Annotated in this window: 51 protein-coding genes, 1 other RNA gene and 1 pseudogene (1 of these 53 only partly in view); 15 read left to right on the forward strand and 38 right to left on the reverse strand. The window is 44.0% G+C overall.

What is annotated here, in order from left to right; genetic code table 11:
• A protein-coding gene (locus M4S28_RS14905; RefSeq protein ID WP_249632032.1) for a site-specific integrase crosses the window boundary here: on the forward strand, window positions 1-1,441 show its 3' portion. It extends 50 nt beyond the left edge of the window; only the last 1,441 of its 1,491 coding nucleotides appear in the window; its start codon lies beyond the left edge, outside the window; its stop codon occupies window positions 1,439-1,441.
• 806 nt (window positions 1,442-2,247) lie between these two features.
• Here the strand turns inward: M4S28_RS14905 and M4S28_RS14915 are convergent.
• From M4S28_RS14915 to M4S28_RS14940, 6 genes are all read right to left on the reverse strand, one after another.
• Complete coding sequence (locus M4S28_RS14915; protein WP_249632033.1) at window positions 2,248-3,024, reverse strand: M48 family metallopeptidase; 777 nt, start codon at window positions 3,022-3,024, stop codon at window positions 2,248-2,250.
• Window positions 3,024-6,299: a type I restriction endonuclease subunit R gene (locus M4S28_RS14920; protein ID WP_249632034.1), complete on the reverse strand. Its 3,276-nt coding sequence runs from the start codon at window positions 6,297-6,299 to the stop codon at window positions 3,024-3,026. The genes M4S28_RS14915 and M4S28_RS14920 overlap by 1 nt, the downstream gene beginning before the upstream one ends.
• A gap of 42 nt (window positions 6,300-6,341) precedes the next feature.
• Window positions 6,342-7,178: a DUF6933 domain-containing protein gene (locus tag M4S28_RS14925; RefSeq protein ID WP_249632035.1), complete on the reverse strand. Its 837-nt coding sequence runs from the start codon at window positions 7,176-7,178 to the stop codon at window positions 6,342-6,344.
• 90 nt (window positions 7,179-7,268) lie between these two features.
• Window positions 7,269-8,507, reverse strand: coding sequence for a restriction endonuclease subunit S (locus M4S28_RS14930; RefSeq protein WP_249632036.1), 1,239 nt, complete (start codon window positions 8,505-8,507; stop codon window positions 7,269-7,271).
• Window positions 8,497-10,014 (reverse strand): type I restriction-modification system subunit M, encoded by a 1,518-nt coding sequence (locus M4S28_RS14935; RefSeq protein WP_249632037.1) that lies wholly within the window; start codon window positions 10,012-10,014, stop codon window positions 8,497-8,499. Before M4S28_RS14935 ends, M4S28_RS14930 begins: the two co-directional genes overlap by 11 nt.
• A 174-nt stretch (window positions 10,015-10,188) precedes the next feature.
• Window positions 10,189-11,415, reverse strand: coding sequence for a ParB N-terminal domain-containing protein (locus tag M4S28_RS14940; protein ID WP_249632038.1), 1,227 nt, complete (start codon window positions 11,413-11,415; stop codon window positions 10,189-10,191).
• A 226-nt stretch (window positions 11,416-11,641) separates the two neighbouring features.
• Between M4S28_RS14940 and M4S28_RS14945 the strand changes: the two genes are divergently transcribed.
• The 4 genes from M4S28_RS14945 to M4S28_RS14960 all read left to right on the forward strand — a co-directional run bounded on the left by M4S28_RS14945 (window position 11,642) and on the right by M4S28_RS14960 (window position 14,896).
• On the forward strand, window positions 11,642-12,781 hold the full coding sequence (locus M4S28_RS14945; RefSeq protein WP_249632739.1) for a hypothetical protein: 1,140 nt from the start codon (window positions 11,642-11,644) through the stop codon (window positions 12,779-12,781).
• Between the two features lie 305 nt (window positions 12,782-13,086).
• Complete coding sequence (locus M4S28_RS14950) at window positions 13,087-13,854, forward strand: dual OB domain-containing protein (protein ID WP_249632039.1); 768 nt, start codon at window positions 13,087-13,089, stop codon at window positions 13,852-13,854.
• The gene (locus tag M4S28_RS14955; protein ID WP_102482839.1) at window positions 13,851-14,294 is read left to right on the forward strand and encodes a DUF488 domain-containing protein; all 444 of its coding nucleotides are present in this window, start codon (window positions 13,851-13,853) and stop codon (window positions 14,292-14,294) included. Before M4S28_RS14950 ends, M4S28_RS14955 begins: the two co-directional genes overlap by 4 nt.
• On the forward strand, window positions 14,291-14,896 hold the full coding sequence (locus tag M4S28_RS14960; protein ID WP_249632040.1) for a DUF4326 domain-containing protein: 606 nt from the start codon (window positions 14,291-14,293) through the stop codon (window positions 14,894-14,896). Before M4S28_RS14955 ends, M4S28_RS14960 begins: the two co-directional genes overlap by 4 nt.
• 264 nt (window positions 14,897-15,160) lie before the next feature.
• On the opposite strand, the gene recA is transcribed toward M4S28_RS14960, so the two are convergent.
• The 3 genes and pseudogenes from recA to pncC form a co-directional block, all read right to left on the reverse strand.
• Entirely contained in the window at window positions 15,161-16,201 is a 1,041-nt protein-coding gene (recA, locus tag M4S28_RS14965) for a recombinase RecA (RefSeq protein ID WP_249632041.1), read from the reverse strand.
• A gap of 153 nt (window positions 16,202-16,354) precedes the next feature.
• Window positions 16,355-16,873 (reverse strand): annotated as a pseudogene (locus M4S28_RS14970) (ImuA'/RecA-like NTPase); the annotation flags it as partial.
• A 139-nt stretch (window positions 16,874-17,012) separates the two neighbouring features.
• Window positions 17,013-17,507, reverse strand: coding sequence for a nicotinamide-nucleotide amidase (gene pncC, locus M4S28_RS14975; protein WP_029222254.1), 495 nt, complete (start codon window positions 17,505-17,507; stop codon window positions 17,013-17,015).
• 124 nt (window positions 17,508-17,631) lie between these two features.
• Here pncC and mutS point away from each other — a divergent pair, with 124 nt between their 5' ends.
• On the forward strand, window positions 17,632-20,193 hold the full coding sequence (gene mutS, locus M4S28_RS14980) for a DNA mismatch repair protein MutS (RefSeq protein WP_017092190.1): 2,562 nt from the start codon (window positions 17,632-17,634) through the stop codon (window positions 20,191-20,193).
• Window positions 20,194-20,337: 144 nt separating this feature from the next.
• Here the strand turns inward: mutS and rpoS are convergent, their stop codons facing one another.
• The 13 genes from rpoS to rlmD form a co-directional block, all read right to left on the reverse strand.
• Window positions 20,338-21,318, reverse strand: coding sequence for an RNA polymerase sigma factor RpoS (gene rpoS / locus M4S28_RS14985; protein ID WP_004735404.1), 981 nt, complete (start codon window positions 21,316-21,318; stop codon window positions 20,338-20,340).
• Between the two features lie 98 nt (window positions 21,319-21,416).
• The gene (nlpD, locus tag M4S28_RS14990) at window positions 21,417-22,331 is read right to left on the reverse strand and encodes a murein hydrolase activator NlpD (protein WP_054547474.1); all 915 of its coding nucleotides are present in this window, start codon (window positions 22,329-22,331) and stop codon (window positions 21,417-21,419) included.
• 34 nt (window positions 22,332-22,365) lie between these two features.
• Window positions 22,366-22,992, reverse strand: coding sequence for a protein-L-isoaspartate(D-aspartate) O-methyltransferase (locus M4S28_RS14995; protein WP_004735402.1), 627 nt, complete (start codon window positions 22,990-22,992; stop codon window positions 22,366-22,368).
• Entirely contained in the window at window positions 22,993-23,736 is a 744-nt protein-coding gene (gene surE, locus M4S28_RS15000) for a 5'/3'-nucleotidase SurE (protein WP_004735400.1), read from the reverse strand. It lies immediately after the preceding gene.
• Between the two features lie 76 nt (window positions 23,737-23,812).
• Complete coding sequence (gene truD / locus M4S28_RS15005; protein WP_029405000.1) at window positions 23,813-24,859, reverse strand: tRNA pseudouridine(13) synthase TruD; 1,047 nt, start codon at window positions 24,857-24,859, stop codon at window positions 23,813-23,815.
• Window positions 24,860-24,881: 22 nt separating this feature from the next.
• Window positions 24,882-25,361 carry a 2-C-methyl-D-erythritol 2,4-cyclodiphosphate synthase gene (gene ispF / locus M4S28_RS15010; protein WP_004735397.1) on the reverse strand — a complete coding sequence of 160 codons (480 nt, stop codon included), beginning with the start codon at window positions 25,359-25,361 and terminating at the stop codon, window positions 24,882-24,884.
• A gap of 2 nt (window positions 25,362-25,363) precedes the next feature.
• Window positions 25,364-26,065, reverse strand: coding sequence for a 2-C-methyl-D-erythritol 4-phosphate cytidylyltransferase (gene ispD, locus M4S28_RS15015; protein ID WP_017090808.1), 702 nt, complete (start codon window positions 26,063-26,065; stop codon window positions 25,364-25,366).
• Complete coding sequence (ftsB, locus tag M4S28_RS15020) at window positions 26,065-26,346, reverse strand: cell division protein FtsB (RefSeq protein ID WP_004735394.1); 282 nt, start codon at window positions 26,344-26,346, stop codon at window positions 26,065-26,067. Before ftsB ends, ispD begins: the two co-directional genes overlap by 1 nt.
• A 265-nt stretch (window positions 26,347-26,611) precedes the next feature.
• Window positions 26,612-27,910 (reverse strand): phosphopyruvate hydratase, encoded by a 1,299-nt coding sequence (gene eno / locus M4S28_RS15025; RefSeq protein WP_029405988.1) that lies wholly within the window; start codon window positions 27,908-27,910, stop codon window positions 26,612-26,614.
• A gap of 81 nt (window positions 27,911-27,991) precedes the next feature.
• Window positions 27,992-29,632: a CTP synthase gene (pyrG, locus tag M4S28_RS15030; RefSeq protein WP_017095250.1), complete on the reverse strand. Its 1,641-nt coding sequence runs from the start codon at window positions 29,630-29,632 to the stop codon at window positions 27,992-27,994.
• Window positions 29,633-29,764: 132 nt separating this feature from the next.
• Window positions 29,765-30,580 (reverse strand): nucleoside triphosphate pyrophosphohydrolase, encoded by an 816-nt coding sequence (mazG, locus tag M4S28_RS15035; RefSeq protein WP_249632042.1) that lies wholly within the window; start codon window positions 30,578-30,580, stop codon window positions 29,765-29,767.
• Between the two features lie 247 nt (window positions 30,581-30,827).
• Window positions 30,828-33,053: a GTP diphosphokinase gene (relA, locus tag M4S28_RS15040; RefSeq protein WP_004735390.1), complete on the reverse strand. Its 2,226-nt coding sequence runs from the start codon at window positions 33,051-33,053 to the stop codon at window positions 30,828-30,830.
• A 136-nt stretch (window positions 33,054-33,189) separates the two neighbouring features.
• Entirely contained in the window at window positions 33,190-34,509 is a 1,320-nt protein-coding gene (rlmD, locus tag M4S28_RS15045; protein WP_249632043.1) for a 23S rRNA (uracil(1939)-C(5))-methyltransferase RlmD, read from the reverse strand.
• Window positions 34,510-34,674: 165 nt separating this feature from the next.
• Here rlmD and barA point away from each other — a divergent pair, with 165 nt between their 5' ends.
• Complete coding sequence (gene barA, locus M4S28_RS15050) at window positions 34,675-37,488, forward strand: two-component sensor histidine kinase BarA (RefSeq protein ID WP_004735388.1); 2,814 nt, start codon at window positions 34,675-34,677, stop codon at window positions 37,486-37,488.
• 288 nt (window positions 37,489-37,776) lie between these two features.
• On the opposite strand, the gene acpS is transcribed toward barA, so the two are convergent.
• The 11 genes from acpS to rpoE form a co-directional block, all read right to left on the reverse strand.
• Window positions 37,777-38,157 carry a holo-ACP synthase gene (gene acpS / locus M4S28_RS15055; protein ID WP_017077798.1) on the reverse strand — a complete coding sequence of 127 codons (381 nt, stop codon included), beginning with the start codon at window positions 38,155-38,157 and terminating at the stop codon, window positions 37,777-37,779.
• A 95-nt stretch (window positions 38,158-38,252) separates the two neighbouring features.
• A complete protein-coding gene (gene pdxJ, locus M4S28_RS15060; protein WP_249632044.1) occupies window positions 38,253-38,990 on the reverse strand; it encodes a pyridoxine 5'-phosphate synthase in 738 nt (245 codons plus the stop codon).
• Window positions 38,987-39,715 carry a DNA repair protein RecO gene (recO, locus tag M4S28_RS15065; protein ID WP_012604785.1) on the reverse strand — a complete coding sequence of 243 codons (729 nt, stop codon included), beginning with the start codon at window positions 39,713-39,715 and terminating at the stop codon, window positions 38,987-38,989. Before recO ends, pdxJ begins: the two co-directional genes overlap by 4 nt.
• Window positions 39,716-39,831: 116 nt before the next feature.
• Window positions 39,832-40,803, reverse strand: a complete 972-nt coding sequence (era, locus tag M4S28_RS15070; protein ID WP_004735384.1) for a GTPase Era — start codon at window positions 40,801-40,803, stop codon at window positions 39,832-39,834.
• Window positions 40,796-41,473, reverse strand: a complete 678-nt coding sequence (gene rnc / locus M4S28_RS15075; RefSeq protein ID WP_004735383.1) for a ribonuclease III — start codon at window positions 41,471-41,473, stop codon at window positions 40,796-40,798. The genes era and rnc overlap by 8 nt, the downstream gene beginning before the upstream one ends.
• Before the next feature lie 26 nt (window positions 41,474-41,499).
• Entirely contained in the window at window positions 41,500-42,396 is an 897-nt protein-coding gene (gene lepB, locus M4S28_RS15080) for a signal peptidase I (RefSeq protein ID WP_004735382.1), read from the reverse strand.
• Window positions 42,397-42,493: 97 nt separating this feature from the next.
• Window positions 42,494-44,287, reverse strand: a complete 1,794-nt coding sequence (gene lepA, locus M4S28_RS15085) for a translation elongation factor 4 (protein WP_017084320.1) — start codon at window positions 44,285-44,287, stop codon at window positions 42,494-42,496.
• Between the two features lie 137 nt (window positions 44,288-44,424).
• Entirely contained in the window at window positions 44,425-44,895 is a 471-nt protein-coding gene (locus M4S28_RS15090; protein WP_171330414.1) for a SoxR reducing system RseC family protein, read from the reverse strand.
• Window positions 44,892-45,854 carry a sigma-E factor regulatory protein RseB gene (gene rseB / locus M4S28_RS15095; protein WP_114634014.1) on the reverse strand — a complete coding sequence of 321 codons (963 nt, stop codon included), beginning with the start codon at window positions 45,852-45,854 and terminating at the stop codon, window positions 44,892-44,894. Before rseB ends, M4S28_RS15090 begins: the two co-directional genes overlap by 4 nt.
• A complete protein-coding gene (locus tag M4S28_RS15100) occupies window positions 45,851-46,474 on the reverse strand; it encodes a sigma-E factor negative regulatory protein (RefSeq protein WP_249632045.1) in 624 nt (207 codons plus the stop codon). Before M4S28_RS15100 ends, rseB begins: the two co-directional genes overlap by 4 nt.
• A 26-nt stretch (window positions 46,475-46,500) precedes the next feature.
• Entirely contained in the window at window positions 46,501-47,079 is a 579-nt protein-coding gene (gene rpoE / locus M4S28_RS15105; protein ID WP_004735377.1) for an RNA polymerase sigma factor RpoE, read from the reverse strand.
• 389 nt (window positions 47,080-47,468) lie between these two features.
• Between rpoE and nadB the strand changes: the two genes are divergently transcribed.
• Window positions 47,469-49,085, forward strand: a complete 1,617-nt coding sequence (nadB, locus tag M4S28_RS15110; protein WP_017084322.1) for an L-aspartate oxidase — start codon at window positions 47,469-47,471, stop codon at window positions 49,083-49,085.
• Between the two features lie 73 nt (window positions 49,086-49,158).
• Here the strand turns inward: nadB and M4S28_RS26550 are convergent, their stop codons facing one another.
• Together M4S28_RS26550 and M4S28_RS15115 are read right to left on the reverse strand one after the other, a co-directional pair.
• The gene (locus M4S28_RS26550) at window positions 49,159-49,599 is read right to left on the reverse strand and encodes a protein YgfX (protein WP_339385615.1); all 441 of its coding nucleotides are present in this window, start codon (window positions 49,597-49,599) and stop codon (window positions 49,159-49,161) included.
• Window positions 49,547-49,807: an FAD assembly factor SdhE gene (locus tag M4S28_RS15115; protein WP_004735374.1), complete on the reverse strand. Its 261-nt coding sequence runs from the start codon at window positions 49,805-49,807 to the stop codon at window positions 49,547-49,549. The genes M4S28_RS26550 and M4S28_RS15115 overlap by 53 nt, the downstream gene beginning before the upstream one ends.
• 167 nt (window positions 49,808-49,974) lie before the next feature.
• On the opposite strand from M4S28_RS15115, the gene ygfZ reads away from it, so the two are divergent.
• The 3 genes from ygfZ to M4S28_RS15130 all read left to right on the forward strand — a co-directional run bounded on the left by ygfZ (window position 49,975) and on the right by M4S28_RS15130 (window position 52,180).
• A complete protein-coding gene (ygfZ, locus tag M4S28_RS15120; RefSeq protein WP_171313215.1) occupies window positions 49,975-50,946 on the forward strand; it encodes a tRNA-modifying protein YgfZ in 972 nt (323 codons plus the stop codon).
• Between the two features lie 4 nt (window positions 50,947-50,950).
• The gene (locus tag M4S28_RS15125; RefSeq protein ID WP_171313227.1) at window positions 50,951-51,412 is read left to right on the forward strand and encodes an aminoacyl-tRNA deacylase; all 462 of its coding nucleotides are present in this window, start codon (window positions 50,951-50,953) and stop codon (window positions 51,410-51,412) included.
• Between the two features lie 561 nt (window positions 51,413-51,973).
• Window positions 51,974-52,180, forward strand: coding sequence for a DUF1107 domain-containing protein (locus M4S28_RS15130; protein ID WP_004735370.1), 207 nt, complete (start codon window positions 51,974-51,976; stop codon window positions 52,178-52,180).
• 155 nt (window positions 52,181-52,335) lie between these two features.
• Here M4S28_RS15130 and M4S28_RS15135 read toward each other — a convergent pair whose 3' ends face one another.
• From M4S28_RS15135 to M4S28_RS15145, 3 genes are read right to left on the reverse strand one after another with little or no spacing between them, the layout of a single operon-like run.
• On the reverse strand, window positions 52,336-53,559 hold the full coding sequence (locus M4S28_RS15135; RefSeq protein ID WP_249632046.1) for an FAD-dependent 2-octaprenylphenol hydroxylase: 1,224 nt from the start codon (window positions 53,557-53,559) through the stop codon (window positions 52,336-52,338).
• Between the two features lie 12 nt (window positions 53,560-53,571).
• Window positions 53,572-54,750: a 2-octaprenyl-6-methoxyphenyl hydroxylase gene (ubiH, locus tag M4S28_RS15140; protein WP_249632047.1), complete on the reverse strand. Its 1,179-nt coding sequence runs from the start codon at window positions 54,748-54,750 to the stop codon at window positions 53,572-53,574.
• A gap of 24 nt (window positions 54,751-54,774) precedes the next feature.
• Window positions 54,775-55,350 carry a YecA/YgfB family protein gene (locus tag M4S28_RS15145; protein WP_017075399.1) on the reverse strand — a complete coding sequence of 192 codons (576 nt, stop codon included), beginning with the start codon at window positions 55,348-55,350 and terminating at the stop codon, window positions 54,775-54,777.
• Window positions 55,351-55,657: 307 nt separating this feature from the next.
• Here M4S28_RS15145 and zapA point away from each other — a divergent pair, with 307 nt between their 5' ends.
• The 4 genes from zapA to rpiA all read left to right on the forward strand — a co-directional run bounded on the left by zapA (window position 55,658) and on the right by rpiA (window position 57,524).
• Complete coding sequence (zapA, locus tag M4S28_RS15150) at window positions 55,658-55,966, forward strand: cell division protein ZapA (RefSeq protein ID WP_004735366.1); 309 nt, start codon at window positions 55,658-55,660, stop codon at window positions 55,964-55,966.
• Between the two features lie 11 nt (window positions 55,967-55,977).
• Window positions 55,978-56,160: non-coding RNA, 6S RNA (ssrS, locus tag M4S28_RS15155), on the forward strand.
• Between the two features lie 6 nt (window positions 56,161-56,166).
• On the forward strand, window positions 56,167-56,766 hold the full coding sequence (locus tag M4S28_RS15160; RefSeq protein ID WP_249632048.1) for a 5-formyltetrahydrofolate cyclo-ligase: 600 nt from the start codon (window positions 56,167-56,169) through the stop codon (window positions 56,764-56,766).
• 101 nt (window positions 56,767-56,867) lie between these two features.
• Complete coding sequence (gene rpiA / locus M4S28_RS15165) at window positions 56,868-57,524, forward strand: ribose-5-phosphate isomerase RpiA (RefSeq protein ID WP_004735364.1); 657 nt, start codon at window positions 56,868-56,870, stop codon at window positions 57,522-57,524.
• The last annotated feature ends 147 nt before the right edge of the window (window positions 57,525-57,671 follow it).

The raw sequence follows: 57,671 nt of genomic DNA on the forward strand, positions 1-57,671 counted from the left end.
AAACATGGATATCCCCTTCCACCGCCCATTCTCCGCCGTATTTCGCTATGAAAATGGCCAAATATGTTGGCCTTTAACGGATTACTTTGCGGCTCAACAACGAACAAGTCTTGCTGACTCTACGCTAAAGAGTTACGTAACATATCTTAATGATATAGCTAAATTTATGTCTAGCGTCTCACCTCAAAACAAGATTTTTCAATTCTCAGGAGCAAGTGACTCTATGTTTATTGAATTCAGAAGCTGGCTTAAAACCAACACGACACTGAATAACAAAGGCATCAACGATCGTCTAAAAACACTTATAAATGTTTTATTCTATATTCAAGAAGAATATGAGGCTGAAACCGCAGAAGGTAACCCAATAATCAAAATCAAGGGGGATGACATCCCTATAGCTGGAGTTGAGGTTGAAGAGCGAGTTAACCCAAAAAAACCGGGGACTACATATTTCAGGCATCAAACATTCTTGCCCGAACAAAAGTACACACCTCGCTCTCCTATCACTACCGAAGCAATAATTGAAGCCGAAGAAATCATAAAGAAGCACTCAAAAATTAATTCCCCACAGGCTTATTATAATAGTGAAGTTCTGCGTCTCGCGACAGATATTTTAGAAGCTACAGGTATTCGAGCGGGAGAGTTAGTACGAATGGGAATGTCAACATTGGACTTGTTACGACAGCAACTCAATGGCAATAATAAAACGCTCAGTGACCTTTTAAAATCACCTGACGCTGTCATCCAAAAATATTTAACAGCCTCCGAAATACAAGAACTTTTAGATGTCATTCTAAAGTTCATGGATGAATCTAGTGAGATTGTTTGGCTTCTGGTAATCACCAATAAATCAACAGTAAATGCAGGACTTCCACGACTGGTTCCAATTGGTAGGGTATTAGCTGAGGACATCATAGATTTTTACGATGATTTCGTCCTAGATATGATAGACCTAAATGAACAGAAAAGAGCAACGATAAGGCGGCACGCTTGTGGATTCATCATTCCAAAATATGATGGGAAGCCGTTCTTTAATCCAAAAGATGTTGGCAGTAGCCCAGATGAAGAATCAGACGGTGATGGTAAGCTTTTTAGTACCGCTTATAGTAACAAAGTAGGCCAACTAGCTAAAAACAAGATCAGTCCACACTTGTTCCGCCATCGGTTTATTACTAATCTCGTCGTAAAGATGCTCGAAGAAACAGAAAGTAGAGATAGTCAGTCTCTCTCCGTAATATTAAAACGCATATCAAGATTGACGGGGCACGCCTGTATAGAATCATTATGGCACTATATTGAGGATGGCAAGATCGTGCTGCAAAACAGACTGACCATACGAAAGAAAAAAGTTAGTCAGGATTTTGATAAACTGTGCAAGAGATATGGTCAAGATCCAAACTCTGAGTTCCTTCAAGAAATGAGACGCCTTTGTCAGTCTTAATGTTCACGAAGCGACACTGTTCCTGCAAAACTGGCCCCTGTAAATAGTTCAGTTCTCTATTGTTCTTTGCCTAAACGTTAAATTCACTCGTATCTAATCACTGTTCTAACTTTGCTCTAATCTGGGACAGTTCCTCATACCCTGCATCGCCACAAAATCCATTCATTTCGTTTTTCACCAGATTAATGAGTATCTCCAACTGTTCTTTAGTCAGGGTCAGTTCTATGCTTGAACCATCCATTTTCAATTACCCACTTCAATCGTCAATATGACATAACAACTCATGCCACTCATTACGGTATGTATAGCATAAAAACCGAACTTCACACAACCACACTTAATATATAAGGTATTGATTATAAACACTTAAAACTAGATTAGTGCAAATAAAGAACAATGACGTTCTGACATTTTTCGGTTAAAGTAATTGCTTAATGACACTCTAACTCAGAGTCAATTAATTAATCACATAAGAGCCAAAATTAGGGTTTTAGATTATGAAAAAGATACTGCCAAACCTAGAAGAATTTAGATTGAACGGGACACCATACCCAGTAGTTGATCCTAGTACGCTGCCTGTTGACGTTTTGGCGGCACTAGATAGGTATATGCGAGGTAGAACAGTCAGTCATCCTGTTTATATCTACATACAGGATTGGGTGGGGTTTTGTAGTGCAGTAGAGAGAGGTGACATTAGTATTTAATGCAACTCGCAACCAAGGGTTGGTGTATCGAGGTATTGTGACCACTCCCTAGTTGCTTGTTAACAACCTCCTATTATTCATAAGTGTAGTGGTCAACGAAAGCTACTCATTCAAATACAACTCTGCCATCCCATCTAAACGGTTTTTTACTTCTTTCCAGTTCGGCATAACACTGGTTAGTAAGCGCCAGAACTTCTCACTGTGGTTGTGCTCGGCGATGTGACAAAGCTCGTGCAGAATAACGTAGTCAATGCACTCTTTAGGCGCTTTAATGAGGTGTGGGTTCAGCATCAAGTTTCCTTTAGCCGAGCAGCTTCCCCATTGTTTACTCATGGGAAGAACACGAAAGCTTGGGATACCATCAACCCAATTGGCTTGCGGAAGTAATTCAGATAAACGCTCATGGAAAATACGTTCTGCACGTACCTTGTACCAATTACGCACGAATGCTCGAACCATGGCTGTTTTATCTTCATTGAAACGAGTTAATGTGACCAGCAACTTGCCGCGAGTCATTTTTACAGTTGGTAGTGCTTCGGCATCTTCCACGATCTTCAATACGTAACGACGACCAAGGTAGAACTGCATTTCACCGCTGACGTAATGTTTAGGTTGGACGTATTCCAGATGGCTACGAAACTCTTTCAACGCATCGTAAATCCATGAGGCACGCTTCATCACAGCTTGGTGAATGTCGTTACGCTCTGCATCTTTTGGAGCAGTAATGACCACCTCACAATTAGGATGAACCTTGATGGTGATTTTACGTTTCTTACCGTCTAAATGAGGTTTGCGGACGACTTCGTAACACAAAGCTTCGTCGCCATAGACGAAGCTGTATTCTTCTTTGTTACCTTCACTGGAGCTTACCGACGTCATTAATGGTGCCCTGACACGCCAAGGCGGGTAATTTTGATGACATCAGTAATGATGGCTTGGGTTTTATCCATGCCTATCGCTTTGAATAAAACAGGGATTAACTTACGTCGGATCTGATTCTCTATTTCTTGAGGATTAATGGAAAACTCAGCAACTGCGGCAGTAACGATTTCATCGATTTGTAATGCATAGTTAAAGCACTCGTCTTCTGGCAAAACATTACCCCCTAAATGATGAGGAAACAGGCCATAGAATGCTTGAACATGCCGTTTGATTTTTGGATCAAGTTCTGCGAAACGATCCGTCGGCATGCCTTTCACATCGCGTTCTTTTACCTGCTCTTCAAAATCAGCAAATAGCAGATATTGCTTTACAGGTGCATCGAACATCTCTTTTGCTTGTTGAATTGCTTGCCTAAGCAGTTTCGAGAAGTATTCTTGGGCATACGGGTCATCGGCAAGGTCTTGTTCGATCATTTTAGTGACACGACCAGTGATCTTATCTTTTTGGTTGCGAGCTTCATCGTCGGTGAGTTGCTCAGGCTTAATATCCTTACCCATATTCCCAACTAGATAAGCACCTTTCGACTCTTCAATTTCAACACCTGCAATATGCTTATCCAACATGGTACGGATATTTTCAGCGTACTCATCATAATCAATAGTCTCTTCGGCATCTTCACGAACTTGCTTACGTAATTCAGCCATGGACTTGAGCGTTTTCTTATAGAGGTCTCGTTTATCGTCAAAGCTTTTATCTTCAAAGTAAGTTGCTGATTGCAGTGCCACTTTTAAACAATTTGAAAAAGCAGTGAGCGTAGAGTAGAAGTCATCACGTTTTTTCTGGTTGGTATCGGTAAGTTGCCCATCAATGGTATCAATTTTCGGAGCGAGCACTTGGCGTAGTGCTGGGCCATCTTGTTTGTTGGGTACTTCAGCAAAAATCGCCCACAGCTCACTGTATAAACCGGGTAGTTTTTTGTATTCCGTATCCATGCGATTATAAAGACCTTTTAAGTCTTCAATATCAAAACCACCTTGGGTACGCTCGGCAAGATCTTGATAATCGGCAATGGTCGCATCCAACTCTTTTAAAATGCCACGGTAGTCGATGAGGTAACCGAACTCTTTCTTCTGATGCAGGCGGTTTACCCGAGCAATGGCTTGGATCAGATTGTGTTGCTTCAGTGGCTTATCGATGTAAAGCACGGTGTTCTTTGGCTCATCAAACCCTGTGAGTAGCTTATCAACCACGATCATGATGTCTGGGCCATCATCCTTACCGAACTCTTCGATAATATGTTTAGTGTAAGCTTTTTCATCTTGACCAAAATCAGAGCTGAGGACATTCTCTTTCCACCAATTCTGAACGATGTCCGTGCTTTCACCATCAACTGTATCGTGCCCCTCACGCGTATCAGGCGGAGACATAGCAACAACCGAGATTACCTTACCTATTTTATCGAGAAGCTTCTTATATTGGATTGCAGAGGCTTTAGAGTCACAAGCAAGCTGACCTTTTAAGCCCTGACGCTTAAAGTTTTGGAAATGATCCGAAATATCATGAGCAATAAGCTCGATTCGCCCCTCGGTTTGATAGATCTGACCTTTCTGAGCAAACTTCCTTTTCAAGTCGGTGCGCTGTTTTTCGGTGAGCTTATCGGTGATTCGATCAAACCACGCATCTAACGCTTTATCGTTGGTGCTCAGATCTGGTACACGCTCTTCATACAAGAGTGGCGTGACTGTTTTGTCTTCCACAGCTTGCTGCATTGTGTAGGAATGGATGATCTTACCAAACTTATTTTCAGTCTTGTCGTCTTGTAGCAGCGGTGTACCTGTAAAACCGATATAAGCGGCTTTCGGTAGAGCTTGCTGCATACGAATATTGTTCTCACCGTTTTGGCTACGGTGGCCTTCATCAACTAGCACAATCATATCTGGGCTGTCGTTATAGCACTCTTCCAACTCAATCGCTGTACCAAATTTATTGATGATGGAGAAGATAATACGCTCATTACCTTTACCAATTTGTTCAGCAAGACGTCGCCCTGTTGTTGCCATCGAGGCTTTACGATCTTTTTCTGATAACGCACCACCAGAGGCAAAGGTACTCGCTAGTTGGTCTTCTAAATCAACACGGTCGGTTACGACCACTACTCGACATTTAGCCAGTTCTTTAATCCATATGAGTGCCTTCGATAAAAACACCATGGTAAACGACTTACCTGAACCTGTGGTATGCCATATCACACCGCCATTACGTGCGCCTTTCTCATCAAAAGAGGTCACACGTTCAATCAAGGCTTTGATGCCGAATACTTGTTGATAACGGGCAACAATCTTGCCCGCTTTTTTATCAAACAGGGTGAATAGCTGAGTCATTTCCAGTAGTCGGTCATGACGCAGTAGTGAAACCAATAAGCGGTCTTGGTCTGTCACCACTAACTCACCGCCAGCGACTAAAGATAGGTATTCATCACGTACTTTAGCTGGGCGATGACCAAAGATTCTATCTAGGCTGTTTTGCTCAAGAGGTTTGTTCTTTAAGCGCTCAAAAGTGGCTTCGGTGATCTCTTCTTCTTTCCACTTTGCCCAGAACTTACTTGGCGTACCACACGTTCCGTATAAGCCCTCGTGACCATTAACCGACAGTAATAGTTGGCTATAAGCAAACAGATGAGGGATCTCATCGACCTTCTGATTGCGAATATTTTGAGAAATACCCTCAGCGACGGTCGGCTTACCTCCGTGGGACGAATCAGGACGTTTGGCTTCAATCACGACCCAAGGCAGGCCATTTACAAAGCAAACAATGTCTGGAATTCGGTTGGCAGTACCATGAGCATTTTCAACGACAAGCTCTTCGGTGAAGTGAAACTGGTTATTGTTAGGCGTTTGCCAGTCAATTACATTGATGGTTGGGCTGGTTTTCTTACCATCAACAAACTCGGTCACGCCGATGCCGTAAGTGAGTGCGTTATAGAGTTTTTCATTCGCCGTTTTCAACCCTTCATTCATAGCTGGGTTAGCTAACTCGTGGACAATTTTGTCGATAGCCGCTTCTGATAATTGGTGATCTTTCCCCATGAATGAGTAGGTTTTGTGTTTGAGCACATCACGCAATACATCAGGTAAAATGACGTTAGAAAGGTTGCCACGCTTTATCACGCACTCACTCGGTGAAATAAATTGATAGCCAAGGTTGGTCAGCAAGGTTAATGCTGGGATTTTGGCGCTTTGCTCTTCACGGAAGTTGGGTACGTTACCTGACATGGTTGTCCTTTATTTATCGATTCGTTTTTATTTTTATGATTTTTAATGTTGTTTGCGTTTCTTAGCTTGATTGAAGTCGATGACGTTATTTGGAATAGTGGCAATCTCTTCGTAGTATTCATTGACCGCTTGGTTAAGTTCAGCATTCATTTCGTCAAAGTAGCCGTCATCTGGAATTCCGCGCTTAACCATTTCTGCGTGCATCATCTGTCGGCGCAGAGACCCAAATAACTGACGTATCAGCTTATCCTCATTGTCGCCTAACTCGCTATAAGTCTGCATCCAATCAATAAACATCTCTTCATCAGGGTGAAAGTGCTCTTTCTTCTGTTTAGTCGAGCGAATCAAGCCATTGATCCACTCATCAAAACTCGCCGACTCTTCATGCCCATCAGGTAGAGAGCCAACTTGGTAAACTCGGTCTTCAAACTGCCAAGCGACATCATTAATGTGGCTCTGTACGCTGCGATCACCACGTTGGCAAAGGATAGGCTTAGGATGAAGCTTGATGAATTCATTGAACATCTCCTCAAAGCTCTCTTCATCGCACAGTTCAAACTCTTCACCAAAGAACTGCATGTTGTTAAAAAGTCTCTCAAGTAGTTGATTGGTGAACTCTGCCCAATCGCCCTTTTGAATGCCAACAAACACCATGGAATAGCGAGTTTCAACATGCATGGCGATCAGCACTTTCTTTCGTTGGACGTTTATCGCATGAACTAGCCAAGCACTAATAAGTGGTTGGGTGCTGAACGCATTTACGTGGTCTGAACCACTGACAGTGTCCGTCGGCGAGGCTTCTAGTGGAGAGACTTTTTTGCCATTGCGTTTCACGGTAAAAAAGTCCGCAGCGGCCTTGGTACAGTTAAATACTAACATTTGGTATACCTAGCTTTGACGGTAGCAACAATGTGTGATGCACTGCATCACACATTCCTAAAGTGAGTATTTGTAACAATAAGCGATGTACTATGCGACTTCCATATCATCAACTTTCACACGACGTTTACCCGTCAACAACTGCTGCATCAGTGCCTTTTTCTCTTGCTTAAAATGAGCAAGCTTGGCTTGAAGCGTTTCGATATCTTTGTCAGAAGCAGTAAGGACTAAGGCTATTCTTTCTATTTCATTTTTATCTTTTGGTAAATCAAACTTAAACTTGTGTAAATCACTCGTGTTTATTGAGTTAATTGTTGCTCCCAAGTTTTTATTCACCTGACGATAAAATAATGGTGATTGAAACAACTGGAATACAAATTCAGCGTATTTCCCACGGAACATCGTCATAAACGCACCATGGGCTTGACCACTGGCTTTATCGGTAATGTAAGCACTTTTACCTATCAGGTTACGGCTACCGTTCCGCACACAGATTAAGATGTCACCAATTCTAGTTTTAGACTCTTCTTTAATATGTGATGAGACATAGACATTATCTAAAAAGGATAATTTTCCACCTTGGATATTGGAAGAACGAAGTACCAAAGTACCTTCATCAACCACATCACTTGGAGAATAAGTTAGACCAGTAATACATTTACCAAGCTGCTTTAACTTAACCTCTTTCCACTCCCCCTCAAACGCCTTACCAGTTTCAGGATTAAGCAAACGCTTTTTACCCGTCAAAAGCTGCTGCATCAGGGCTTTTTTCTGCTGTTTACTGGTTTCAATCAGCTTTTCTGTGGTGGCAATCGCTTTGTCCCAAGTTGAGAGGATTTTGGCGATTTTGCGTTGTTCTGGAAGTGGGGGGAGTCCAACTTTTACCGCGTAAACAAGATCACTACTGATGTTACTAACAACTCCGCCTGCAGCAAGCCTTTTGTACTGTCTTTGGATTAATTCTGAACCCAGAATTTGAAGTAAAAAATTCTTTTCAAAGTGCTGCTCGTAGTTACGAAGAACAAACCAACCATCATGAATATAACCGTCAATATTCAAAATATATGGTTGACCATAACTCATTGAGTTAGAAACAATTACCTCACCTTTAGATACCTTTCTAGACTTTTTAGCACCTTCAGGTGTGATTCTTTCTTTAGTTGAGTTTATGTAGAGCTCGCCTTTTTTTGTGTCTCCAATTTTGATCCAGTTAACACCATCATCAGCGTCTGTCATAAAGTTAACAATTGGTCTAGGAGAACTACCTCTATCAAGTTTTAGAATGTTTTTAAATAATTTTAGCTCCCAGTTTTCGACATTAGGCACCATAACCCAACTCCTCTAGGTAACCTGCCATTTCTACTTCTAGCTCAGCTAGCTCATTTTGCAGAGCCAACCGTTCAGTGCGTACCGCAACCAAATCAATCTCTTCTTCTTCCTCAAAGGTATCGACATAGCGAGGAATATTGAGGTTGTAATCGTTCTCAGCAATCTCTTCGAGCGTTGCAAGGTATGAGTATTTGTCGGTGGTTTCACGCGCCTTGTAGGTATCGACAATCTTTTGAATATTCTCAGCCGTTAATACATTCTGGTTCTTGCCTGATTTGAACTCACGAGAGGCATCAATAAACAGTACCTTGTTATCGTCTTTTTGTTTTTTAAACAGAAGAATCGCGGCAGGAATACCTGTCCCAAAGAACAGCTTTTCAGGGAGACCAATGACAGTATCTAGCAGGTTTTCATCAATCAATTGCTTACGAATTTTACCTTCGCTTGATGCACGGAATAGTACACCATGAGGCACCACCACACCCATTCGGCCTGTTTGTGGTTTAAGCGTCTCAATCATGTGTGAGATAAACGCATAGTCACCTTTGGTCTTTGGCGGTACGCCACGGCGGAAGCGACCAAAGTGATCGTTACTAGCATCTTCAAATCCCCATTTATCTAGCGAAAACGGAGGGTTTGCCGTAACCACATCAAAGTGCAGCAGACCGCCTTCTTTATCCTGAAGCTTAGGGTTACGAATAGTATCGCCCCATTCAATGCGGTGGTTATCTTCACCGTGTAGGAACATGTTCATCTTCGCTAATGACCAAGTAGAGCCAATCGCTTCTTGGCCGAACAGTGCGTACTGCTTAGAGCCTGCAAAGTTGTTTTGAACTTGTTTACCACACTTCATTAGTAGTGAGCCGGAACCACACGCAGGGTCGCAAATCGTATCGCCTTGTTGCGGCTCTAGGATGATAGAAAGAAGATCGGAAACTTCTGGTGGGGTATAGAACTCACCCGCCGATTTACCGCTACCCGCAGCGAAATATTTAATTAGGTATTCGTAAGCGTTGCCAATAACATCTAATGTACCAACGCGGCTTGGGCGAAGGTTAAGCGTCTCTTTACCAAAGTCTTCTAGTAGATGGCGTAGGATGTCGTTTTTCTGCTTTTCGTCACCGAGCTTGTCAGTGTTAAAACTGATGTCTTGGAACACGTTCTTAAGCTTAGTACCGTTCGCTTCTTCAATCGCGTGCAGTGCTTGGTCAATTCGAGAGCCGTTACCTGCCTCATGGCGAGCTTCATACAGATCCCAGAACGTTGAACCTGTTGGGATCTTAAAAGACTGAGTTTCCATCATTGCTGTAATCAATTCAGGCTCGTCACCATACTCTTTAGCCAGCTCGTCAACTTTATCTTGATGCACATCAGAAATGTATTTCAAGAACAGCATAGTCAGGATGAAGTCTTTGTAGATGGATGGGTCTACGGTGCCTCGGAAAGTATCGCAGGCTGCCCAGACGGCTTTGTTAATGTCATCTTGATTGATTTTAGTGTGTGGCATGATTTTCCCAGTTAGTAGAGTTACTTACTTTAATGCTGAGATTCTACCATTAAGCCAAGCGAAAAGACTTGATGAAAGTGATGGTTCACATCGTATTATTTGATATGAAATCCTGATCATTTAGGGAAAAAGAAATGGAGGAGCAAAAATCAAGCTTGCTCCTATCCTATATGTTTAATTGCTGACTATTTTCACATTACTTTGTTTTTGAATACTTTTGGGAACCGTTCCTTTTGGCACGCATGGGATTGTAAAGGGTTCGTTTATGTTTCCTGCGGCAGGAAGAGGGATGTTATTACCATCTTCATCTTTCTTGTACCTAGCAACTCGTCTTACCGCGATTTTATTGCCCGCAACAGGGATACCTAAGTGCATGTTCCAACCTTTAAATATGGCTGATAACTTGCAAAGTAAGGAGTAACTCGTCGATTCATGCACAAGTGACTGTAAGTAGTTCCTCACCTGATATTCGACATCGTCTTCGGACTCTAAACCCAGTGATGAAATAACTCCAGTAAGGTAAGTCTCTGGTGATAGTGGTAACTCTTCAATTTGAACTTCCGTGAGTTTCTTTTTAATTAGGTAATGTGCAAACGCATAAATCGGCTCAGAGGCTTGGCTCTCAAGCCTGTATCTTTTGACAACCTCGCTAACAAAGCTAACGGACAGTGCAAGTTCACTATTCTTTTCTACAAAGTCTAAGATTTCAGGCGGCGGAAAAGACGTCCCCTGAGTCCCACGAAACGCAAACGGATTCTTCGTCAACTCGAATGCCTTTGCGAGCATTGCAATACGAGAAAGTACGCTAGGGTTAACTTTTACACCGGACATCGCCAATACTTGGGCGCGAGAACGGGTGTTACCCACATCAATATGGGCAAAGGACAAGTCATCGGTAACACCGTAAGTAACTGGAGCAATAAATCCGACTTGCGCATCGCAGGCCGCTTCAAGGCGGTGGTGCCCATTAAGAATTTCTCCGTCACTAGAAATGATGATTGGCTCTCCTGTCAGGCACCACTTTCTATCCTTCATCGCTTTACTGTAGTTTTTGACCTTATTTTTACTGATAGTCCTGTTCTTATTCTTTGGATTTATTATCCCTCGACGAGAGTATTCGAGCATGTCTCGGGCTAACTCAGGACTAATGAAAATAACAACATGCTTTAATCCTGTACGAACCTCTCGAACCCCAGAATAATATTTAGATTTACCTTGGAAAACGTCAGATATTACATCTCTTGAAAGTAGCTGACTGGAAGATTCTAGCAATTGTTGCGAACTGGCCAAAAAGCTTGATTCTTGTGTGTCACCAAAACGATCAACTAACGTGTTCACGATAGATGCCTCTAAGTTTTCATCTGATATTTCATGTGTATTTTCTGGAGACTTATCTGTCATTGGGTAATCCTCAGCGCTGGTGTGGCAATATAATGTTTAGGAACAGTAATTGAGTTAACATTAGCCTTATTATTGATCCGACAAGCAAGTCGGATCAAGTTTAATTTTTATTTTAGACTGCGCTAGTCGAGTAACTGGATTAAAAAAATTGAAGCTTTCGGATAACAAAATCACTGGGATATTGCTCTCTGCGAAAGGGCGAACACAAAAAACACTCATTACTACAATGCCCATGATTGAAGTAAGTGCCTATTTTTCTTCGAAAAGCTTGTTGCCAGAATTGAAGTGGGTTGCTGATGCTGCGGTTAATTCAACAAATTCAAATAAAGTACAAGCTATTCAGACAGGACTAGAAAAAGTCGTGATTGATAACGTGGTAAGCGCACCGCTATCGTTAACATTTGCAATTACGGGCAAGCCTAGTTTTCAGAAAACCTCTAATTCGTTATCAACACTCAGTTATAGCCCCTCGAATACGTGCATTGTTGGCAATGCTTTGGGTTTAGTCGCTATCTGCAAAATTTTAGGAATAAAAACTTTTTTGTTCAGTTCAAGGCTAAGCGTTAAAGAAGCAAACCAGAAAAGCGAATTGAGGCAACGTCTAGCGATGGAAAGCGTAGAAATTCGAGTGATATTTGATGATGAACAGGGGTTAGATGAAAAGCATGTCGTTGAGTTATTTAAAAAAAGCCAAGTGCTTGATTCTTCGTTAAGCCTTCCACATCTTAATGAAGGACAAAACTTACTTCCCGATGATCAGTTCCCTCTAAGACCCTTTATTGAACAGTTAGTTAAAGAGACTAATATCGAGTCCTACGGTGGTGTGAGTTTTGACTCAAAACATGTAAAGGTTTCAGAGCGCTGTATCACAACTCAATATGTTTTATTCAAATTGACCGTTGGTGCTGTCGCTGGAGTGGGCACTCAAGAATACAGTAAGATGTCTAAGGACGTTACGTTACCTAATGGTACAAGCCTTACTTCTGTGCTCAGCGATGGCTATGTCAGCAAGATTTCTACTTTCTTAAAGGCATGGCTTGAACTACAAGCAGAAGCATTCATAAATAGTCGTTCTGGCTATCACTTGTCCCCACAAGTGTGGCAAGCATTAGGACTAACGATCCATCGGTTAGTTAGTGATGAAGCTACGTTAAATGATCTACAAGCGGCAGGTAAAGCATTGGGCGGCCTTGATTACAGTAAAGATGCCAAACACTGGGATAGTTGTACGGTTATGGAATTGGATGCCAAAGGGCGAATCTATAAGAATGCTGCGAGTTCGACTAGGCTGTTTCGGGTTGGGCTGTGTGAGTATTTTGTTGGGGTTGTTGAAGTAATGAATGATAAAGAAAAAAATAGTCGGTAGAGCTGTCTCTATATCGCTCTCGCTCAATTCCAGAACACTTTATGGTTTAGGCTTTTGACGAACTTTTTTGATTCAGCCAATGCCCGAAAAAACAACACTTTCTAAACAGAATATTTTTAGAAAACCACACTGTTCACACCGAAAGCGAGTTCTCTTACTCTTTTTAACGGTCGAGATGTGCAGTAGAAGACCTAAATCACTGAAAATATTCCGAATATTTAAGACATAAAAACAAACTTATATACACCAAATGTCATAAATTGCAGTATGATGTTTTCATTATTTATTAATGAAGCCTCTCAATTATGGATACTGTTAAAGTCATTATACTCGCGAAATCATACAAAAATGGTGCCCGGTGCATAGCAGGCAAGCGCTGTGAAAGTTTGCCTAATAACAAGGTGAAAGTACACGAATGGGTTCGCCCTGCTCTTAAGAATACTGCTGGCGAAGCCATCGCACCAATAACACATAACGAATATCGATACTCAAATCAAGTAGGTTACACTCAAGTCCTAGATATCATGGATATTCCATATGCAGATGATTGTACTGTGGCTGGGCAGCCAGATAATTTTGTTGTCAGCAAAAATAAAAGCTGGTCAAAAAGCAGTAGGTTTCGAGCTGACTGTGTTTTCAATATTATAGATACTCCAGATGATATCTGGCTAGACACGAATACCACTACAAATAAAGTTACCAAGAGCTATGTAGATAACGGAAATGTAGAACAATCGTTATACTTGATTCGACCAACTGCATTCGAGATTACGTTGTCGAATGAATATAATGACTGGGAAGAGCGCTATCAAAGAAAATCTTTAGCCTCATTTAGCTATAATGGTATATCGTACACTGATATCTCGGTGACTTGTCCTGCTGCTAGAAAAATGTTGAAAGATGACTATCCGCCTGAGGGGGGAAGTGCCGTCACAGTAAAACTACCTGATGGTGATGAGTATGCCATTGTGCTAAGCCTAAGCCCTATTTTTGAAAAAACGCAGATGCACTACAAGTTTGTAGCCACAATTTTTGATAAATCCGGCGACCTACAAAAGGACTTTAAAGCATGAAAATATTTACCATAGGGTTCACAAAAAAAACAGCAGAGTCTTTTTTTAGCTACCTTAACTCTTCAGATGTTAAAGTCTTAATTGATGTTCGATTGAACAATACCTCTCAGTTGTCTGGTTTTGCTAAAAGAGATGACTTGAAGTTCTTTTTAAAGACGCTATGTGGTGCAGATTATGTGCATATGCCAGAGTTAGCTCCAACTAAAGAAATTTTGAAACCATATCAAAATAAAGAAATAACTTGGGACAGTTACGAGGACAAATTCCTAAATTTGATGGCTCAAAGAAATATTGAAAAACAACTACCATCTAGCTTGCTGGAAAACGGCTGCTTACTTTGCAGCGAACATGAACCTCATTTTTGCCATCGCCGTCTCGTCGTTGAGTATTTAAACAAGACGACAAACCTAAACCTTGACGTGAAACACTTATACAAATGAATAATTTGCTTGTCCTTTATCCTAGTGAGTTTAAAGCTTACTCAAAACTCGAAAGAAAATTGACGAAAATCACCAGTAGAATGAGTGATTTTCAATTACTCACCCTTAACGATTTCAATGGGTTTGTTAAGCGGTTTTCGGAAGAAAATGACATAGCTCAGAGTGTTATAGAAGATTACAATTGGGAATCATACAATCTAACTCATGCAGTCGTATTTGATGACGGTGAAGAATTTCCCAATGAAGTTAAACTACTAAAAAGTAAAAACATTCCACTGAGGGAAATTCGAATTGACATAACTAGAGTTGTGAATATAAAAACAGATAAAGAGTTTAATGGGCAAGTAGATACACCGAATTATTCTTATATTGGCAGAGGGTCTTATTGGGGAAACCCTTATTCGATGCATGAAGAAAATCACAGTCGAGAAGAGGTTATAAGGAAATTCAAGTATGACTTTGACTTCGAGAAATTCCCTAATAAGGATAAGAAAGAAGTATTTAAATTAGTAGGTAAACGGCTTGGTTGTTTTTGTAAACCAGAAGCATGTCATGGTGATGTTCTAGCGGATTACTTGAATAGTTGGGATGATGGAAAGTAATGCGTACTAGTTTTCTTATTGAGAGTCGATGTCAAGTCACTTGCGCCTTCATTATAGCTTTTGAGTAAGCAAAGTTATGACCTTACGAAATGAGAACCTAGCCTTATTAAAGCCTCAGAGACAAAAAAGCGTACACACCAGTTTATATGATATGTACGCTTTTAATTTGAGCTAGAAGTATTGTAATAAAAGGGCTGCCATTCACTCGTTAATAGACATATTTATCACTCTATACTCCCCTTTGGTTTTATTAAATGCTGATAATCAAAATTCTTCTTTATCTGCAACATCTTCGGTTACATCACTTTCTTGTTTAGCTGGCTGAAGAAGAAGCTCACGAAGTTTTGCATCCAATTCTTCTGCAATGTGACTGTTCTCTTCGAGATGCTTACAAGAATTAGCTTTACCTTGACCAATCTTGTCACCTTTATAGCTATACCAAGCACCAGCTTTATCAACCAGTTTATTTTTAACACCGAGGTCAATCAGTTCACCGTAACGGTTGAAGCCTTTGCCATATAGGATTTGAGTCTCAGCCTGTTTAAATGGCGCAGCAATCTTGTTCTTCACGACCTTGATGCGAGTCTCGTTACCAACGACTTCATCACCTTCTTTAACAGCACCTGTACGACGGATATCCAGACGAACTGATGCATAGAACTTAAGTGCATTACCACCAGTAGTCGTTTCTGGGTTACCGAACATCACACCAATCTTCATACGAATTTGGTTAATGAAGATACACATACAGTTTGAAGCTTTAAGATTACCTGTCATTTTACGCATTGACTGACTAAGTAGTCTCGCTTGCAAGCCCATATGCGAATCCCCCATCTCTCCCTCAATCTCTGCTTTCGGGGTCAAAGCGGCAACAGAATCGACAACGATTACATCAACTGCACCGGAACGAGCCAACGCATCACAGATCTCAAGAGCTTGCTCACCAGTATCAGGTTGAGAAACAAGTAACTGATCGATATCTACACCTAGCTTTTGAGCATAAATAGGGTCAAGCGCATGTTCAGCATCGATAAAAGCACAAGTTTTACCTTGTTTTTGCGCAGCAGCAATAACTTCTAGGGTAAGCGTTGTCTTACCCGATGATTCAGGGCCAAATATTTCTACTATACGTCCCATTGGCAAACCGCCAGCGCCCAAAGCAATATCAAGTGAAAGTGAACCTGTAGAAATGGTTTCAACATCCATTGTTCGGTTGTCACCCAGCTTCATGATAGAACCTTTACCAAATTGCTTTTCAATTTGACCGAGCGCTGCTGCTAATGCTTTCTGTTTGTTCTCATCCATTTCTATTACCTTTGAATCATGGGTTGCAAATATGCATTCAGTTAAGTTGTTATCTTCTTAATTGAATAAATATTCAAATTGTTATTTTGGGGGTTAGTTATTTGTTTGTCTTGTAGGCTTATCAGAGGACTGTCGATAGACAATCAATTAGGCTGCATTAGGAAGCTGTGAAAAATGAAGACCCATGTGGCTATCGCCCATTTCGCCTTCGATCTCAGCTTTAGGTGTTAGTGCAGCAACCGAGTCAATAACAAGAACATCGATAGCACCTGAACGAGCCAGTGCATCACAGATTTCTAGAGCTTGTTCACCGGTATCAGGTTGAGATACAAGCAAAGCATCGATATCAACACCCAACTTTTGAGCGTAGATAGGGTCAAGTGCGTGTTCCGCATCCACGAATGCACACGTTTTACCCACTCTCTGCGCTGCAGCAATAAGCTCAAGCGTTAGCGTTGTTTTACCTGATGATTCTGGACCGTAAACTTCAACGATACGTCCCATCGGTAAGCCACCAGCACCTAGTGCGATATCTAGAGATAGAGAACCTGTAGAAATAGTTTCTACGTCCATTGTGCGGTTATCACCAAGACGCATGATAGAACCTTTACCAAATTGCTTTTCAATCTGACCAAGGGCTGCAGCTAACGCTTTTTGTTTATTCTCGTCCATTTCTATCTCCACATAATCGGTTGTTTCAACAAGCGACTTAGAATCTATTTCTAACCCACAAAGGGGTGACTAATTGGCTTTTATTATACTGTTGATTCATACAGTGTCTATACCTGTATGAAAATAATTTGTACAAATGTTACTTGTCTTCCATTGATAGGTAATCATAAATAACTTGTAAGGCATGGTGCGTAGCTTGTTGGCGTACTTGTGATCTATCGCCTGTAAATACATGCGTTCCTACTTTGTTCCACCCATTTACTGCTTTCCAAGCAAAACACACAGTCCCTACCGGTTTCTCTTCCGTGCCGCCGCCCGGGCCAGCAATACCGCTGATAGACACAGAAATAGTGCCGTTTGAATGTTGTAGCGCCCCGTGAGCCATTTCTATAACCACTGGCTCACTCACAGCACCAAACTCAACTAGGGTTTCAAGCTGAACACCGATCATCTCTTGTTTCGCTTCATTACTATAGGTCACGAAAGCACGATCAAACCAAGCCGAGCTACCAGCAATATCCGTTACCGCGCTTGCAACACCACCGCCAGTGCAAGATTCAGCCGTCACTAATACATGTTTATGTTTCGCAAGTAAGTGTCCGAGTTTTTCACTAAGAGCTTGAGTCGTCTGCATCTTTTGCTTCCCTTAATCTAGATGTATATCATTTGGATTTGCATCTTTTCGCATGTGTCGCTTTTCGCACGAAACGCTTTCACGTATCCTAAGCCGCAATAGAAATAAACGAAAGAAGTTAACTGTGAAAGCCGATCAAAAACATACTCCTATGATGCAGCAGTACCTAAAACTAAAAGCAGAAAATCCAGAAATTTTGCTGTTCTACCGCATGGGAGATTTCTACGAGCTTTTCTACGATGACGCTAAGAAAGCCTCTCAACTCCTCGATATTTCGCTAACCAAGCGTGGCTCTTCAAACGGTGAGCCTATTCCTATGGCGGGCGTTCCATACCACGCCGTTGAAGGTTACCTTGCGAAGTTAGTGCAGTTGGGCGAGTCCGTAGCGATTTGTGAGCAGATTGGTAATCCAGCAACTTCAAAGGGCCCGGTTGATCGCGCTGTCGTAAGAATTGTGACACCGGGAACTGTAACGGATGAAGCATTGCTTTCTGAGCGTGTTGATAACCTTATAGCCTCCATTTACCACCACAATGGTAAATTTGGCTACGCGACGCTTGATATTACTTCTGGTCGATTCCAACTATGTGAGCCGGAAACCGAAGAAGCAATGGCGGCAGAGCTACAAAGAACGTCACCACGTGAACTGCTGTTCCCTGAAGATTTCGAACCTGTAAATTTGATGGCAAGTCGTAATGGCAATCGCCGTCGCCCGGTATGGGAATTTGAATTAGATACAGCGAAGCAGCAACTGAATCAACAATTTGGTACTCGTGACTTAGTTGGCTTTGGTGTTGAAAGCGCAAAACTAGGTTTATGCGCTGCGGGTTGTCTGATCCAATACGTTAAAGATACGCAACGTACTGCCCTTCCGCATATCCGTTCACTGACAATGGATAAGCAAGATCATTCTGTGATCCTTGATGCGGCTACTCGCCGTAATTTGGAGATCACTCAAAATCTTAGTGGCGGCACCGATAACACCCTATCTGAAGTGCTTGACCACACCGCGACGGCTATGGGTAGCCGTATGCTTAAGCGTTGGCTACATCAACCCATGCGTAATATTTCAGCTCTTGACCAACGCTTAGATGCGATTGGTGAAATGAAAGATCTGGCTCTATTTACAGAGTTACAACCAACGCTGAAACAGATCGGTGATATCGAACGTATTCTTGCTCGTCTTGCCCTTCGCTCTGCACGTCCACGTGATATGGCACGACTTCGCCAAGCAATGGAATACTTACCAGAGCTTGCTGAAACGCTAACGCAACTTAAACACCCATATCTAACTCAGCTTGCTCAGTATGCTTCGCCTGTGGATGAAGTATCTGAACTGCTTGAGCGTGCGATCAAAGAGAACCCACCCGTGGTTATCCGCGATGGTGGTGTAATAGCAGAAGGCTACAACGCCGAGCTAGATGAATGGCGTGACCTTGCTGCAGGTGCAACCGAGTTTCTGGATAAGCTTGAGCAAGAAGAGCGTGAACGTCACGGTATCGACACGCTAAAAGTTGGCTACAACAACGTCCACGGTTTCTTCATTCAGGTAAGCCGCGGACAAAGCCATCTTGTACCACCACACTATGTTCGCCGCCAAACGCTGAAAAATGCAGAACGTTACATTATTCCTGAGCTGAAAGAGCACGAAGACAAAGTTCTCAGCTCTAAATCGAAAGCCCTAGCTATCGAGAAGAAGTTGTGGGAAGAGTTGTTTGATTTGTTACTGCCTTATCTAGAGCGACTGCAAAACATTGCATCTTCAGTGTCTCAGCTTGATGTTCTACAAAACTTAGCTGAACGTGCAGACACCCTTGATTACTGTCGTCCAACAATGACAGAGTCTGCTGGTGTACAAATTCAGGCGGGTCGTCACCCCGTAGTTGAACAAGTGATGGACGAACCCTTTATTGCTAACCCTATCGACCTCAACGATCAACGTAAGATGCTGATCATCACAGGTCCAAACATGGGTGGTAAGTCGACCTACATGCGTCAGACCGCACTCATTGCGCTGATGGCTCATATTGGTTGTTATGTTCCAGCAGAAAGCGCGACGATTGGTTCTATCGACCGTATCTTTACGCGTATTGGTGCATCGGATGATTTAGCTTCGGGTCGTTCAACCTTCATGGTTGAGATGACAGAGACCGCGAATATTCTGCACAACGCAACACCAAATAGCCTTGTGCTAATGGACGAAATCGGTCGTGGTACCAGTACTTACGATGGTCTGTCTCTAGCTTGGGCAAGTGCGGAGTGGCTAGCGAATCAAATCAATGCGATGACACTGTTTGCAACGCACTACTTTGAGCTAACTGAACTACCAAACCAAATCCCAACCTTAGCGAACGTACACTTAGATGCGGTTGAACATGGCGACAGCATTGCCTTTATGCACGCAGTTCAAGAAGGTGCAGCAAGTAAATCTTACGGCCTCGCGGTTGCAGGTTTAGCTGGTGTACCGAAAGCGGTAATCAAAAATGCACGCGCGAAGCTGACTCAGTTAGAAGCATTGAGTATCGACTCTCCGACATCAAAGCCAAGCGGCGTTGATATCGCTAACCAACTGAGCCTGATACCTGAACCGAGTGAAGTAGAACAAGCACTAGCGAATGTTGACCCTGATGATTTAACTCCTCGCCAAGCGTTAGAAGAACTCTATCGTTTGAAGAAGTTGCTTTAGTCTCTTTCCAAGTAGCTTGTTATTGTCGCTTTGTACTGTCGTTTGAGTAGGCAGCATCAGATAAAAAAGCCACAAACAAAAAAACGCTGACTTAGAGTCAGCGTTTTTATTTGTCTTCTATTCAAAGAAACATCATCAGTTCATTTAGTCGTTTTCTACATTGAACAGATTTTCCATATTCAGACCTTGCTTGATAAGAATCTCACGTAGACGGCGAAGACCTTCAACTTGGATTTGACGAACACGTTCACGAGTCAGGCTAATTTCACGGCCCACTTCTTCTAGTGTTGACGGTTCGTAACCAAGTAGTCCAAAGCGACGTGCAAGCACCTCTTTCTGCTTAGGATTCAGTTCATCAAGCCAGAAAATCAATGAGTTCTTGATATCGCTATCTTGAGTTGAAACCTCAGGATCTGAATTGTTGATGTCTGGAATAATATCCAACAGTGCTTTCTCACCGTCACCACCAATTGGCGTATCAACAGAGCTCACTCTTTCGTTTAGACGAAGCATCTTACTCACATCACCAACAGGCTTATCTAGCTTAGAAGCAATTTCTTCTGCCGTTGGTTCATGATCAAGTTTTTGTGATAGCTCTCTTGCGGTACGCAGGTAGATGTTCAGCTCTTTCACAACATGGATTGGCAAACGGATAGTGCGAGTCTGATTCATTAGCGCACGTTCAATGGTTTGACGAATCCACCATGTCGCGTAAGTTGAGAAGCGGAAACCACGTTCTGGGTCAAATTTCTCTACGGCGCGAATCAAACCTAGGTTGCCTTCTTCAATAAGATCAAGAAGTGCAAGACCACGGTTACTATAACGACGTGAAATTTTTACCACTAAACGCAGGTTACTTTCGATCATGCGTTTACGTGCTGCTTCATCACCGCGTAGAGCTCGTCGTGCATAAAGCACTTCTTCTTCAGCGGTTAGTAGTGGTGAGAAACCGATTTCGCCTAGATAAAGCTGAGTAGCATCTAAACTTTTAGACGTAACTTCAACTTCTTCTTTCGCTTCGGTTTTCTTTTTGACTGTTCGTTTTGCTTTTCCAAGAGCTTCCGGTTCCGTGGTTGCTTGGTTAAGATCGAACTCTTCTTTGGTTACTGCATTGCTTATACTCATAACGCCTCCCCCTGGCGAAATTAGCATGACATCACAACTTGATATGTCGCTAAATGACTATGTCACTCCATACAATACGTAATTTTTGCATATTGTATTTAAGGTAAATATCGTTTTGGATTAACCGATTTACCTTGGTAACGAATCTCAAAGTGCAGCCTAACACTGCTGGCTCCAGAGCTTCCCATAGTTGCAATCTTCTGCCCTGGTTTCACACTTTGCCCTTCAGATACTAATAGTCGGTCGTTATGCGCGTATGCACTTAAGTAATTATCATTGTGCTTCACAATCACTAGATTGCCGTAGCCTCGTAGTGCATTACCCGAATAAACAACCGTTCCCCCTGCAGTAGATACTATTGGCTGACCTCGCTGTCCTGCTATGTCGATGCCTTTATTTCCTTGTTCGCCTACAGAGAAATTCTTGATTACTCTCCCTTTAGTTGGCCATAACCATTTGGATACTTTATCACTTGTTGGTTTGGTGGACGGTGTAACATTCTGTTTACCTTTAGAACCAACATACTCCTTTGATTTGGATTGTTCAACCTTCTTTGGTGGATCTTTTTTCACCACTTTGGTGGTAGTTTGAGCTGGAGCAGGTTTAGAGTTTTTACTCTTCTGTGGCGTAGTTTTCGGTTTACTTGCCGCAGATGAAGTTGTGGATGCCACGACAGGCGCAGCAACGGCTGCAACCGCTACTGTTGATTTACCATACGCTGGCGCATTGTAACTCGGGCGCCACAACTTAAGCTTCTGCCCCGGGTGGATAGTGTAAGGAGCAGCGAGTTTGTTATAACCGATGAGGTCTTTAACGTCTTTATTGGTGACATAAGCAATGAAGTAAAGGGTGTCGCCTTTTTTTACTTCATAGTAACTGCCGCGATAACTACCACGATCAATCGATGAGTAATTCTTGTTTAGGCTTGAAACAGGCGCAGGTGAATTCGCCGCACACCCAACAAGTGCACAACTAAGCAATAAAGTACTTCCTTTTAACAACTTCGAACGCATCGACTCTCTATCCACCTACACCATTAGTCTTTTATTAAGCTAGCTCACCAGGGACGAGAGGTACAAATCTCACCATCTCGATAACACTCGATAAAAACTCGTCACCATGGCGAACAATCTTCAACAATTGCTGTTCGTCATCACCGACAGGAATCAATAAGCGACCACCATCTTTCAGCTGTTGCAAAAGCGCTTGAGGAATCGACTCTGCGGCAGCAGTTACGATAATCGCATCAAAAGGGGCTTTCGAAGACCATCCTTGCCAGCCATCACCGTGCTTGGTTGAAATATTGTAGAAATCGAGCTGTTTAAGACGACGCTTGGCATCCCATTGCAATGATTTAATTCTTTCAACCGAATACACATGATCAACCAGTTGAGCCAAGACCGCCGTTTGATAACCTGAGCCGGTTCCGATTTCTAAAACACGGCTATCTTGCTGTAATTCTAGCAACTCTGTCATCTTAGCAACAATGTACGGCTGAGAAATCGTCTGGCCCTGTCCGATAGGAAGCGCATTATTATCATAAGCTTGATGATACATCGCCTGTGATAAAAAGCTCTCTCTCGGCAGTTGATAAATAGCATCAAGAACCTTTTGATCCTGAATACCATTTTCAATCAGAAAAGTAATTAAGCGCTCTGCATGCGGATTACTCACTTACTTCTCCTCTAACCAAGTTGTCATCGCACCCAACGACTCGTGCGCAGTCAGGTCAACTTGTAATGGTGTTACCGATACAAAGCCATGCTCGATAGCGTAAAAATCCGTGCCTTCACCGGCATCTTGCTCTTTTCCCGGAGGACCAAGCCAGTAGATATCATGACCTCGTGGGTCTTTTTGCTTAATCATATCTTCAGCATGATGACGAGCACCTAAGCGTGTCACCTGAGTACCAGACAACTGCTCTAACGCTAAATCAGGGATATTGACGTTTAACAGGCGATTGGTTGGGATTGGGTTTGCTAAATGTTGTTCGACGATACGACGAGCAATGGCCGCCGCTGTCTTAAAATGTTTTTTACCCACCAGAGAAAACGCCACCGATTGAACGCCTAAAAAGTGCCCTTCCATTGCGGCTGCCACTGTACCTGAATAAAGCACATCGTCACCCAAGTTAGCACCATGATTAATACCCGTTAATACCAGATCAGGCATATCATTCTTTAGCAGTTCATTTAACGCAAAATGTACACAGTCGGTCGGTGTCCCTTGTACCGAATATGTATTTTCGGTAATTTCTTGAACACGTAGAGGCTGTTCTAAAGTTAATGAATTTGAAGCACCCGAGCGATTACGGTCAGGTGCCACAATGATAATTTCAGCAAGATCACGTAATTCATTGGCCAGCTCATGAATACCTTGAGCGTGCACACCATCATCGTTGCTGAGTAAAATCTTCATCTTGTATCCTTTCTTTTGTTCCAATGCCAAGTCACTTAATTTCCGATATCAAGTGACTTCGCTCCAAGCAGAATCGTTATTGCTCGTAGCTTCTCTCTACGTGAACTTCTTCAACCAATTCACGAACAATAGCGGTTGCGAAACAACCTGCATCGAGAGAGAACTTAAGAGTGACATTGTCTTCGTTCACTTCCCACGCTAAACCCATCGGCTTCAGCGAAGCTTCGCGGCGATCATGGCGCATACGGTTGCCACAAATAAGAGCCATTAGATCCGGTTCAGCATCAAGGTGCTTCTGCTCTAAAGCTTGAGAGGCATCCGTCGTCGGTAACGCATTATCTCCTGCTAAAGCAACAGTAATAAACGCAGAGCCGTTCGCGATGTCTTGGTTTACCGCTTCGATGTTATCCGCTGTTACCGCTAATTGAGCGCCGTCTTTCACGACAATATCGCCAACCAATGCCGACGCAAACGCATCTTGCTCAATACGGTCAGAAAGAATTAAGTTGTAAATCCAAGAACGAGCTGCAGAAAGATACAAGCTGCGCTTATTCTGATTACGCGTACGAACGTTTTCACGACCCCAACGACGAGCTTCAGATAAGTTGTTACCTTCATTACCAAAGCGCTGAGCACCGAAGTAATTTGGCACGCCCACTTGAGCGACTTTTTCTAAACGCTTTACCACATCATCACAATCCGTTACTTCAGACAAAGTTAGCTCGAATTGGTTGCCAACTAAATCGCCTGGACGTAACTTTTTGTTGTGACGTGCTGTCGCCAAGATCTCAATGCTTGGGTATTGTGCGAGAAAAGCAGAAAAGTCAGGTTCACCTTTTGGCAGATGCACGCTTAACCACTGCTCTGTCACAGCATGACGGTCTTTCAAACCAGCCCAGCTCACGTCTTTCGACTTAACACCACACGCTTTAGCCAGTTCGTTTGCTACGAAGCTCGTGTTCTCACCAGTTTTACGAATACGCACCATTAAGTGCTCGCCTTCACCAGTAAACTCAAAACCCAAGTCTTCATTAACGACAAAGTGTTCGGCTTTTGCTTTTAGTTTTGCTTTCGCAGTTGGTTTACCGTTTAGGTAAGCCAATGAAGATAAAATATCTGACATGCTGTTCTTTTCGTGTTGGTGCTTACGCACTTTTAGTAATTAGGACCACCGCTTCACATGCGATGCCCTCTTTGCGACCTGTAAAACCTAAACGCTCGGTAGTCGTGGCTTTTACATTCACATTGCTAATGCTTGTTTCTAAATCTTGAGCAATGGCTTGGCACATAGAGTCTATATGAGGAGCCATCTTTGGAGCTTGCGCCATGATAGTAATATCCGCATTACCAATCACATAACCTTGCTCTTTTACTCGACGGTAAACATCTTTCAGTAATTCGCGGCTATCTGCGCCTTTCCACTCATCATCCGTATCAGGGAAATGACGACCAATATCACCGGCTGCAATGGAACCCAGTAAAGCATCGCATAATGCGTGCAGGGCAACATCACCGTCTGAGTGGGCGATAAGACCCTGTTCATAAGGGACACTCACGCCACCAATAATTACCGGGCCTTCACCACCAAATTTGTGTACATCAAAGCCATGGCCAATACGAATCATCATTATTCCTTATTCTGACTTAAATAGAACTCAGCCAAAGCCAAATCTTCAGGCTGAGTAATCTTAAAATTATCTGAACGCCCAGCAATCAATGCTGGTGATAAACCTTTCCACTCAAACGCAGAGGCCTCATCGGTAATCGAAACGCCTTGTTGCAAGGCCTCACTCAAGACTTTCCGTAAAGGCTTAGATCGAAACATCTGAGGGGTAAGCGCATGCCAAAGATCGACGCGATCGACCGTGTGTTCAATTTGTCCTTGAGCACCACGCTTCATTGTATCGCGAACCGGCGCAGCTAAAATCGCGCCAACATCATGGGTCATAGCACCAGAGATCAGTTTGTCGATATCGCTCAATTGGATACAAGGCCTAGCGGCATCATGCACCATCACCCAATCACTGAGTTGCTGTTGGGCAATATAGTCCAGAGCAGAAAGCACTGAATCGGCTCTTTCCGTTCCGCCGGAAACTCTGATCACCTGTGGATTAAGGTTAAGCGGTAATTCAGGGTAGTAAGGATCATCGTCGCTGACCGCTACCACAATTTTAGACACTTGAGGGTGAGACAACAGTTTCTCAACCGTGTGCTCTAAAATCGTTTTACCGTGAATTTGAAGATATTGCTTGGGACGGTCTGCCTTCATTCGGCTGCCGACGCCCGCTGCGGGGACCACTGCAATAACGCTTTGAAGTTGGTTCGACATTAATGAGATTCCTCACCAATAATACGATAAAACGTTTCGCCTTCTTTCACCATTCCCAGCTCATGACGTGCGCGCTCTTCTATCGCGTCTAAACCTTGGCGTAGATCGTCGATTTCCGCAAACATCTCAGCATTGCGAAGATGAAGCTTTTCATTTACTTGCTGCTGAACTTGGATTTCGTTGTTCACACCGTAGTAATCAGAAATACCATTTTTACCGAGCCACAGTGTGTGTTGTAGCCAGCCAAACACTATGAGCAGTACTAAAGCAAAAATTCGCATAACACCTTTCGCCGGTTGAAAAAGAAGGAACTAGAATAAGGCACATATATACCATAATGCGCTTATTGGTGCGAGATATGTGGTGTCAGGGAATCAATAAGTCGGGGAATTATTGGACAGAATAGTGAGTGGTAACAATGAAGTTCCCTACTCCTTTCTTCGTCAGTCTAGGGAATGACGAATTTGAGGCAAAAAAAATGCCCCGCATAAGCGAGGCATTTAAAGTTTAGATTAACAATTCCGTTGGTTTAAAACCAAGTGTGAATTATTGACCTTTAACTTCTTTAAGACCGTTGAAAGGAGCTTTAGAACCTAGAGCTTCTTCGATACGGATAAGTTGGTTGTACTTAGCAACACGGTCAGAACGGCTCATAGAACCAGTTTTGATTTGACCTGCAGCTGTACCTACCGCTAGATCAGCGATAGTTGCATCTTCAGTTTCGCCAGAACGGTGAGAGATTACTGCAGTGTAGCCAGCGTCTTTAGCCATCTTGATAGCAGCTAGAGTCTCTGTTAGAGAACCGATTTGGTTGAACTTGATAAGGATAGAGTTAGCTACGCCTTTCTCGATACCTTCAGCAAGAATCTTAGTGTTTGTAACGAACAGATCGTCACCAACGATTTGAAGCTTGTCGCCTAGAAGTTCAGTTTGGTGCTTGAAGCCATCCCAATCTGACTCGTCAAGACCGTCTTCGATAGAAACGATTGGGAAGTTGTTAGCTAGTTCAGCTAGGTAGTGGTTGAACTCTTCAGAAGTGAAAGTTTTACCTTCGCCCTTCATGTTGTAGATGCCAGCTTCTTTGTCGAAGAACTCAGATGCTGCACAGTCCATAGCAAGAGTAACGTCTTTACCTAGTTCGTAACCAGCAGCTGCAACAGCTTCTGCGATAACTTCTAGAGCTTCAGCGTTAGATTTAAGGTTAGGAGCGAAACCACCTTCATCACCAACTGCAGTGCTGTAGCCTTTAGACTTAAGAACTTTAGCTAGGTTGTGGAATACTTCAGCGCCGATACGCAGACCTTCTTTAAGAGTTTTAGCGCCAACTGGTTGGATCATGAACTCTTGGATGTCAACGTTGTTATCAGCGTGCTCGCCACCGTTGATGATGTTCATCATAGGTAGAGGCATAGAGAACTGACCAGCAGTACCGTTTAGCTCAGCAATGTGCTCGTATAGAGGCATGCCTTTCGCAGCAGCAGCAGCTTTAGCGTTCGCTAGAGAAACAGCAAGGATAGCGTTAGCACCGAACTGAGATTTGTTCTCTGTTCCGTCTAGGTCAATCATAACTTGGTCAACGTCAGCTTGTGCTTTAGCGTCTTTACCAACTAGAGCGTCAGCGATTGGGCCGTTTACAGCTTCAATTGCTTTAAGAACACCTTTACCTAGGAAACGTGATTTGTCGCCGTCACGTAGCTCAAGAGCTTCGCGAGAACCAGTAGATGCGCCAGATGGAGCAGCAGCCATACCTACGAAACCGCCTTCTAGGTGTACTTCAGCTTCTACAGTTGGGTTACCACGTGAATCGATGATTTCACGACCTAGAACTTTAACGATCTTAGACATTGAATGTTTCCTTCTCGTTGAATATATAAATGTCAAATTTAAAGGTAGCAGCACAACTTACGCAGCTACCTGGATTCCTTTTTACTTTTCTAATTCGCCGCGCTGGAATTCACCAGCCGCTTTAACGAAACCTGCAAACAATGGGTGACCATCGCGAGGTGTTGAAGTGAACTCTGGGTGGAACTGAGCAGCAACGAACCATGGGTGGTTCGGGTTCTCAATAACTTCAACCAGTTTCTTGTCCGCAGATAGACCCGATACTTTTAGGCCCGCTTTTTCGATTTGTGGACGAAGATTGTTGTTCACTTCGTAACGGTGACGGTGACGTTCATGGATCGTCGCGCTACCGTATAATTCGTAAGCTTTCGTCCCTTTAGCAAGGTGACAAAGCTGTGAACCAAGACGCATTGTGCCGCCTAGGTCAGATTTTTCAGTACGCTCTTCAACTTTACCTTCGCCGTCAATCCACTCAGTGATTAGGCCAACAACAGGGTATTTAGTTTCTTTGCAGAATTCAGAAGAGTGTGCACCTTCCATCTTCGCAACGTTACGAGCGTACTCAATAAGAGCAACTTGCATACCTAGACAGATACCTAAGTAAGGTACTTTGTTTTCACGAGCGTATTGTGCAGCAAGGATCTTACCTTCAACACCACGATCGCCAAAGCCACCAGGAACTAGGATTGCATCTAGGCCTTGTAGAATTTCTGTGCCTTTAGACTCAACATCTTGTGAATCTACATATTTAATTGTGACACTTAGGCGGTTTTTCAAGCCTGCGTGCTTCAGCGCTTCATTTACTGATTTGTATGCATCTGGCAGTTCAATGTACTTACCAACCATACCAATCGTTACTTCACCCGTTGGGTTAGCTTCTTCGTAAATTACTTGTTCCCATTCAGACAGATCAGCTTCTGGAGCATCGATACCGAAACGCTTACATACAAGATCATCAGTACCCTGTGCACGGATTAACTGTGGGATCTTGTAGATTGAATCTACGTCTTTCATAGAGATAACTGCTTTTTCTTGTACATTACAGAAAAGAGCAATTTTCTTACGTTCGTTTGCTGGGATAACACGATCTGAACGACAAACTAGAATGTCAGGTTGGATACCAATAGACAGTAGCTCTTTTACAGAGTGTTGCGTTGGCTTAGTTTTAAGCTCACCCGCTGCACCTAAATAAGGAACGAGAGTTAAGTGCATGAACATCGCGCGTTCACGACCTAGTTCTACAGCTAACTGACGAATCGCTTCCATGAATGGTAGAGATTCGATATCACCAACAGTACCACCAACTTCAACAAGCGCGATATCGTGGCCTTTAGCGCCAGAGATTACACGTTCTTTGATAGAGTTAGTAATGTGAGGAATAACCTGGATTGTTGCACCTAGGTAGTCACCACGACGTTCATTACGTAGAACGTCAGCATAAACACGACCTGCTGTGAAGTTGTTACGCTTAGTCATCTTGGTGCGAATGAATCGCTCATAGTGACCAAGGTCAAGGTCAGTTTCAGCGCCATCTTCCGTAACGAACACTTCACCGTGCTGAGTCGGGCTCATAGTGCCTGGATCAACGTTGATGTAAGGGTCAAGCTTCATCATAGTCACTTTAAGACCACGAGCTTCTAAAATAGCCGCAAGAGATGCTGCTGCAATACCTTTACCTAGAGAGGATACAACCCCGCCAGTAACAAAAATGTAATTTGTCGTCATGTTTAACCTGAAATTGGTTGAATGAGGGAAATGGATTACTTCTGGACGGGATGAAAATATACCAGAAGCCCCTTATCGCCACAACGTGAAATCTATCACACTGCAATTTTTTATTTTTTGCTTCAAATCAATTCATGATAAAAGCTTTGATGATCTTTTCTCCGCCACTTTGACTTCATCCCACATGGAATCAAGCTGTTGTAGAGAAAAGTCGGTCAAAATTTTATCTTGCTGACGAACTTTTTGTTCCACACCTTTAAAGCGGCGTGAAAATTTCAGATTGGCTTTATTGAGAGCCGTTTCTGGATTTTTACCCAAATGTCGCACTAAATTAACGGTAGCAAACAACAAGTCACCCAGTTCTTCTTCAACTAAATCTTCGTTTGGCGTTACTTGAAGTGCTTCTTCTAGCACCTCATCAACTTCCTCTAAAACCTTATCAGCGACCGGGCCGATAGAGTCCCAATCAAAGCCAAATTTCGCGACTTGCTTTTGAATCTTTGTAGCACGCGAAAGTGCAGGTAGAGAGTTTGGTATTGAGTCTAGAATACTTTCTTGAGTTTTGCCTGCCTGTGCTTTTTCTTTGGCTTTTTCAGCTTCCCAGTTCGCATTAATTTCTTCATCACTGGCAAACTCAGTATCAGAGAACACATGCGGATGGCGGCGCGTTAGCTTCTCATTGATACCGTCGACCACATCAGAGAACTCAAACAAGCCCTGCTCTTTCGCCAGTTGGCTGTAGAAGACCACCTGAAACAGCAGGTCGCCCAACTCTTCTTGTAGATTCGGCCAATCTTTGTTGTGAATCGCGTCCACCACCTCATACGTCTCTTCGATAGTATGAGGCACAATTGTTTCAAAATTTTGTTTCAAATCCCAAGGACAGCCACCTTCAGGATCGCGCAGCTTAGCCATAATCTGTTCAAGTTGTTCAATCGGGTGATTCATCGTTTTCTTCCTATTCACTGTCTTTGATTTTTAAATTTATAACGTCTTCTAAAACTAAAAAAGGTGAGCAGCCAAAACCACTCACCTTTGTTGATACTGTCTAATTCTCTAAATTACGCATCTTTCACTAAGCAGTTGTTACTTTAACAAGGCAACAAGCTTTCGCGATTCCTGAGCATAGCTCGCCTATGTGATGGAACAAGAAAGCGCAGTTAACGCAGTAAAAGTGACTAATGCAACGTGAAAGTTAGCCGAGGCGTTTTACACTCATGACATCTTTGATCTGTTCTACTCGGCTGGTCACTCGACTCAGAATCTCAATGTTGGTCACTTCCAAATCGAAATCCATCACCGACAGCTGACGTTTATAGTCAATACGGCTCTTCATTGTCGTCACACTGACTTTTTCGTTCAAGAACAGTGACGTTATGTCTTTCAACAAGCCGGTACGTTCTAACGCCTCTACACGCAGCGTTAAGATATACGAGCCGACAAAACCATCGCCCCACACAGTATCGATGATACGTTCGGGTGCATGTAGGTTAAGTTCACTTAACTGTTCGCAATCGCTACGGTGCACTGAAATACCGCGACCTTGAGTTATGTAACCTTTGATCACATCGCCTGGGATTGGCTGGCAACAACGAGCTAAGTGCGTCATTAGGTTATCGACACCTTCAACGACGACGGCATCCTTTTTCGGACGACTCTGATGAGCGGGCTTATTGTCAGACTCAAGCAACTTTTCGAGCGCTTTTTTATCTTCTTCTTCCGCTGTCGGCTTGTTGACCAAAGCATTGATGTGATTAACGACTTGGTTGATACGCATATCGCCGCTACCAATACCCGCATACAGTTCATCTGGAGTATTGACGTTGAATCGTTTCAGCGCGTATTGCTCGGCATCTTTCAGCGTCGCTCCGACTCTGCCTAGCTCGACTTCTAGAATATCTCGTCCGGCTTCAAGGTTTTTCTCACGACTCTGAGCACGGAACCATGCGTTAATTTTTGCACGAGCTCGACTCGAATGAACAAAGCCTGTGGTCGGGTTTAACCAATCACGTGATGGGTTCGGTTCTTTTTGAGTGATGATCTCAACTTGATCGCCCATCGCCAGTTTATGAGTAAACGGGACGATTCGACCGGCTACTTTGGCACCGATACAACGGTGTCCAACCATCGAGTGGATGTGGTAAGCAAAATCCAACGGTGTTGCACCCATTGGTAAATCGACCACATCACCACGAGGTGTAAAGGCATAAACACGGTCATCAAAGACTTGGCTACGCACTTCATCCAGCATTTCACCAGAATCCGACATCTCTTCTTGCCAGTCGATAAGCTTACGAAGCCAGGTGATTTTCTCATCGTAGCCACTGCGTACGCCGCTTGAAGCACCTTCTTTGTACTTCCAGTGCGCTGCAACGCCTAATTCAGAGTCTTCATGCATCTGCTTGGTACGAATCTGAATTTCAATGGTCTTGCCTTCAGGGCCAAGAACTACGGTATGAATCGATTGATAACCGTTGGGTTTAGGGTTTGCCACATAGTCATCAAATTCACTTGGGAGGTGTTTATATTTGGTGTGAACCACACCTAAACCGGCATAACAGTCTTGCAGTTGGTCTGCGATAATACGCACCGCACGCACGTCAAAAAGCTCATCAAACTCTAAGCCTTTTTTCTGCATTTTACGCCAAATACTGTAGATGTGTTTTGGTCGACCGCTGACTTCAGCATTGATGCTTGAGCGGTTCATTTCTGACGTTAAATCGTCAACAAAGTCAGTGATGTATTGTTCGCGCACGATACGGCGCTCAGACAACTGTTTAGCAATCTGCTTATAGATATCTGGTTGTTGGTAGCGGAAAGCGTAGTCTTCAATTTCCCACTTTAGCTGACCAATACCTAAACGGTTTGCTAGAGGAGCATAAATGTTGGCACACTCTTTTGCTGCCGCACGGCGCACAGCATCAGGGGCCTTTTTCACTTCGATTAGGTTGCAAATTCGCTCTGCTAGTTTGATGACGACGCAGCGGAAGTCATCCACCATCGCAAGCAGCATTCGTCGAACATTATCGACTTGACCCGAGGCAGCACTGCCTTCAAGGGTGACGTTTAGCTGGCCCAAAGCCGCCATTTCTTCCACGCCATCAATCAGTTTTACGGTTTCCTTTCCGTAACTTTCTTCAAACGCTTCACGCTCAAAAACACCGCTTGATACGACAGGGAAGAGTTGCGCTGCCACTAAAGTTGCGCGATCCATAGACAAGGTGACCAAGATCTCGATCATCTCGCGCCCACGCCAAAGCAAAAGCTCGCCTTGCTCGTGATCTTTTAATAGCTCTTCACAGTGACGATAAACTTTGGTCAGTTTATTCGAGGTTTTTGCGTCTTGATTCAATGACGCAATCCAATTATCTAGCTCAAACTGTTCGCTTGGGTTTAAATGTGCGCTTCGTACCGCAACCATCATGCCTTCCTAGTTATTATGTTTTATACCCAATTCAATATGACTAACTGATTCCAAGTTAGTTCGACTCATATTGATATCAGCGCAGGCTTCCCTGCACCTTTGTGATTCATTTTTAAGCCTTGTTTAAGGGCCTCTAAGCCTTGATAAAGAGAGCCATCGATTCTAGATGACTGGTGTGTGGGAACATGTCCAACATACCAAGCTTTGCTAATTGATAGCCTTGTTTTTCTAAGCTCTCTGAATCTCTAGCTAGAGTAGCAGGATTACACGAAACATAAACCACACGCTTCGCACCTAACCCTGAAATTTGATCAACGATCCCACTCGCTCCAGCACGTGCTGGATCAAGTAAGATTTTATCAAATCTTTCTTTTGCCCAAGGCTGTGAAGACAACTCTTCTTCAAGGTTCGCTTGGTAGAATTCTGTATTACTCAATTGATTCAAAGTTGCGTTAGATGTGGCCTGTTGAACCATTTCATCGACACCTTCAACACCCACTACAAACGCAGATTGTTGTGCAATAGGCAAACTGAAGTTCCCTAAGCCACAAAACAGATCGAGCACTCGCTCATCGGCTTGAGGCTCTAGCCACTCAATCGCTTGAGCAACCATTTGCTGGTTCACTTTCTGGTTAACTTGGATAAAGTGGTTTGGCTCAAAAGGTAAAGTCACGCCTGTTTCGCTATAAGCTGGCGCATCACCGACCAAACAAACGAGCTTGTCCGTTTCAGGCATAGTATACAACGTGGCACCTTCCGCTTTAGCGAGTGCAATCAATGCTTGCTCATCTTTCTCAACCAAAGGCTTAAGGTGACGCAGCACCATCACAGGGCCAGTATCGCCCAACACCAATTCAACGTGTCCTAAAGACGTAAGGTTGCTGAAAGTATTGAGTAAACTTTTCAGTTTTGGCAGCAATACATTAAGGCGAGGGTCCAGCACGGCACAATCGGTGATGTTTTCAATCTGCTTACTTTGTTTCTTACGGAAACCGAACTGAAGCTGCTGTGTCTTCTTATCAACAAATAGGCTAATACGCGCGCGACGTCGATAACCGGTTTCATCACCCACAATCGGCTCAACAACTTCGGTGTTAGCCGTTTGGTATTGACTCATCAGGTGCGTCAAAGATTGCGATTTATGCTCAACCTGAGAAGCGTAACCAAGATGTTGAAGGTGACAGCCACCACACTGATTAAAGTGCTTACAGAATGGCTTTAAACGCAGCTCACTCGGTTTAAGTAATTTGATGAGTTTTGCTCGCGAAAACTTACTTTTGCTCTCAGTAAGTTGAATAACCACCTGCTCACCGGGCAATGCGCCATCAATGAAAACAGGTTTATTCTTCTGATAAGCGATGCCAGCGCCATTGTGATCCATTCGTTCAACCAAAACCGATTGATGCTTGGTCTCGAGTTGAGTTTTCTTTTTTGGTTGGAAAAAACGTGCCATTGCTTGTGCCTAATGTATCTTTTAATAAGTAATTGGTATCCAGGACTCACTATTATGTCTTGGAATCATTGTCGAACGTCACGGCTTTGATTAAGCTTACCGTTCACTTAACCGCCATTGTGTGCGTTATTTTCCCATATCCAGACCTCGATGTAATTAAAGAACATGACCAGATATGGCTTAAGAGCCCGTGTAATTACCTTAACTCTAGCTCCAACCTTGATTATTGGGTTGCTATTGAGTGCATTTTTCTCATTTAACCGCTATCAAGACCTTGAGGGCCAAGTAGTTAATACTGGTACTAGCATCATTGAACCGCTGGCAATTGCTAGTGAGTCAGGCATGAAGCTCGAAAGTCGAGAGTCTGTTCGTCAGCTTATTAGCTATGCGCATCGAAAAAACTCTAAGCTAGTGCGCAGTATCGCGGTGTTTGATGAACGTCATGAGTTGTTTGTAACCTCAAACTTCCACCCTGATTTTGAAAGCCTGACCTATCCGAAAGATAAACCCATCCCGCATTTAAGCTCATCGAACCTGCTCGATAATACGCTGATTCTTCGGACACCTATCATCGCTGAAGGTCAATACATCAACTCAGCCAACGGGCAGTCTCAAGCCAACCAAGCGATCGGCTATATTGCGATAGAGTTAGACTTGTCGTCACTTCGATTGCAGCAGTATCAAGAAGTGTTCTCTGCCTTCTTGGTGTTGATTTTGGGGCTGGGACTTTCTGGTGTATTTGCTTTTCGCTTGATGCATGACGTCACCCAACCGATCACACACATGAAAAACATGGTCGACCGAATTCGTCGTGGTCATCTCGATGTGCGTATCGAAGGCAAAATGCACGGTGAGCTAGACTCACTGAAAAACGGTATCAACGCGATGGCGGTATCGCTATCAGAATATCACGTCGAGATGCAGCACAGTATCGACCAGGCTACGTCTGATCTGCGTGAAACCCTAGAGCAATTAGAGATTCAAAACGTTGAGTTAGACATTGCGAAAAAACGCGCTCAAGAAGCGGCACGTGTTAAATCTGAGTTCTTGGCTAACATGTCTCACGAATTGAGAACACCGCTTAACGGTGTGATTGGCTTTACTCGTCAAATGCTTAAAACCCATCTATCGACCAGTCAAACAGATTACTTGCAAACCATTGAACGTTCAGCAAATAACCTACTCAGCATCATCAACGACATTCTTGATTTCTCGAAACTGGAAGCCGGTAAATTAGCGCTCGAGAACATCCCATTCGAGTTCCAAGCGAGCCTTGAAGAGGTTGTGAACCTTCAAGCGACCAACGCCCATGAGAAAGGCCTAGAGTTAACACTTAAGATAGACCCGAAAGTGCCACCGGGCGTTGTTGGTGACCCGCTGCGTATTCAGCAGATCCTAACCAACCTCGTGGGTAACTCAATCAAGTTTACTGAACGTGGCAACATTGATATCAGTGTTGAACTTCGTTCACAAAGCGAAGACAGCATCGAGTTGCAATTCATGGTTCGCGATACAGGTATTGGTATCTCTGAGCGTCAACAAGCTCAGCTATTCCAAGCCTTCAGCCAAGCCGACGCAAGCATCTCTCGTCGTTATGGCGGTACGGGGCTAGGTCTGGTTATCACCCAAAAACTGGTCAGCCAAATGGGCGGTGAGATCAGCCTAACCAGTCGCCTACACCAAGGTTCAACCTTCTGGTTTACTTTGAGACTATCAACGACTGATATGCCGATGACTGAGCTGATTGAGACTCAGTGTCTGCAAGACAAGCAGCTGCTGCTTATCGAGCCAAACATGCAAGCGGCGTCGATTACTCAGCAAATCTTAACCCAAGAAGGCTTGGTGGTAACGTATCGTTCGGTGATGCCTGACGAGTCGACCTCGTATGACTACGTTCTACTCAACCTAGCCGCGAACCAAGAGTATCAATTTGATACCGTGAGTGGTTGGGCGATTGGCGCGAAGAAAATCGCTCAGAACGTAATTATTGGTACGCCAAGTACCGAGCTTGCATTAGGTGAGCAACTGATGAAAGAGGTTGATGTCCAATGCATCACCAAGCCTCTCTCTCGTAAGAAACTTCTACAAACTCTGATCTCTAATCAAGCACCCACTTTGATTGCACCAGCGATTGAAACGCACTCGGAAGAGAAGCTGCCGCTTACTGTATTGGCGGTCGACGACAACCCAGCAAACCTTAAATTGATCACCGCGCTACTAAAAGAGCGTGTAGAGACGGTCATCAGTTGCACCAGCGGACAGAAGGCCATAGACAAGGCGAAGGAGACCCCATTTGATATCATCTTCATGGATATCCAAATGCCACAAATGGATGGTGTGACGGCCTGTAAGAATATAAAGGAGCTAGCGAATAATGCGAATACCCCCGTCATTGCCGTCACAGCACACGCGATGGTTGGCGAACGGGACCGTCTACTTGAAGCCGGCATGGATGACTACCTAACCAAACCGATTGAAGAGCACGTGTTACAGCAGGTTCTGATTCATTGGAGCCCTACCTCTGAGGTTGAGCACATTGAAAAAATAGACCCAGCCCACCCAGCAGTCTCTGCGGAAGTAGACAATAGCTCAGTTTCAGATTCTGAGGCTAACGTGCATAAGAATATCATCATTGATTGGCAAGCAGCTATGAAGCAAGCTGCCAACAAAGAAGACCTCGCACGCGATATGCTGCAAATGCTAGTCGACTTCATTCCTGAGGTTTATGAAGCCGCAGAGAAAGCGATAGAAGACAGTGACTACCCCGTTGAAGCGCTGACACACATCATCCACAAGATGCATGGCAGCAGCTCATACAGCGGTGTACCAAGACTGAAGTCGGTGTGTGCGACGATAGAGAAAGAGCTGCGTTCCGGCACTTCCGTTGAAGATATTGAACCTGAACTTTTTGAACTTCAGGATGAATTAGATAAGGTTCAAGCAACCGCGATTCATTATTTGAAACCAGCCAAGACCTAGCGAACATTTCTTACTCACAAATATTCGTTAAACGGTTTACCAGCCAATACAAAAGCAGAGCTCATGAGCTCTGCTTTTTTCTGTCTAGAACCTAGAGCACCAGATATAATACCAATCACAGTAAGTAAGTGATCAAAAATAGCGTAGGAAAAAAGCTTGAGAACAAGGCAGGATTTTTCGATAAGTAGTTATTCTACAATCAAAAATTCTAACGAAGTTATCGAGTTTTTTAACAAGCTAGGGTGAACAGTTATTTACTACGATTGGTATAAAGTAACGGTAATCTATTTACGACTCGAGTAGTACCGTCGCCACCGCATAATGGCGCTCATCTGAGATAGTCAGATGAATCGACTTTGTACCACTCGCTTCTGCGATTTCACGCGCCTTTTTATGTAGGCTTAGAACTGGCTTGCCATGCTCATCGTTTGAAATCTCGAAATCGTGAAAGGTCACACCAAGCGCGATACCCGTGCCCAACGCCTTAGATGCCGCTTCTTTTGCAGCAAAGCGTTTTGCAAGATAACGTCCTTTTTGCTTCAGTTGCTGAAATACTTCAAACTCAGAGTCGGTCAAAATACGCTGAGCAAAAGCGTCGCCACTTCGTGACAGCGCCTTTTCAACACGTTCGATTTCTGCGATATCTGTACCTAATCCAACAACAGCCATGTTTACCCTACTACCAAACTTCTATCTATTAACTTTATCGATTCTACTGATTAACCACTTAACGCTTACTACTAAACTAATGACGAGTTAAAGAACTAAGCGTTGTTGCGTGCTGTTTCCATCACGGCTTTCATGTCTGCAACGGCTTTATTCAAACCATCAAAGACTGCGCGTCCCATGATCGAGTGACCGATGTTCAACTCGTAGATCTCAGGAAGTGCCGCAATCGACGCTACGTTGTGATAAGTCAGACCATGACCCGCATTCACTGTGATACCCAAATCATCTGCGTAGCTTGCGCCTGCAGCAATCTTTTTAAGCTCATCTTGCTGATCTTCTTCTGTTTTCGCATCAGCGTAATGACCAGTATGAAGCTCAATGAACGGTGCGCCACACGCTTTTGCTGCATCAATTTGCTCACGATCTGCATCGATAAACAGAGATACTTTGATACCCGCAGCCGACAGTTTTTCCGTCGCTGCTTTGATCTTTTCAAGTTGACCAACCACGTCCAAGCCGCCTTCCGTCGTCAGCTCTTCACGCTTCTCTGGAACCAGACAAACAAACTCAGGATTAGTATCGAGTGCAATTTGAACCATCTCGTCCGTCACTGCCATCTCTAAGTTCATGCGAGTCTGGATTGTCTCAGCAAGAATACGTACATCGCGATCAACAATATGACGGCGATCCTCGCGCAGGTGAATGGTAATGCCGTCAGCACCCGCACGTTCAGCAATTTCAGCTGCGTGTACTGGATCTGGGTATTTAGTACCACGTGCATTACGTAGTGTAGCAATATGGTCGATATTAACGCCTAAAAGGATTGAGCTCATTTTCCAATACTCCGTGCTCTAGAGAGGGCTATTGTTGGCATAAATAGCTCTCTACTTTTTAATGGTTTGCCGCCAAGATACGGCTTTAAGGCTATGCGTGTAAAGCGTTTTGCTGCTTTTAACTGCTCTTTAGTGATAAACCTACGTTCACTAATTGCGATAAGTTCATCGCCCATAAATGTCAGGTTATCTCGACGTACAGAAGCGATGAAACCTTTCTGCTCTCGATAGCGATAAGTCATGCTTGGATCGATCGCTTCACCAGTACCAGCACAATGCAAAAAGTCGACGCCATACCCCATAGCAGAAAGTAGAGCCAATTCAAAACGACGTAGCGCTGGCTCAGGGTTCTCATTATGAGCGAGTTCTGTTAAAGCATGAAGATAGTCGTGAAAAAATGCGGGCATGGCTACTTCGGCCATCAACACACGGCCAACTAGCTCATTGACATACATAGCGGAATACAGATTAATACCGGCAAGAGGAAGCCCCAAGCTGATGGGTTCAGCTTGGCGTAACGTTTTCATTGAACCATTGCCAGACCACTTAAGCAGTAGCGGCGTAAAAGGTTGCAATGCACCTTTCAAATTAGAACGCTTACTCCGCGCACCTTTAGACATCAACGTCACCCGACCGTACTCTTCACTGAAGACGTCCAGAATTAGGCTCGACTCACTGTATGGTCGACGGTGCAACACAAAGCATCGCTGTAACCCTTCGCTCAATCACTTACCCTTCTTACAGATACAAAAAGAGAGAGTTCGCACTCTCTCTTGAAATTATATTCAGTTCAACTTTCTTACTTCTTAATTCTTACTATCAGAAAGTGACGTTCAATATATTATAGATCGTCGATGTAGCCTAACGAGCGAAGTGCACGCTCATCATCAGCCCAACCAGACTTAACTTTAACCCAAGTCTCTAGGTAAACCTTACGACCGAACAGTTCTTCCATGTCGATACGAGCTTCACGACCAATCGTTTTGATCTTCTCGCCCGCTTTACCAATCACCATCTTCTTCTGACCAGTACGTTCAACGAGAATCAAAGCATTGATGTGGAAGCCATCGTTATCAGGGTTGTAATCGAAACGCTCGATTTCAACCGTTACTGAGTAAGGTAGCTCTTCGCCTGTGAATCGCATCAGTTTTTCACGGATGATTTCAGAGGCCATAAAGCGCTGTGAACGATCCGTTACGTACTCTTCAGGGAAGTGATGCGTCGCTTTAGGTAAAGAGTTACGAACGTGCTTACGCAGTACATCGATATTCTTACCTTGCTTCGCCGAGATTGGTACAACATCAAGGAAGTCCATCTTCTTAGACACTTCCATCATGTGCTGCATCACGTCGGTACGGTCTTGAACGTTGTCTACCTTGTTAATACAAAGGACGACTGGGAAATCTGTTTTTCTCAGCTTATTCAGTACCATTTCATCGTCGTCAGTCCAGTGAGTACCGTCAACAAGGAAAAATACTAGGTTCACATCGCTCAGTGAGCTGTTCGCCGCACGGTTCATCAAACGGTTGATTGCACGCTTTTCTTCGATATGAAGTCCAGGAGTATCAACGTAGATCGCTTGGTAATCACCTTCAGTTTCTACGCCCATGATACGGTGCCGTGTCGTCTGAGGTTTACGTGATGTGATCGAGATTTTCTGGCCCAAAATATGGTTCAGAAGCGTCGATTTACCTACGTTTGGTCGACCCACGATAGCGATGAAGCCACAGTGTTGGTTTTCCGGTAGGCCCGTTTTTTTGCTATCAGATGAAAAGAATGCATCGATATCGAAATCTTGATTGTTATCAGACATTGCTTAGTTGCTCTAATGCTGTTTCAGCAGCCGCTTGTTCTGCCTTGCGGCGGCTAGTGCCTTTACCGATAACAGGTTTATCCACACCTGCCACTTCACACTCAACCGTAAACTCTTGGTTGTGTGCTTCACCTTTAATATTAGTCACTGTGTAGACAGGTAGGGGATTTCTTCGACCTTGTAAAAACTCTTGTAAGCGAGTTTTCGGATCTTTTTGAGATACACCAGGCTGAATAGACTCTAGGCGAGATTGGTACCAGCTTAAAATAATACGGCGAACAACCTCGGTATCACTATCTAAATAGACAGCGCCGATGATCGCTTCAACCGCATCCGCTAGAATAGAATCACGACGGAAACCGCCACTCTTCAACTCACCTGGACCTAATTTTAAGTAATCTCCTAGTTCGAATTCACGACCTAGTTCTGCCAATGTATGACCACGTACTAATGTTGCGCGCATGCGGCTCATATCACCTTCGTTTACCTTAGGGAAACGGTGGTAAAGATCATCAGCGATAACAAAACTTAAAATTGAATCGCCCAGAAACTCAAGACGTTCGTTGTGTTTACCTGCGGCGCTACGGTGAGTCAGCGCCAGATGGATAAGATCGGCATCATTAAACTGATAGCCAATCTTTCTCTCTAGTTTATCAATTGGAGAATTCATGCTCTCTCGATGTGTTATGTGATCGATTAGTGAATCCCACCGATGCGATTAAAACGCACACCAGTAGGAATCCATGTTGGAAGTACACTGTCTGAACCGCGTTCGAATTCGAAGCTGATCCAAATAGCAACGGCCTTACCAACAAGGTTTGCTTCAGGGACAAAGCCCCAGTAACGGCTATCAGCACTGTTGTCACGGTTATCACCCATCACAAAGTATTGGCCTTCTGGAACGATCCACTCGTTAACACCATTGCGGGGTTGATATGCTTGCACACGATCACGACGTAATGGGTTAACTAAGATTTGGTGTTCCACATCACCCAGCTGTTCATTCAGCTGAATCAGAGGCACACCATCTTGAATAAATTGGCTTTCTTCAACGTGACTTAACTTCACTGGTTTACAGCTACTGCCACCCTTCGCTTGAATGCAGACTTCTTTATTGCTGCTGTAGCGAATGGTATCACCCGGCATACCAACAACACGCTTAATGTAGTCGATATTCGGCTGAGGTGGGTATTTGAATACGATTGAATCACCACGTTCTGGTTTGCCCGTTTCGACCAGTTGAGTGCGCCATACCGGGTCTTTTAGACCGTATGCGTACTTCTCTACTAAGATGAAATCACCAACCAATAGTGTTGGCATCATCGAACCAGATGGGATTTGAAACGGTTCATAAATAAATGAACGCAAAACCAAAACAAATGCAATTACAGGGAAAATGGACACACTGTTCTCAACCCACCAAGGCTGAGCCGTAACTTTTGCGCTGGTTGCAGCGTCTAGGCCATTCGATTGTGCTTCAACGTCAGCCAGTTTTTGTTGGCGTTTCTTCGCCCACACAAACTTTTCCAACGCCCATACAATGCCGGTCACTAGAGTTACGATCACTAAAATAAGCGAAAATGTATTAGCCATTGATATCCCTTAAATTTCATTTCTTTAAAAATAACGAAAGTGAAAGAATAGCGAGCTACTCTTCCACTTTCAATTATTCGTTTAATGCTGGATAAAGTTAGTCTTTACCAACATGAAGAATCGCTAAGAATGCTTCTTGAGGCAGTTCAACGTTACCGATCTGCTTCATACGCTTCTTACCTTCTTTTTGTTTCTTAAGAAGTTTCTTCTTACGACTGATATCACCACCGTAACATTTTGCGATTACGTTCTTACGCAGTTGTTTCACTGTAGAACGAGCAATGATGTGGTTACCAATCGCTGCTTGAATCGCGATATCAAACATTTGACGAGGGATGAATTCTTTCATCTTCTCAACCAGTAGACGACCGCGAGACTGTGCAATGTCTTTGTGCGTAATGATTGCTAGTGCATCAACCGTTTCGCCATTAAGCAATACGTCTACACGAACCATGTTCGACATTTCAAAACGTTGGAAGTTGTAATCCAGTGACGCATAGCCACGAGATGTTGATTTCAAACGGTCGAAGAAATCTAGAACCACTTCAGCCATTGGCAAGTCGTACGTCACAGCAACTTGCTTACCGTGATAAACCATATCCACTTGAACACCACGTTTTTCTACACATAAGGTAATTACGTTACCTAAGTAGTCTGACGGTACAAGGATATTACAACGAGCGATAGGCTCACGAATCTCTTCTACATCATTAGTCGCAGGCAGTTTAGCCGGGCTATCAACGTAAAGAATGCTGCCATCCGTTTTTACAACTTCGTACACTACGGTTGGTGCCGTTGTGATTAGGTCTAGGTCGTATTCACGCTCTAAACGCTCTTGGATGATCTCCATGTGAAGCATTCCTAAGAAGCCACAACGGAAACCAAAGCCAAGTGCTGCTGAACTTTCTGGTTCGTAGAACAGTGATGCATCGTTCAGGCTTAATTTGCCTAGTGCGTCACGGAAGTTTTCGTAGTCATCAGACGATACAGGGAATAAACCTGCGTATACCTGAGGCTTCACTTTTTGGAAACCAGGTAGACGTTCTGTGCTACCGCCTTTTGCAAGCGTCAACGTATCACCAACAGGTGCGCCAAGGATGTCTTTAATACCACAAACAACCCAACCAACTTCGCCAGTATTTAGCTCTGTTGTGTCGATTTGCTTAGGTGTGAAGATACCTAGACGGTCAACACCCCAAACTTGGTCTGTCGACATTACTTTAATCTTGTCGTTCTTCTTCAGCTTACCGTTCTTGATACGAACCAAAGAAACAACGCCTAAATAGTTATCGAACCAAGAGTCAATGATCAACGCTTGTAGTGGCGCGTCTGGATCACCTTCCGGTGGTGGGATAGCTGTTACGATGTTTTCAAGAACGTCATCAACACCGATACCGGTTTTTGCAGAGCAACGCGTCGCTTCCATCGCATCGATACCAACGATCTCTTCGATTTCTTCAGCAACACGCTCAGGTTCAGCAGCAGGTAAGTCAATCTTGTTCAAGATTGGCACTACTTCCAGTTCCATTTCGATCGCGGTGTAACAGTTTGCTAGAGTTTGTGCTTCAACACCTTGACCAGCATCCACAACCAATAGCGCGCCTTCACAAGCGGCTAGAGAACGAGATACTTCGTAAGAGAAATCTACGTGTCCTGGAGTGTCGATAAAGTTAAGTTGGTAAGTTTCACCATCTTTCGCTTTGTAATCTAAAGTCACACTCTGCGCTTTAATTGTAATACCACGCTCGCGTTCTATATCCATAGAATCGAGGACTTGAGCTGCCATCTCACGTTCACTTAACCCTCCACAAACTTGGATTAAGCGGTCAGAAAGGGTCGACTTACCGTGGTCGATGTGGGCGATAATCGAAAAATTACGAATGTGCTTCATAGGCTTGGTGTGACTAAACTCTTTGAATAGGGATAATAAGAAAGCCGCGACACGTCCAATCTACAGTCAGCATTGGTGGCGGCATTTCAATCAAGTTGGCAGATTCTACCCAATTTAAGGGCAAGAAGCATCATAAATTAGACGAGAGGCTCGCCTAGGATTCGAATCAAGACGACTTCTTGCTTGGATTTGTCTTCCATAGGTTTGGCTAACAGCTTCGCTAAGGCAATGCCACCAGCAGTAAACAGAGCAGCACTTAAGATAACAGTGCCCTCGCCCCCTTGGAGTAAGGGTTGCAACAAGAGTTGTCCAAAACCAGCACCAATCATCAACATGAAAAGTGGAATGAGGTAAACAATCGCCGCAGACTGAAGTAGGCTTTTTTCTGGAAAGCCAATTTCTACGATTTGTCCGGCTTTAACTAAGCTTTTGGTTTTTAGCTGCCAAAACAAAGACTTATTGCCGACAGCTTTAGTGACAATACCCGTTCCGCAGCTTTTTTGAGATGAGCAACTGCTGCAACTGGTTTGTTGTTCGCAGCTCAGTTGAACAAAGTATTGTTGACCGCTTTGTTCAACCGAGCTAACGGTTGCCAGCGCCGTCATCATTGCGCTGGTACCGGTTTATTGAACGTAACTGATTGCGCAATACGTTTGGCCGTTGCTGGCGGAATATCACCCACCACAGAGATCTCTTTGTCACCAATAACTAAGCTGTGTAAGGTTCTGCGTCCTTGGCGTACCAACTGCCCTTTCAATGAATGTTCGTCTTTATCGGCGATATAAACTGAAAAGCTAAACAACCCATCACTGAAAAGTTGGCTTTCAACCATTTTATCGGTCGCAGCCATTGGATAACGACTAAGCTCTTTTGACTTAAATCCTTCAGGAATCCAAGAAGCTTGCCAGTTAGTTTCACTCACTAAGCCTTCCGGCAGTGATAAGACTTTCGGCAGTTGAGCGCTATTCAAGCCCCCCATTGCCTCAGCAATCTTATCGTTCACCACAAAGGAGATAGTACGGTACTGTTCAAGCACTTCGCCATCACGATCCAACAGGTCGGCACGTAAAGGAAGACTCGTTTTTTCATCTACCCAAACGACGTAAGAGTAACGAAGGCCATCTTTCGGTACCACGCGCAATACTTGCGTAGTACTTCCAGCTTCACGAGCACGGCCAACTTTAACGAAATCGTAATAGTCGTTGAGCGCGTCAATATCTCGATTAATCATCGGAATAACAGGTGCAACCATACTGCCAGATTGAATGGTAAACGGTTCTGTGCCCGGTTCAATATAACTGACTTCATCACCACGTCGAATAACTTCACGGATAGGCCCGCTCAAGTAAACAAGGTGTGCGAGTTGTTGGTCGTCGTTAACCGCATGGCGATAAACAAGAGGTTCAATACTGCTCTTCTTGATCAAAATGTAGGAGAGTTCGTAATTTAGATGCTGACTGGCCTCGTTCATTTGATGTAACAACGCCTTTGCAGTGGGTTCCTCTGCAAAGGCTGTTGGAGACATCAAGCTGAACAGTGTCAGTGCACTGACCAGGATTTTCTTCATTCAATGTCCGATTCTAGATGTGCATCTTGCATTGGCGATGCATCACTGTTTAATCTTAGCTGCAGCTCATAATCTTCTAGCATTGCATGAACGCGTTTACGCTGCTCTTGCAAGTTAGCTTCAGATGCTGGCTTCTCAACAGAGTCACGCGTTAAACTTACTGGTTCCGCAGAACCCGCAAATGGAATCGTCTGGAGTACAGGCAACTGCTCTGGCGCAGCAGGGTCGCTGCCACCATATTGTTGAACACCTAATACAACGACGAGTGAGACACACGCTGCCACGGCAACTTGTCCAAACTGTTGTAACCACGCCGGAAGCTGACGCTTCGCTTGCTGAGGTTTAGGCTGCTCTTCAATTGGAGCAACAGTTGGTTCAACACGCACTTGATGCAGGTTCGGCATTACACTATGTGCAGGCTCATTATCAAGCGCTGCCGCAACACTGTTAGCAATGTTCCACTCTGGAGTTTCTGGCGCATCCCCACGCATAATATCACCAATTAGATGGTAACTCTGCCAGGTATCCATGCTTTCTTGATCAGATTCGAGATCTACAATGAGAGCTTTATCGATCGTTTCACCATCCATGAGTGCCGAAAGCTTTTCTTTATCAGCCATTATTTTCACCATAATTATTACAAGTTCTAGCGTTGCAAAAGAGGCTTAATTTTCTTTTCCACCGCTTCACGAGCTCGGAAAATACGCGAACGTACGGTTCCTACAGGGCAATCCATTACTTCTGCAATCTCTTCGTAGCTCAAACCTTCGAGCTCACGCAACGTCATTGCAGTTTTTAAGTCTTCTGGTAGCGCTTCAATCGCTCCAAAAACAACTTGTTTCAATTCGTTTGACAGCGTTAAGTTCTCAGGGTTCGATATTTCTTTTAACGCGCTGCCTGTTTCGTAATATTCTGCATCTTCTGCATCTACATCTGTTGCTGGCGGCCTACGGCTCTGGGCAACGATATGATTTTTAGCGGTGTTCACGGCAATTCGGTACAACCATGTATAGAAGGCACTCTCGCCACGAAAGTTAGGTATCGCGCGGTAAGCTTTAATAAAAGCTTCTTGTGCTACATCAGGTACATCACCGGAATTATTCACGTATCGAGAGATAAGATTACAAACTTTATTTTGGTACTTAACCACTAGTAAGTTAAAAGCCTGCTTATCTCCACTCTGAACTCGCTCAATCAACACTTGATCGGTTAGCTGCTCGTTCATTCGAGCGGGTACTCCTATTGTTATAACCCTTACCTTCACAGATATGGGTACTAATTATGCGAAATGTAGTATTGACACCACCGTCTACAAGAGCACTATTGTGACTAAGCCAAATACCGAAAGTTCCAACTTTCTTAAAATTATTTGCCATTATTGTTTCACAATGTGATGTAATAAAAATAGCTATCCCTATCAATTTGGGGAAACTTGAGCAAAAGCAATGGTATTGAGCAATTAAATATTTCTAGATAGCTGTCTGTACATTGATTTTGTGTAGCGTTTTAGGATGACTTTGGAGAGATTATAACAGTCTTAGCCAAACTCCTAAAACAAGACAACGTCAATTGAGAGTGGACAACTCGACTATAGCCCGGGATTTAATAAGTTTTATGAACGCAAACCGTGAACATCAGTGTGATGTATTAGTGGTAGGAAGTGGTGCGGCAGGCTTGTCATTAGCCTTACGTGTAGCAGAACATGCAAAAGTAATTGTATTAAGCAAAGGACCACGCAGCGAAGGATCGACGTATTACGCACAAGGTGGTATCGCCGCGGTGTTCGATGAGTCGGACAGTATTGAGTCTCATGTAGAAGATACTCAAATTGCTGGGGCTGGGTTATGCGAAGAAGATACAGTTCAATTCATTGCTGAAAATGCTAAAGAGTGTGTGCAATGGCTGATTGATGGTGGTGTTCCATTTGATAAAGATGAGAACAGCACGGAAGGCCAACCAAAATATCACCTCACTCGTGAGGGTGGCCACAGCCACCGCCGAATTCTGCACGCTGCCGATGCAACTGGCATGGCAATGCAAACCTCACTGCAAGATAACGTCAACAATCACCCCAACATCGAGATCTTCGAGCGCCACAATGCGCTAGATTTGATCACAGAAGATAAGGTTGGTGGTTCGAAAGACAAAGTTATCGGTGCCTACATTTGGAACCGTAACCAAGAACACGTTGAAACCGTGCGCGCTAAATTTGTTGTATTAGCTACAGGCGGCGCTTCAAAGGTTTACCAATACACCTCTAACCCAGATGTATCTTCAGGTGATGGTATTGCTATCGCTTGGCGTGCGGGTTGTCGAGTAGCAAACCTTGAGTTCAACCAGTTCCACCCAACTTGCTTGTTCCACCCAGAAGCGCGTAACTTCTTGCTAACGGAAGCACTGCGTGGTGAAGGTGCCTACCTGCGTCGTCCAGACGGTTCTCGCTTCATGAAGGACTTCGACGAGCGTGGTGAACTGGCTCCGCGAGATGTGGTTGCTCGTGCGATTGACTTCGAAATGAAGCGCCTAGGTGCTGACTGCATGTATGTTGATATCAGCCACAAGCCTGAAGAATTCATCACAACGCATTTCCCAATGATCCATACTCGTTTGATGGATTTAGGGATTGATATGACCAAAGAGCCGATCCCTATCGTACCGGCTGCGCACTATACCTGCGGTGGTGTGATGGTGAATAAACAAGGTCAAACCGACTTAACTAACTTATATGCGATTGGTGAAGTGAGTTACACCGGCTTACACGGTGCGAACCGCATGGCGTCAAATTCACTGCTTGAATGTGTTGTGTATGCTTGGGCAGCAGCAAAAGATATCGTTGAAAACATCGACCAATCTCAACTGTGCGCTGAACTGCCTGCATGGGACGAAAGCCAAGTCACCAACAGTGATGAAGAAGTGATCATTCAGCACAACTGGCACGAGCTAAGACTGTTCATGTGGGATTACATGGGTATTGTTCGAACGGACAAACGTCTAGAACGTGCAATGCGCCGTATTCAGATGCTGCAGCAAGAAACTCATGAGTACTACAGCTACTTTAAGGTTTCGAACAACCTATTAGAACTGCGTAACTTGCTACAAGTGGCAGAGCTAATGGTGCGTTGTGCGATGCAACGTAAAGAGAGCCGCGGCTTACACTACACGTTGGATTACCCAGAACTTGCAAAAGACAGTGGCCCAACGATTCTTACGCCAGAGAGAAACCAGTCGTAATCATTATTTGAAAGCTATTAGCTAATCAACTAAACGCAATCAAACGAAAAGGAGCCTAGCGCTCCTTTTTCTTTTATCTCGCGTTCTCATTTGCCTCGTGCGATCGTTGTAAGTTCGCCAGAAAGTGGCGATATTCACGCTCACGACAACTATCACGCCAAAGCATTACCGAATGCCCACATTCGAATTTTAGTTTGACGAAAAACTGTGCCCAGATCTTATCAACGGACTTAAGTGTGTAGGATTGGTCATTGAGTCGAATCTCGCCATCTTCTTTATAATCAAAACATCCATGTGCTGTATTCAAGATTACATGATTGGCTTTAAACAAACTGAACATTAGAGCTAAACAATAGAGGGCAACAACGAGCGGGATAGAAGAAAAGACAATGAAAAACAAAAGGCACCCAGAAACAGTGCCTTTTGCAAATAATGCGGAAACTGAAGGTTTAAGCTGAAGCTTAACGAACCTTGCTGAGGTTATGCGCGACAATTTTATCAACCATTGAAGCATGGCCTAGATTTTCACTGCGCCCATGTCCCATAACCCAAGTAAACAAATCTGGGTCATCACACTCAAGTAGAGAAACAAACTCACGCTGTTCCTGCTCTTGCAATGAATCAAAACACTCTTCAAAAAATGGCATGATGACTACATCAAGTTCTAACATGCCACGACGGCAACCCCATTTAATTCGTGCTTTCTGCTCTGCAGTGTACATTGGCTATCCTCACCTATAATTTTTCTTTCTCGGAGTGTAACAAGTCATACGCTCTGCAACTACTATGTGAGTCACAGTCCCTATCTAAGCTCACAAAAAAACCTAGGCTGACAAAGAAACAGAACCGGATTAACATAGAGCCAAATAAAATTCTTAGGAAAGATAAAATGGATTGGAAAAACACATTTCAGCCGCTCGCTCATACGCAAAATGAATCGCTTCCAGAACTGATGATCACACACGTGTCAGACTGGAGCGCAATCACCATGATAGGCGATGACAAAAAGTCGTACCTACAAGGTCAAGTAACGTGCGATGTCGTCACTCTTCCTAATGATGATTCTACATTAGGCGCGCATTGTGATGCGAAAGGAAAGGTTTGGAGTATCTTTCGTTTGTTCCACCACAATGGTGGCTACGCACTTATGCAGCCTAAATCGGCAATTGAAGTCGAGTTAGTTGAAATCAAGAAATACGCCGTGTTCTCTAAAATTGATATCGAGCAGACGTCTGACGTTGTTATCGGAATCATGGGTACTTCAGCGAACCAATACGTTGATTCGATTGCAGAGGGTCAAGGTAAAGTGCGTACTATCTCTGGTGGTACAGCCGTTCAAGTCTCAGACAACCGTTGGGCTCTACTTGTTACTCAAGAAGCAGCAGAAGCCTTGGTATCAAGCAGCTCAGCTGAAAAAGTATCAGAAGCGCTTTGGCAGTATCATGAAATTCTTGATGCTCAGCCTAACCTATCAAAAGCAGAGCAAAACGAGCACATCCCTCAAGCTCTTAACCTACAAGCGATTGGCGGCATCAGCTTTTCAAAGGGCTGCTACACAGGTCAAGAAACGGTTGCTCGTGCCAAGTACCGTGGCATGAACAAGCGTGAGATGCGCATTGTTTCTGGAACAACTTCAGATGTACTCTCTCTAGAGAATACGATTGAACTTGAACGTAGCGTGGGTGAGAACTGGCGTGGTGCAGGCCGACTATTAAACGTCTATCAATTTGCTAATAACCAAGCGATTGGTTTGATGGTACTGCCAAACAACCTTGATGACGATGTTCAGCTTCGACTGACCGCGCAGCCTGATCAAACATGGAATATCCTGCCACTGCCTTACAGCCTTGACGACGAGTAACCACGTGGAAACACTGATTACACAATGGCTGGATCAACAGCAGGTGAACTATCGCCTGCTGATGCAAAGTAAACCAACCACCAGCATCGAAGAGACAGCTCAAGAGCGAGGCATCGACGCCTCTCAAATGGTGAAGTGTATCCTGCTCAAGGATATGGGCAACCAATATGCGTTGGCCTGTACTGCTGGAGATCGCTCTGTCGACCCCAAGAAAGTACGCTCGGTACTGAATTGCCGTCGAATGACCTGTGTATCACTCGCTGATGTTGAAACGATCACAGGCTTTAAGGCTGGATGTGTTGGCCCTCTTGCTCTAAAGAGATACATGCCGATCATTTTTGATCCTTCAATTCAAAAAAACTCGACGGTTACTATTAGCTCGGGTGATCGAATGGCTGGTATTGCGCTGGATCCCAATGATCTTATGACCCTTTGCGCACCAATAGTTGCTGACATCAGTCGATGACCTTTTCGATCGAGTCATCGTTCGCAAACTTAAGTACAAATTTTCATTGAATACATTTTTAGTGTGAAGTTCGTCATAAGAAGAACATACCAATAATAAATAGTTACTCAAAATAAAAGCATAAGTAGTCACAAGGGCGAATTTACGTTATTGTAAATTTACTGACTCGCTTTTAAGCAAATCAGTACAAGTGAATCCACTGAGTAACATCAGTATCCACTTTTGTGTAATGCATCTGTGACTATTCGCCCGTTTTAGACGGGCTTTTTTTTGTCAAAAATTTACAATTTGATTACACAAACAAAAAAATCCCGCCTATTCTTATACTTGTAACATTATCACTGCTTAATACCGAACAGGAAAGTTCACAGCAGTTCACTACTCAGTATTATTTTGGGGAGGAGCTCACGTAAAAATCGATATTTACTGAAGAAAGTGCTTAGAACAGCACAAATATCTAATTCACGTCAACTCTACTGCATATTACTCCATGCTTATCACAATTATTATCTCGGAGTTTTTCTATAATATGCAGGCTAGGTAAATATAAGGATAATTAAAATGAGACTGTTTAAGCGCTATACACCGAGTATGATTGCTAAACATGTAAGTCGACTTTTCAAAGGACGAATCTACATTTACGGCGTAGGCAAATTTGAGTTTGATAACGGTAAACTCGTGCTGCCAGACCGAGCAGAAAGGCGTCACTTTCAAACGGTAAAAGAAATAAATAGTGAAATCATGAAACTGCGCTGCGCATACGCATGACCTGATTCTCTACAGAATTAAAAACAAAAAGGGTTGGCATAATGCCAACCCTTTTTTCGTGTTCAGATTGAGTCAATGGCAATCAGCTCCAGCTGCTGACCATCAACAACGGCTCACCCGTGCGCGACTATTGATTTGCGATTGTTGATTCACGATTATTGGTGCGTAACTGGACGCTTGGCTAGATCAGGAAGATTGCCTGACAAACCCAGTGCTCGCTTCATGATCTCATCTTTCGCCCCCGGTAATTGGCCCGCGAGCTTCATACCGATGCCACGAATCAGCTTCTTGGCTGGGTTATCGCCTTCAAACAGATCTTTAAAGCCCTGCATTGAAGCAATCATCTTCGCCGCCTCAGCTTTTCTCCAGCGCTCGTAGCCACGAAGGTTACGCTTGGTACCAATGTCCTCGCCAGCAGCCCAAAGCGTTAACAGCTCTTGCGCTAAGCTTGCAGCATCTAATAGCCCTAAGTTGACCCCTTGCCCCGCTAACGGGTGAATCGTATGAGCTGCATCACCAACCAAAGCGACACGTTCTACAGCAAAGTCACGTGCATAGCGCATACGTAATGGGAAGGCAAAACGCTCACCAACCACTTCACATAACCCAAGTTTTGAGTCGAACTCAGCCGTTAGCTGCTTATTAAAATTAGCATCCGACATGGATACAAGCTTCTCAGCACGATTAGGCTCCGTAGACCAAACTATCGAGCTCATGTGGCTTGGCTGCATTGGTAGGAATGCCAATGGCCCTTGTGGTGTGAATATCTGACGAGCAACGCTGTGGTGTTGCTCTGTGGTCTTGATATTCGCGACAACCGCGCTGTGTCCGTAATCCCAATGTGTTAATGGGATATCTTGTTGTTTGCGAACCCAAGAGTTTGCGCCGTCCGCTCCAACAACCAACTTAGCTGTCAATGCTTGGCCATTATCTAGCGTTAGCCATGCTTCGCTTTCACCAATCGCCATCGTTTTGCACGTCGCGGGCATGTACAGGCTGACATTATCTTGCTTCTTCACCTGATCAAGCAGTGCGAGTTGAATCACACGGTTCTCAACAATATGACCGAGATTCGGCTGAGCCAAACGTGTCGAGTCAAACTCAATACGAGCAAAGCTATCTTGTTCCCACACCTCCATCGCTTGGTAAGGTGCAGCACGTCTTTGTTCAATGCCTTGCCATGCGCCTAAGTTACGAAGAATAACTTCACTAGAGCGGCTCAATGCCGACACACGCACATCAGGCAATTCGCTAAGCCCTTCACTGGGTGCCCTGCCTTCAATGACGGCAATTCTTAGGTCACTGTCTTTCAACGCAGCAGCAAGCGCTAGGCCAACCATGCCTCCACCAACAATCGCGATATCAACACTTTGCATCATTATTTTTCTACCTTATCTTTCTACTAGGCCAAGCGTATGACGCAAAAGTGGACCTTTAAGTGGTGGAAGGTTATCAATTACGGCTAACCCAAGATTACGCCCAATGCGAGCGGTCAAAAAATCGTTTGAGAATAAATGGACTAGGCTTGATGTCAGCGTAATCGTCGTGTCTCTATCTTGTTCTCTACGCTTTCTAAAGTTAACAAGACCATTGTAACGCCCAACATCATCGAGTTGGGTACACAACTCTTCCGCCAAGGAAGCCACATCACGGATGCCAAGATTAAAACCTTGTCCTGCAATTGGGTGAAGCGTTTGAGCGGCATTACCAATAATCGCAAATCGATGAGAGATATTTTGCTGACGATGACGAAGAATCAGTGGGTAACTGGCACGCTTGCCTACCTTCTCGAGTCTGCCAAGTCGCCAACCAAAGTCACTCTGCAACTGCTCAAGAAATTCGTTGTCGTTTAGCGTCACCACTTTTTGCGCTTGCTCCGGTGACAAACACCAAACCAGCGACAAACGGTTGTCACTCATCGGTAAGAGAGCGACTGGCCCATGATGAGTAAAACGCTCAAATGCTCGACCTTGATGAGGTTCGCTCGCCACGATATTGGCAATTACAGCAACTTGTTCAAAGTCATGCTCACTCAATGAGATATTGAGTTGCTGACAACAAGTTGAGATTGCACCGTCAGCAGCAACCAACAACTTAGTCGTGACGGTTTGCCCACTTGTAAGTTCAATCGTCGTTTGCAACTCTTCACGTTCGACTTTACTGACGGACTCAGGGCAAAGCATCGTAATTGCAGCTTCTGATTCAAGCTTCTGCTGATAGATTCGCCCCACATCCGCCAACTCGACCACATAGCCAAGCGCATCAACAGCAAGCTCTTCGCTGTAGATGTCCGTCATTCCGGCATGCCCTCTATCCGAAACATGGATATCTTTAATTGGGGTCGCTACCGGAGCGATAGATTGCCAAAGGTGCAAAGAATCGAGGATCTGCACAGTGCCATAAGACAAAGCAATCGAACGAGAATCAAAACCAGGGTGAGCTTGATGATCAACCTGATAAGGCTCTACTACCGCGATCGATAGTGAACCTTGACTGAGGTGATTCAGAGCAAGGGCTAAGGTCGCCCCTGCCATTGCACCACCAGCAATTACAACATCATACTGAGCCATTATAACCTCAAACCGACAAGCAGATTAATGAATGGTTGGAGCCGCATCTTCAGATGGGCGTGCACCGAATTCAGCATGAATGGTTAGTGCGCACGCTTTTACGTGTTCAATAACGTGCTCTAGAAGCTGCGCCTGCTCTTCCATATCATCTTCTTCATCAATACCCAGCTTTGCCATCTCTTCAAGATCAGCCAAAGCTTCTTTGGTACCGTCAGAGGCTTTATTCAATTGAGCGCCAACCAAGCCTAAGCCAGAAATGAAGTGGTTAATCCAATCAGACACACCGTCCGCAAGATCAAACAGGCTTGCGCTTGCGTCTTCGTCCGGCAACAACATAGACAGCTCCATGCCTGAACCTGTGATTTCGCTGGTCGTTACTTTTAGCGTTGCTTCCGCAAGCGTTAATGCGCGATCTGGCCAGCCCATACCTTCATTGGTGTAATCAAAGATCAGTGGTTGCCAGCTTTTATCTGCCAGGTTTAAGCCTCCGCTCAACATACCCGTTAATAAACCATGCATCTCAGCAGGGTTTACGGCTAGGCTTGCCGATTGAAGTTCAGTCGCAACCGTTAGGTAGTCAGGTAAAGTAGTTTCGCTCATCAGATAGCTCGCTCAGTTATTCTTTATATCGATAGTATAATCGTACCACTTCACCCCAATTCTGATAAGCATCGATCCTGAGCAATTGAAGAATGACTGACTACCAATTGTTCAATTTGCTGAATTACTGTGTGCTCAAGCTCTCATTTACAAACAGTCACTCTGAAAAGCTTGAATCTTAATAGCGGTTTACCTATAGTTTCTCCCTCAGAGGAGATTGCTTCCTCATCGGTACTTGCACTTTTTCTTTGTAAAAATATGATAAAGGGCAACAGCCTTAAATAGTGCGTTAAAGAGTTCATCCATCATGAGTAATCAAGCGGTAGACGTTGAAATATTAGGAAAACTGACTCGAGTGAATTGTCCCCCAGGGCAAGAAGAGTCATTGATTGCAGCGGCGGCCGATCTTGATAATCGATTGAAAGAGATGGCTGAACGTACTAAGGTAACCAATGAAGTGAAGCTGCTAACGATCGCAGCTCTGAACATTTGCTATGAATTACAAACCAAGAAGTTTGAAGCAAATGATGAACAAAACGCACTGACCGAGCGAATGGAACAGCTCACGACATCACTTTCAGATGTCCTCAGTAAAGTTAAGCACGGACAGCAATAGCGTACACAAAATTTACCCTGGAGTGTTTGTCAGAGGATTCACGTCCCCGAGCCGATAAGCAATCCCTAAGGGTTAGTACTTGAGTGCTATTGAGCATGCTCGGTCCGCCGAGAAGCCTACGGTAATCATTGCTGATCCGCCTTGAACTCGCTGGTTCAAGGGCCATCTATTCTCAACGGCACTTTGGGGTATCCCTTCTTATGAAGACGCTCACACGCAGCGAATTTCGCAAACAGATCCGTATCAAACGCAATGCCTTATCTGGCGACCAACAAACTCAATCCGGTATAGACTTAGTTAAGCAGTGCTCTCAGCTTGATGAGATTCAGTCAGCTCAACATATCGCCCTCTATATTTCCATTGATGGCGAACTCGATACCCAGCCTTTAATTGAATGGTTATGGGCGCAAGGCAAGCAAACTTATTTACCAGTATTACACCCCTTCTCTGCCGGACATCTGCTGTTTCTACATTACTCTCCAACCACATTCACTGTTTTGAATAAGTACGGCATTGTCGAACCTCAGCTCAATCAGATGCTGGTTAAACCTTGTCAGCAACTCGATCTCATTCTGACTCCCCTTGTAGGCTTTGACTCTCAAGGGCATCGCTTAGGCATGGGCGGCGGATATTACGATCGTACCTTGGCTCGATGGTTTGAGACTGGCGAAGGCGCAACGCCAATTGGTTTGGCGCATGATTGCCAACATGTCGATCGCTTACCTATTGAAGATTGGGACATTCCGTTACCTAAAATCGTGACTCCGAGTAAAACTTGGCAATGGGAAAACAGCCATTAAAGCGCTATAATCGCGCCGCAAACGTTAACCCAATATCCAAACGTTAACTTTAATACGCGAACGATTAATTCACAGCGCAAGACCTTATTCAGGAGAATGGCATGACTCAAGATGAAATGAAAAAAGCAGCCGGCTGGGCAGCACTTCAATATGTTGAAGAAGGCAGCATTGTAGGTGTAGGTACTGGCTCTACAGTAAATCACTTCATCGACGCACTAGGCACAATGAAAGAAAAAATCAAAGGTGCGGTTTCAAGCTCTGTAGCCTCTACTGAAAAACTAGAAGCGCTAGAAATCAAAGTATTTGAGTGTAATGACGTATTCAAGTTAGACATCTATGTTGATGGCGCAGATGAGATCAACGCTTCACGCGACATGATCAAAGGCGGCGGTGCTGCTTTGACTCGTGAAAAAATCGTAGCGGCTATCTCTGATAAGTTTATTTGTATTGTTGACGGTACTAAAGCCGTTGATGTGTTGGGTAAATTTCCACTGCCTGTTGAAGTTATCCCAATGGCACGTTCATATGTTGCACGTGAACTAGTAAAGCTTGGTGGTGACCCAGTTTACCGCGAAGGTTGCACAACCGATAATGGCAACATGATCCTAGATGTATACGGCATGGCGATCGAAAACCCGAAACAATTAGAAGATATCATCAACGGTATCGCTGGTGTGGTTACGGTTGGTCTATTTGCTCACCGTGGTGCTGATGTGGTTATCACAGGCACACCTGAAGGTGCAAAAATTGAAGAATAAATAATAGAAGATTGAGTTTTTCTGTTACTTCATTACATACGGTGCCCAAGGGCGCCGTTTTTTTTTGCTTTTCGCCTGTAAAATTATGTCTTATTCCGTAATTTTCTTACCCAAAACATTTTTTTTTTGTTACTTTATTGTTCAGAA

The sequence above is a fragment of the Vibrio sp. J383 genome (genome assembly GCF_023503985.1).
In the GTDB taxonomy this organism is placed as follows: Bacteria; Pseudomonadota; Gammaproteobacteria; order Enterobacterales; family Vibrionaceae; genus Vibrio; species Vibrio splendidus.

Coding starts and splice junctions, on each gene's coding strand:
- M4S28_RS14915 (WP_249632033.1), bottom strand. CDS start 3,024: ATGACGTCGGTAAGCTCCAGTGAAGGTAACAAAGAAGAATACAGCTTC.
- M4S28_RS14920 (WP_249632034.1), bottom strand. CDS start 6,299: ATGTCAGGTAACGTACCCAACTTCCGTGAAGAGCAAAGCGCCAAAATC.
- M4S28_RS14925 (WP_249632035.1), bottom strand. CDS start 7,178: ATGTTAGTATTTAACTGTACCAAGGCCGCTGCGGACTTTTTTACCGTG.
- M4S28_RS14930 (WP_249632036.1), bottom strand. CDS start 8,507: ATGGTGCCTAATGTCGAAAACTGGGAGCTAAAATTATTTAAAAACATT.
- M4S28_RS14935 (WP_249632037.1), bottom strand. CDS start 10,014: ATGCCACACACTAAAATCAATCAAGATGACATTAACAAAGCCGTCTGG.
- M4S28_RS14940 (WP_249632038.1), bottom strand. CDS start 11,415: ATGACAGATAAGTCTCCAGAAAATACACATGAAATATCAGATGAAAAC.
- M4S28_RS14945 (WP_249632739.1), top strand. CDS start 11,642: ATGCCCATGATTGAAGTAAGTGCCTATTTTTCTTCGAAAAGCTTGTTG.
- M4S28_RS14950 (WP_249632039.1), top strand. CDS start 13,087: ATGGATACTGTTAAAGTCATTATACTCGCGAAATCATACAAAAATGGT.
- M4S28_RS14955 (WP_102482839.1), top strand. CDS start 13,851: ATGAAAATATTTACCATAGGGTTCACAAAAAAAACAGCAGAGTCTTTT.
- M4S28_RS14960 (WP_249632040.1), top strand. CDS start 14,291: ATGAATAATTTGCTTGTCCTTTATCCTAGTGAGTTTAAAGCTTACTCA.
- recA (WP_249632041.1), bottom strand. CDS start 16,201: ATGGATGAGAACAAACAGAAAGCATTAGCAGCAGCGCTCGGTCAAATT.
- pncC (WP_029222254.1), bottom strand. CDS start 17,507: ATGCAGACGACTCAAGCTCTTAGTGAAAAACTCGGACACTTACTTGCG.
- rpoS (WP_004735404.1), bottom strand. CDS start 21,318: ATGAGTATAAGCAATGCAGTAACCAAAGAAGAGTTCGATCTTAACCAA.
- nlpD (WP_054547474.1), bottom strand. CDS start 22,331: ATGCGTTCGAAGTTGTTAAAAGGAAGTACTTTATTGCTTAGTTGTGCA.
- surE (WP_004735400.1), bottom strand. CDS start 23,736: ATGAAGATTTTACTCAGCAACGATGATGGTGTGCACGCTCAAGGTATT.
- truD (WP_029405000.1), bottom strand. CDS start 24,859: ATGTCAGATATTTTATCTTCATTGGCTTACCTAAACGGTAAACCAACT.
- ispF (WP_004735397.1), bottom strand. CDS start 25,361: ATGATTCGTATTGGCCATGGCTTTGATGTACACAAATTTGGTGGTGAA.
- ispD (WP_017090808.1), bottom strand. CDS start 26,065: ATGTCGAACCAACTTCAAAGCGTTATTGCAGTGGTCCCCGCAGCGGGC.
- ftsB (WP_004735394.1), bottom strand. CDS start 26,346: ATGCGAATTTTTGCTTTAGTACTGCTCATAGTGTTTGGCTGGCTACAA.
- eno (WP_029405988.1), bottom strand. CDS start 27,910: ATGTCTAAGATCGTTAAAGTTCTAGGTCGTGAAATCATCGATTCACGT.
- pyrG (WP_017095250.1), bottom strand. CDS start 29,632: ATGACGACAAATTACATTTTTGTTACTGGCGGGGTTGTATCCTCTCTA.
- mazG (WP_249632042.1), bottom strand. CDS start 30,580: ATGAATCACCCGATTGAACAACTTGAACAGATTATGGCTAAGCTGCGC.
- relA (WP_004735390.1), bottom strand. CDS start 33,053: ATGGTTGCGGTACGAAGCGCACATTTAAACCCAAGCGAACAGTTTGAG.
- rlmD (WP_249632043.1), bottom strand. CDS start 34,509: ATGGCACGTTTTTTCCAACCAAAAAAGAAAACTCAACTCGAGACCAAG.
- barA (WP_004735388.1), top strand. CDS start 34,675: ATGACCAGATATGGCTTAAGAGCCCGTGTAATTACCTTAACTCTAGCT.
- acpS (WP_017077798.1), bottom strand. CDS start 38,157: ATGGCTGTTGTTGGATTAGGTACAGATATCGCAGAAATCGAACGTGTT.
- pdxJ (WP_249632044.1), bottom strand. CDS start 38,990: ATGAGCTCAATCCTTTTAGGCGTTAATATCGACCATATTGCTACACTA.
- era (WP_004735384.1), bottom strand. CDS start 40,803: ATGTCTGATAACAATCAAGATTTCGATATCGATGCATTCTTTTCATCT.
- rnc (WP_004735383.1), bottom strand. CDS start 41,473: ATGAATTCTCCAATTGATAAACTAGAGAGAAAGATTGGCTATCAGTTT.
- lepB (WP_004735382.1), bottom strand. CDS start 42,396: ATGGCTAATACATTTTCGCTTATTTTAGTGATCGTAACTCTAGTGACC.
- lepA (WP_017084320.1), bottom strand. CDS start 44,287: ATGAAGCACATTCGTAATTTTTCGATTATCGCCCACATCGACCACGGT.
- M4S28_RS15090 (WP_171330414.1), bottom strand. CDS start 44,895: ATGATGACGGCGCTGGCAACCGTTAGCTCGGTTGAACAAAGCGGTCAA.
- rseB (WP_114634014.1), bottom strand. CDS start 45,854: ATGAAGAAAATCCTGGTCAGTGCACTGACACTGTTCAGCTTGATGTCT.
- M4S28_RS15100 (WP_249632045.1), bottom strand. CDS start 46,474: ATGGCTGATAAAGAAAAGCTTTCGGCACTCATGGATGGTGAAACGATC.
- rpoE (WP_004735377.1), bottom strand. CDS start 47,079: ATGAACGAGCAGCTAACCGATCAAGTGTTGATTGAGCGAGTTCAGAGT.
- nadB (WP_017084322.1), top strand. CDS start 47,469: ATGAACGCAAACCGTGAACATCAGTGTGATGTATTAGTGGTAGGAAGT.
- M4S28_RS26550 (WP_339385615.1), bottom strand. CDS start 49,599: ATGCTTCAATGGTTGATAAAATTGTCGCGCATAACCTCAGCAAGGTTC.
- M4S28_RS15115 (WP_004735374.1), bottom strand. CDS start 49,807: ATGTACACTGCAGAGCAGAAAGCACGAATTAAATGGGGTTGCCGTCGT.
- ygfZ (WP_171313215.1), top strand. CDS start 49,975: ATGGATTGGAAAAACACATTTCAGCCGCTCGCTCATACGCAAAATGAA.
- M4S28_RS15130 (WP_004735370.1), top strand. CDS start 51,974: ATGAGACTGTTTAAGCGCTATACACCGAGTATGATTGCTAAACATGTA.
- M4S28_RS15135 (WP_249632046.1), bottom strand. CDS start 53,559: ATGATGCAAAGTGTTGATATCGCGATTGTTGGTGGAGGCATGGTTGGC.
- ubiH (WP_249632047.1), bottom strand. CDS start 54,750: ATGGCTCAGTATGATGTTGTAATTGCTGGTGGTGCAATGGCAGGGGCG.
- M4S28_RS15145 (WP_017075399.1), bottom strand. CDS start 55,350: ATGAGCGAAACTACTTTACCTGACTACCTAACGGTTGCGACTGAACTT.
- zapA (WP_004735366.1), top strand. CDS start 55,658: ATGAGTAATCAAGCGGTAGACGTTGAAATATTAGGAAAACTGACTCGA.
- M4S28_RS15160 (WP_249632048.1), top strand. CDS start 56,167: ATGAAGACGCTCACACGCAGCGAATTTCGCAAACAGATCCGTATCAAA.
- rpiA (WP_004735364.1), top strand. CDS start 56,868: ATGACTCAAGATGAAATGAAAAAAGCAGCCGGCTGGGCAGCACTTCAA.